The sequence below is a fragment of the Roseivivax lentus genome (genome assembly GCF_900156805.1).
GTDB lineage: Bacteria > Pseudomonadota > Alphaproteobacteria > Rhodobacterales > Rhodobacteraceae > Roseivivax > Roseivivax lentus.
The window spans coordinates 109961-166144 of sequence record NZ_FTOQ01000004.1 but is presented as its reverse complement, the minus strand read 5'-3'; the positions used below and the strand labels follow the sequence as shown (position 1 = coordinate 166144).

At 66.7% G+C, this 56184-nt stretch carries 55 protein-coding genes (2 of these 55 only partly in view); 34 read left to right on the top strand and 21 right to left on the bottom strand.

Features of this window, described 5'->3' with window-relative positions; genetic code table 11:
• The 12 genes from BW990_RS09495 to BW990_RS09445 form a co-directional block, all read left to right on the top strand.
• A protein-coding gene (locus BW990_RS09495; protein ID WP_234990204.1) for a MaoC family dehydratase crosses the window boundary here: on the top strand, positions 1–944 show its 3' portion. Its footprint begins 115 nt before the window's first position; only the last 944 of its 1059 coding nucleotides appear in the window; its start codon lies off the left edge, out of view; it ends in the stop codon at positions 942–944.
• A gap of 59 nt (positions 945–1003) precedes the next feature.
• On the top strand, positions 1004–1762 hold the full coding sequence (locus tag BW990_RS22090; RefSeq protein ID WP_076447522.1) for a DUF4344 domain-containing metallopeptidase: 759 nt from the start codon (positions 1004–1006) through the stop codon (positions 1760–1762).
• A 225-nt stretch (positions 1763–1987) separates the two neighbouring features.
• Positions 1988–2371 (top strand): succinate dehydrogenase, cytochrome b556 subunit, encoded by a 384-nt coding sequence (sdhC, locus tag BW990_RS09485; protein ID WP_076447521.1) that lies wholly within the window; start codon positions 1988–1990, stop codon positions 2369–2371.
• A gap of 13 nt (positions 2372–2384) precedes the next feature.
• Positions 2385–2756 (top strand): succinate dehydrogenase, hydrophobic membrane anchor protein, encoded by a 372-nt coding sequence (gene sdhD / locus BW990_RS09480; protein ID WP_076447520.1) that lies wholly within the window; start codon positions 2385–2387, stop codon positions 2754–2756.
• Positions 2757–2779: 23 nt separating this feature from the next.
• The gene (gene sdhA, locus BW990_RS09475; protein ID WP_076447519.1) at positions 2780–4585 is read left to right on the top strand and encodes a succinate dehydrogenase flavoprotein subunit; all 1806 of its coding nucleotides are present in this window, start codon (positions 2780–2782) and stop codon (positions 4583–4585) included.
• The gene (locus tag BW990_RS09470) at positions 4585–5040 is read left to right on the top strand and encodes a hypothetical protein (RefSeq protein WP_076447518.1); all 456 of its coding nucleotides are present in this window, start codon (positions 4585–4587) and stop codon (positions 5038–5040) included. Before sdhA ends, BW990_RS09470 begins: the two co-directional genes overlap by 1 nt.
• Positions 5028–5363 (top strand): hypothetical protein, encoded by a 336-nt coding sequence (locus BW990_RS09465; protein WP_234990203.1) that lies wholly within the window; start codon positions 5028–5030, stop codon positions 5361–5363. Before BW990_RS09470 ends, BW990_RS09465 begins: the two co-directional genes overlap by 13 nt.
• Before the next feature lie 3 nt (positions 5364–5366).
• Positions 5367–6206, top strand: coding sequence for a hypothetical protein (locus tag BW990_RS09460; protein WP_076447516.1), 840 nt, complete (start codon positions 5367–5369; stop codon positions 6204–6206).
• Positions 6207–6300: 94 nt separating this feature from the next.
• Entirely contained in the window at positions 6301–7080 is a 780-nt protein-coding gene (locus tag BW990_RS09455; RefSeq protein WP_076447515.1) for a succinate dehydrogenase iron-sulfur subunit, read from the top strand.
• A gap of 192 nt (positions 7081–7272) precedes the next feature.
• Positions 7273–7437: a hypothetical protein gene (locus BW990_RS21795; protein ID WP_159441621.1), complete on the top strand. Its 165-nt coding sequence runs from the start codon at positions 7273–7275 to the stop codon at positions 7435–7437.
• Between the two features lie 97 nt (positions 7438–7534).
• Positions 7535–7729: a hypothetical protein gene (locus tag BW990_RS09450; protein WP_076447512.1), complete on the top strand. Its 195-nt coding sequence runs from the start codon at positions 7535–7537 to the stop codon at positions 7727–7729.
• A 458-nt stretch (positions 7730–8187) separates the two neighbouring features.
• Positions 8188–9033: an urea carboxylase-associated family protein gene (locus BW990_RS09445; RefSeq protein WP_076447509.1), complete on the top strand. Its 846-nt coding sequence runs from the start codon at positions 8188–8190 to the stop codon at positions 9031–9033.
• Positions 9034–9048: 15 nt separating this feature from the next.
• Here the strand turns inward: BW990_RS09445 and deoD are convergent, their stop codons facing one another.
• The 3 genes from deoD to BW990_RS09430 all read right to left on the bottom strand — a co-directional run bounded on the left by deoD (position 9049) and on the right by BW990_RS09430 (position 12188).
• Positions 9049–9753, bottom strand: a complete 705-nt coding sequence (deoD, locus tag BW990_RS09440; RefSeq protein WP_076447506.1) for a purine-nucleoside phosphorylase — start codon at positions 9751–9753, stop codon at positions 9049–9051.
• A complete protein-coding gene (locus tag BW990_RS09435) occupies positions 9753–10064 on the bottom strand; it encodes an H-NS histone family protein (RefSeq protein ID WP_076447503.1) in 312 nt (103 codons plus the stop codon). The genes deoD and BW990_RS09435 overlap by 1 nt, the downstream gene beginning before the upstream one ends.
• A 144-nt stretch (positions 10065–10208) precedes the next feature.
• On the bottom strand, positions 10209–12188 hold the full coding sequence (locus tag BW990_RS09430) for a protein meaA (RefSeq protein WP_076447500.1): 1980 nt from the start codon (positions 12186–12188) through the stop codon (positions 10209–10211).
• A gap of 208 nt (positions 12189–12396) precedes the next feature.
• Between BW990_RS09430 and BW990_RS09425 the strand changes: the two genes are divergently transcribed.
• The 6 genes from BW990_RS09425 to BW990_RS09400 all read left to right on the top strand — a co-directional run bounded on the left by BW990_RS09425 (position 12397) and on the right by BW990_RS09400 (position 19337).
• Positions 12397–13761, top strand: a complete 1365-nt coding sequence (locus BW990_RS09425) for a 1-acyl-sn-glycerol-3-phosphate acyltransferase (protein ID WP_076447497.1) — start codon at positions 12397–12399, stop codon at positions 13759–13761.
• Between the two features lie 165 nt (positions 13762–13926).
• Positions 13927–15213 carry a crotonyl-CoA carboxylase/reductase gene (gene ccrA, locus BW990_RS09420; protein WP_076447494.1) on the top strand — a complete coding sequence of 429 codons (1287 nt, stop codon included), beginning with the start codon at positions 13927–13929 and terminating at the stop codon, positions 15211–15213.
• A 340-nt stretch (positions 15214–15553) separates the two neighbouring features.
• Positions 15554–16297 carry a helix-turn-helix transcriptional regulator gene (locus BW990_RS09415; protein ID WP_076447492.1) on the top strand — a complete coding sequence of 248 codons (744 nt, stop codon included), beginning with the start codon at positions 15554–15556 and terminating at the stop codon, positions 16295–16297.
• Between the two features lie 95 nt (positions 16298–16392).
• A complete protein-coding gene (locus BW990_RS09410) occupies positions 16393–17031 on the top strand; it encodes an acyl-homoserine-lactone synthase (protein WP_076447489.1) in 639 nt (212 codons plus the stop codon).
• Positions 17032–17070: 39 nt separating this feature from the next.
• Positions 17071–18612, top strand: a complete 1542-nt coding sequence (locus BW990_RS09405; protein ID WP_076447486.1) for an ATP-dependent DNA helicase — start codon at positions 17071–17073, stop codon at positions 18610–18612.
• Positions 18609–19337: an SDR family oxidoreductase gene (locus BW990_RS09400; protein ID WP_076447483.1), complete on the top strand. Its 729-nt coding sequence runs from the start codon at positions 18609–18611 to the stop codon at positions 19335–19337. The genes BW990_RS09405 and BW990_RS09400 overlap by 4 nt, the downstream gene beginning before the upstream one ends.
• A 196-nt stretch (positions 19338–19533) precedes the next feature.
• Here the strand turns inward: BW990_RS09400 and BW990_RS09395 are convergent, their stop codons facing one another.
• Positions 19534–20550, bottom strand: coding sequence for an NADP-dependent oxidoreductase (locus tag BW990_RS09395; protein WP_076447480.1), 1017 nt, complete (start codon positions 20548–20550; stop codon positions 19534–19536).
• A gap of 104 nt (positions 20551–20654) precedes the next feature.
• Here BW990_RS09395 and BW990_RS09390 point away from each other — a divergent pair, with 104 nt between their 5' ends.
• The 5 genes from BW990_RS09390 to BW990_RS09370 are packed head-to-tail and all read left to right on the top strand — an operon-like array spanning position 20655 to position 25371.
• Entirely contained in the window at positions 20655–22283 is a 1629-nt protein-coding gene (locus BW990_RS09390) for a long-chain-fatty-acid--CoA ligase (RefSeq protein ID WP_076447477.1), read from the top strand.
• Positions 22273–22722 (top strand): MaoC family dehydratase, encoded by a 450-nt coding sequence (locus BW990_RS09385; RefSeq protein WP_076447474.1) that lies wholly within the window; start codon positions 22273–22275, stop codon positions 22720–22722. Before BW990_RS09390 ends, BW990_RS09385 begins: the two co-directional genes overlap by 11 nt.
• Positions 22722–23954, top strand: a complete 1233-nt coding sequence (locus tag BW990_RS09380) for an acyl-CoA dehydrogenase family protein (protein WP_076447471.1) — start codon at positions 22722–22724, stop codon at positions 23952–23954. Before BW990_RS09385 ends, BW990_RS09380 begins: the two co-directional genes overlap by 1 nt.
• Positions 23954–24970 (top strand): phosphotransferase family protein, encoded by a 1017-nt coding sequence (locus tag BW990_RS09375; RefSeq protein WP_076447468.1) that lies wholly within the window; start codon positions 23954–23956, stop codon positions 24968–24970. Before BW990_RS09380 ends, BW990_RS09375 begins: the two co-directional genes overlap by 1 nt.
• Positions 24971–24972: 2 nt before the next feature.
• A complete protein-coding gene (locus BW990_RS09370) occupies positions 24973–25371 on the top strand; it encodes a PaaI family thioesterase (RefSeq protein ID WP_076447465.1) in 399 nt (132 codons plus the stop codon).
• A gap of 200 nt (positions 25372–25571) precedes the next feature.
• Here BW990_RS09370 and BW990_RS09365 read toward each other — a convergent pair whose 3' ends face one another.
• The 7 genes from BW990_RS09365 to BW990_RS09335 form a co-directional block, all read right to left on the bottom strand.
• Positions 25572–26507, bottom strand: coding sequence for a 2-hydroxyacid dehydrogenase (locus BW990_RS09365; protein WP_076447462.1), 936 nt, complete (start codon positions 26505–26507; stop codon positions 25572–25574).
• 4 nt (positions 26508–26511) lie between these two features.
• Positions 26512–27651, bottom strand: coding sequence for a rod shape-determining protein RodA (rodA, locus tag BW990_RS09360; RefSeq protein WP_076447459.1), 1140 nt, complete (start codon positions 27649–27651; stop codon positions 26512–26514).
• Positions 27648–29591 (bottom strand): penicillin-binding protein 2, encoded by a 1944-nt coding sequence (gene mrdA / locus BW990_RS09355; RefSeq protein WP_076447456.1) that lies wholly within the window; start codon positions 29589–29591, stop codon positions 27648–27650. The genes rodA and mrdA overlap by 4 nt, the downstream gene beginning before the upstream one ends.
• On the bottom strand, positions 29588–30124 hold the full coding sequence (gene mreD / locus BW990_RS09350) for a rod shape-determining protein MreD (protein WP_234990202.1): 537 nt from the start codon (positions 30122–30124) through the stop codon (positions 29588–29590). Before mreD ends, mrdA begins: the two co-directional genes overlap by 4 nt.
• The gene (gene mreC, locus BW990_RS09345; protein WP_076447454.1) at positions 30121–31038 is read right to left on the bottom strand and encodes a rod shape-determining protein MreC; all 918 of its coding nucleotides are present in this window, start codon (positions 31036–31038) and stop codon (positions 30121–30123) included. Before mreC ends, mreD begins: the two co-directional genes overlap by 4 nt.
• Before the next feature lie 32 nt (positions 31039–31070).
• Entirely contained in the window at positions 31071–32117 is a 1047-nt protein-coding gene (locus BW990_RS09340) for a rod shape-determining protein (protein ID WP_076447451.1), read from the bottom strand.
• A 130-nt stretch (positions 32118–32247) separates the two neighbouring features.
• A complete protein-coding gene (locus BW990_RS09335) occupies positions 32248–32886 on the bottom strand; it encodes an alpha/beta hydrolase family protein (protein ID WP_076447448.1) in 639 nt (212 codons plus the stop codon).
• Positions 32887–33070: 184 nt separating this feature from the next.
• On the opposite strand from BW990_RS09335, the gene BW990_RS09330 reads away from it, so the two are divergent.
• The 3 genes from BW990_RS09330 (at position 33071) to mutT (ending at position 36621) form a co-directional block, all read left to right on the top strand.
• On the top strand, positions 33071–33508 hold the full coding sequence (locus BW990_RS09330; RefSeq protein ID WP_076447446.1) for a hypothetical protein: 438 nt from the start codon (positions 33071–33073) through the stop codon (positions 33506–33508).
• A 137-nt stretch (positions 33509–33645) separates the two neighbouring features.
• On the top strand, positions 33646–36147 hold the full coding sequence (locus tag BW990_RS09325) for a GcvT family protein (RefSeq protein WP_076447444.1): 2502 nt from the start codon (positions 33646–33648) through the stop codon (positions 36145–36147).
• Positions 36148–36222: 75 nt separating this feature from the next.
• The gene (mutT, locus tag BW990_RS09320) at positions 36223–36621 is read left to right on the top strand and encodes an 8-oxo-dGTP diphosphatase MutT (RefSeq protein ID WP_076447441.1); all 399 of its coding nucleotides are present in this window, start codon (positions 36223–36225) and stop codon (positions 36619–36621) included.
• 334 nt (positions 36622–36955) lie between these two features.
• Here mutT and infB read toward each other — a convergent pair whose 3' ends face one another.
• From infB to BW990_RS09290, 6 genes are all read right to left on the bottom strand, one after another.
• The gene (gene infB, locus BW990_RS09315; RefSeq protein ID WP_076447438.1) at positions 36956–39472 is read right to left on the bottom strand and encodes a translation initiation factor IF-2; all 2517 of its coding nucleotides are present in this window, start codon (positions 39470–39472) and stop codon (positions 36956–36958) included.
• Positions 39469–40116, bottom strand: coding sequence for an RNA-binding protein (locus BW990_RS09310; protein WP_076447435.1), 648 nt, complete (start codon positions 40114–40116; stop codon positions 39469–39471). The genes infB and BW990_RS09310 overlap by 4 nt, the downstream gene beginning before the upstream one ends.
• A gap of 4 nt (positions 40117–40120) precedes the next feature.
• Positions 40121–41743 carry a transcription termination factor NusA gene (gene nusA, locus BW990_RS09305; RefSeq protein ID WP_076447432.1) on the bottom strand — a complete coding sequence of 541 codons (1623 nt, stop codon included), beginning with the start codon at positions 41741–41743 and terminating at the stop codon, positions 40121–40123.
• Between the two features lie 6 nt (positions 41744–41749).
• Positions 41750–42319 (bottom strand): ribosome maturation factor RimP, encoded by a 570-nt coding sequence (rimP, locus tag BW990_RS09300; RefSeq protein WP_234990201.1) that lies wholly within the window; start codon positions 42317–42319, stop codon positions 41750–41752.
• 604 nt (positions 42320–42923) lie between these two features.
• Entirely contained in the window at positions 42924–43211 is a 288-nt protein-coding gene (locus BW990_RS09295; protein WP_076447427.1) for an HU family DNA-binding protein, read from the bottom strand.
• Between the two features lie 126 nt (positions 43212–43337).
• The gene (locus tag BW990_RS09290) at positions 43338–44810 is read right to left on the bottom strand and encodes an AMP nucleosidase (RefSeq protein ID WP_407690133.1); all 1473 of its coding nucleotides are present in this window, start codon (positions 44808–44810) and stop codon (positions 43338–43340) included.
• Positions 44811–44929: 119 nt separating this feature from the next.
• Here BW990_RS09290 and BW990_RS09285 point away from each other — a divergent pair, with 119 nt between their 5' ends.
• The gene (locus tag BW990_RS09285; protein ID WP_076447421.1) at positions 44930–45916 is read left to right on the top strand and encodes a DNA topoisomerase IB; all 987 of its coding nucleotides are present in this window, start codon (positions 44930–44932) and stop codon (positions 45914–45916) included.
• A 170-nt stretch (positions 45917–46086) separates the two neighbouring features.
• Positions 46087–46551 carry a GNAT family N-acetyltransferase gene (locus BW990_RS09280; RefSeq protein ID WP_076447418.1) on the top strand — a complete coding sequence of 155 codons (465 nt, stop codon included), beginning with the start codon at positions 46087–46089 and terminating at the stop codon, positions 46549–46551.
• Between the two features lie 193 nt (positions 46552–46744).
• Here BW990_RS09280 and BW990_RS09275 read toward each other — a convergent pair whose 3' ends face one another.
• Entirely contained in the window at positions 46745–48268 is a 1524-nt protein-coding gene (locus BW990_RS09275; protein WP_083950536.1) for a DUF2125 domain-containing protein, read from the bottom strand.
• Positions 48269–48439: 171 nt separating this feature from the next.
• Between BW990_RS09275 and BW990_RS09270 the strand changes: the two genes are divergently transcribed.
• Entirely contained in the window at positions 48440–49189 is a 750-nt protein-coding gene (locus BW990_RS09270; protein WP_076447416.1) for an SDR family oxidoreductase, read from the top strand.
• A 145-nt stretch (positions 49190–49334) separates the two neighbouring features.
• Here the strand turns inward: BW990_RS09270 and BW990_RS09265 are convergent, their stop codons facing one another.
• The 3 genes from BW990_RS09265 to BW990_RS09255 all read right to left on the bottom strand — a co-directional run bounded on the left by BW990_RS09265 (position 49335) and on the right by BW990_RS09255 (position 52858).
• Positions 49335–50018, bottom strand: a complete 684-nt coding sequence (locus BW990_RS09265; RefSeq protein WP_076447413.1) for a GNAT family N-acetyltransferase — start codon at positions 50016–50018, stop codon at positions 49335–49337.
• A complete protein-coding gene (locus BW990_RS09260; protein WP_076447411.1) occupies positions 50015–51406 on the bottom strand; it encodes an aminotransferase family protein in 1392 nt (463 codons plus the stop codon). The genes BW990_RS09265 and BW990_RS09260 overlap by 4 nt, the downstream gene beginning before the upstream one ends.
• 78 nt (positions 51407–51484) lie before the next feature.
• Entirely contained in the window at positions 51485–52858 is a 1374-nt protein-coding gene (locus BW990_RS09255; RefSeq protein ID WP_076447410.1) for a multicopper oxidase family protein, read from the bottom strand.
• A 110-nt stretch (positions 52859–52968) separates the two neighbouring features.
• On the opposite strand from BW990_RS09255, the gene crcB reads away from it, so the two are divergent.
• From crcB to BW990_RS09230, 5 genes are all read left to right on the top strand, one after another.
• A complete protein-coding gene (gene crcB, locus BW990_RS09250) occupies positions 52969–53346 on the top strand; it encodes a fluoride efflux transporter CrcB (RefSeq protein WP_076447981.1) in 378 nt (125 codons plus the stop codon).
• Positions 53343–54392 (top strand): RluA family pseudouridine synthase, encoded by a 1050-nt coding sequence (locus BW990_RS09245; RefSeq protein WP_076447409.1) that lies wholly within the window; start codon positions 53343–53345, stop codon positions 54390–54392. Before crcB ends, BW990_RS09245 begins: the two co-directional genes overlap by 4 nt.
• A complete protein-coding gene (locus BW990_RS09240; RefSeq protein ID WP_076447408.1) occupies positions 54389–55069 on the top strand; it encodes an HAD-IA family hydrolase in 681 nt (226 codons plus the stop codon). The genes BW990_RS09245 and BW990_RS09240 overlap by 4 nt, the downstream gene beginning before the upstream one ends.
• On the top strand, positions 55066–55800 hold the full coding sequence (locus BW990_RS09235; RefSeq protein WP_076447407.1) for an ATP12 family chaperone protein: 735 nt from the start codon (positions 55066–55068) through the stop codon (positions 55798–55800). The genes BW990_RS09240 and BW990_RS09235 overlap by 4 nt, the downstream gene beginning before the upstream one ends.
• A gap of 172 nt (positions 55801–55972) precedes the next feature.
• Positions 55973–56184, top strand: the 5' portion of a protein-coding gene (locus tag BW990_RS09230; protein WP_076447406.1) for an amino acid ABC transporter substrate-binding protein. Its footprint extends 802 nt past the window's final position; 212 of the gene's 1014 nt are visible here — the first part of the coding sequence; its start codon is at positions 55973–55975; its stop codon lies beyond the right edge, outside the window.

Sequence of the window (56184 nt, the reverse complement as noted above, 5' to 3'; positions counted from 1 at the left end):
AGCGGGCGCTCTATCACGCGCTCTACCCGGCGCGGCACGCGCTTTATTCGTCGAATGCCTTCGCCGAGGCCTGCGGGCTGGACGAAAGCCCGCTCGACGATCTGGCGGCCTTCCACGTCGTGTTCGGCAAGACCGTGCCCGATGTGTCGCTGAACGCGGTCGCCAATCTCGGCTATGCCGAGGGCCGTTGGCTGCAGCCGGTCTATCCCGGCACGACGCTGCGGTCGCGGTCCGAGGTCATCGGGCTCAAGCAGAACTCGAACGGCAAGTCGGGCGTCGTCTACGTGCGCAGCCGGGGCTTCGATCAGCAGGGCAACGTGGTGATGGAGTTCTGCCGCTGGGTGATGGTCCGCAAGCGCGACCTGGACGCCCCCGCCCCCGAGACCGTGCTGCCGGAGCTGAAGACCGTGCTGGAGCCCGGCGATCTGGCGATCCCGGCAGGGCTCGACTTCACCGGCTACGATTTCACCCTCGCGGGCGAGCCGCATCGTCTGGGCGATTATGCGGTGGGCGAAGTGATCGACCATGTGGACGGCGTGACCATCGAGGAGGCCGAGCACATGATGGCCACGCGCCTCTGGCAGAACACCGCCAAGGTGCATTTCGACGCCACCTTCCGCGAGGACGGCAAGCGTCTGATCTATGGCGGGCACGTGATCTCGATGGCGCGCGCGCTCTCCTTCAACGGGCTGGCCAATGCGCAGATGATCGTCGGTCTGAACGCGGGCGCGCATGCCAATCCGTGTTTCGCGGGCGACACGATCCGCGCCTGGTCCGAGGTTCTGGACGTGGCCGAGACGGACCGCCCGGGCGTCGGCGCGATCCGGCTGCGGCTGGTGGCGACGAAGGACGGGCAGGCGGCGGGCGACTTGCGCGGGCCGGACGGGAAGTACCTGCCGGGCGTGCTGCTCGACCTCGATTACTGGGCGCTGATGCCGGTCTGAGGTCCCAAAGCGGGGCGGTTCGTGGCAAGCTGCCTGCAGATGTTCCAAGGGAGCTGCCGATGATCCGATCCGTCCTGATCGCACCGCTTGTCTGTGCGGGCCTTCTCGCGCCGCTCGCCACACCGGCGGCCGCGCAGGACCGCACCGCCGAGGATATCTTCGTCGAGGCGAACCTGCTGTCGGTCTTCTATCACGAGATGGGGCACGCGCTGATCGACGTGATGCGCCTGCCGGTCTTCGGCCAGGAGGAGGATGCCGCGGACGTGGCCTCCGTCCTGCTGATCGACGCGATCTTCGATGCCGAGTCGGCGCTCGATCTCGCCTACGATTCTTCGCTCGGCTTCGCGGCCGAGGCGATGTGGGAAGAAGAAATGCGCCTCGAGCCCGCCTTCTGGGGCGTGCACGGCTCAAGCGAACAGCGCTTCTACAACACCGTCTGCCTGTTCTACGGCGCCGATCCGGAGGGCCGCGACGATTTCGCCGCCGACATGGACCTGCCCGAGGCGCGGGCGGAGACCTGCGAGGAGGAATACATCCTCGCCGAGGAAAGCTGGGGCCCGGTTCTGGACGAGCTCTTCGGCGCAGAAGGCCCCGAGATGGACTTGCAGATCCTGGGCGGCAGCGACCTCATCATTGCGCTCATGGCGGAAGAGGTCGCCTATCTCAACGACACGATGCGCCTGCCCGAGCCGGTCACCGTATCGGTCGAGGAATGCGGCGAGATCAACGCCTTCTACATCCCCGACGACCAAGTTATCCTGATGTGCACCGAGTATGAGGATTACTTGCGCGAGCTCTTCCGCCTGAGCGAGGGCTGAGCGCGGGGCGGGGGCGCGCGGTCTCGGGCGAGCCGGTTCAGTCCTGCAGCGAGTCGCCCTGAACCGTTAGCGCCGAAGGTGTGATCACGTCGCTCAAACGTGTGATCACATTGCGCACAAACGACGACGGATCCGCGGCAAAGCGGCCCATTTCGCGGTCTCTCCCCGTGACAGCGGCGGAAAATCGGTTAGAACCTCGCACAAGGGAACCGAAAGGATTTTTCCATGGCAGACGTCAACCGGGGCAACCGCCCCCTTTCGCCGCATCTGCAGGTCTACCGCCCGCAGCTGACCTCCATGACATCGATCCTCACGCGGATCACCGGCAACGCGCTGATCGTGGCGATGTTCATGATCGTCTGGTGGTTCATCGCCGCCGCGTCCGGGCCAGACTATTTCGCGCTCGCCAATGGTTTCGTGACCAGCTGGTTCGGCGATCTGGTGCTGTTCCTGTCGCTCTGGGCGCTGTGGTATCACACGCTCGCCGGTGTGCGGCACCTGATCTGGGATTACGCCATCGGCCTAGAGATCGAGGTGGCCGAAAAGCTTGGCTGGGGCGTGATCGGCGGGTCGATCCTGCTGACCATCCTGACCGTCATCATCATCTGAAGGGGGCCGGGACATGGCATTTCTGACCGACCGCAAGCGCGCCGACCGCTGGGGCAGCGCAAAATCCGGGACCGAGCATTTCTGGCGCATGAAGGTCCAGTCTGTGGGCCTTCTGTTCCTGATCCCGCTTTTCGTCTTCACCTTCGGCCCGATCTTGGGCGGCACCTACGAAGAGGTGACCGCCTATTTCGCCCGGCCGTTCCCCGCCATCGTGGCGGGGCTGACGATCCTCGTGAGCTGCATCCACTTCAAGGACGGCTTCACCACGCTGATCGAGGATTACGTCCACGGCGTCTGGGAGAAGATCCTGATCCTCGGCATGACCTGCCTGATGTACGCGCTCGCCGCGACCGGCCTCTTCGCCGTCGCGCGCCTGGCGTTGTGAGATAATTCGGAGCGATACGCGACATGGCTGAATACGAATACGAAACGCACGACTATGACGTCGTGGTCGTCGGCGCGGGCGGCTCCGGCCTCCGCGCGACCCTCGGCATGGCCGAGCAGGGCCTCAGAACCGCCTGCGTAACCAAGGTGTTCCCGACCCGCTCGCACACCGTGGCCGCTCAGGGCGGCATCGCGGCGTCCCTGTCGAACATGGGCCCGGATCACTGGCAGTGGCACATGTACGACACGGTGAAGGGCTCGGACTGGCTGGGCGATACCGACGCCATGGAATACCTCGCCCGCCACGCGCCCGAGGCGGTCTACGAGCTTGAGCATTACGGCGTGCCGTTCTCGCGCACCGAGGAAGGCAAGATCTACCAGCGTCCCTTCGGCGGCCACACCACCGAGTTCGGCGAAGGCCCCCCGGTGCAGCGGACCTGTGCCGCCGCCGACCGCACGGGCCACGCGATCCTGCACACGCTCTACGGTCAGTCGCTCAAGAACAACGCCGAGTTCTACATCGAGTATTTCGCCATAGACCTGCTGATGGACGATGACGGCGCCTGCACGGGTGTCGTCTGCTGGAAACTCGACGACGGCACGATGCATGTCTTCAACGCGAAGATGGTCGTGCTCGCGACCGGCGGCTATGGCCGGGCCTATTTCAGCGCAACCTCGGCGCATACCTGCACCGGCGACGGCGGCGGCATGGTGGCGCGCGCGGGCCTGCCGCTGCAGGACATGGAATTCGTGCAGTTCCACCCGACCGGCATCTACGGCGCGGGCTGCCTGATCACCGAGGGCGCACGCGGCGAAGGCGGGTATCTCACCAATTCCGAGGGCGAGCGGTTCATGGAGCGCTACGCGCCCAACTACAAGGACCTCGCGCCCCGCGACTACGTCTCGCGCTGCATGACGATGGAGGTCCGCGAGGGCCGCGGCGTCGGCAAGGACGGCGATCACATCCACCTCAACCTGTCGCACCTGCCGAAAGAGGCGCTGCATCTGCGCCTGCCGGGCATCTCCGAATCCGCGCGCATCTTCGCGGGTGTCGACGTCACGAAAGAGCCGATCCCGGTCATCCCCACCGTGCATTACAACATGGGCGGCATCCCGACGAATTACTGGGGCGAGGTTTTGAACCCCACCAAGGACGAGCCCAACCGCGTCGTGCCGGGCCTCATGGCCGTCGGCGAGGCGGGCTGCGCCTCGGTTCACGGGGCGAACCGCCTGGGCTCGAACTCGCTCATCGACCTCGTCGTCTTCGGGCGCGCTGCGGCGATCCGCGCGGGCAAGGTCGTGGACCGCGAGGCCGCGACGCGGGCCGTCAACAAGGGCCAGGTGGACAAGGCGCTCGACCGCTTCGACGCGCTGCGGCACGCCGATGGCGGCACGCCCACCGCCGAGCTGCGCCTCGAGATGCAGAAGACCATGCAGGCCGATGCCGCCGTCTTCCGCACCGCCGAGACCATGAAGAAGGGCCTCGACAAGATGGTGTCGATCGCGGGCAAGGTGGATGACCTGAAGGTCACCGACCGCAGCCTCGTCTGGAACTCTGACCTCATGGAGACGCTGGAGCTGACGAACCTGATGCCGAACGCGCTGGCGACCATCGCGGGTGCGGAGGCGCGTAAGGAAAGCCGGGGCGCCCATGCCCACGAGGATCATTCCACCCGCGACGACGAGAACTGGCGCGTGCACACGATCAGCCATATCGACGGCGCGAAGATCGACCTCAGCTATCGTCCCATCGTCACCGATCCCCTGACCACCGAGGATCAGGGCGGCATCGCATTGAAGAAGATCGCGCCGAAAGAGCGGACGTTCTGATGCAGTACCTGGCGGCCCTGCTCTGCGCACCGGCCCTTCTGGCCGGCTGCGGCGATACCGGCGGCAGCAGCTCGGACCCGATGGTCGGCTGCATCGCGCAGATCCAGCCGCCAGGGACCTACGAATATGCCGCGGGCATCGCGTTGCCCGTGGCGACCCCGGGGCCGGGTGGCACCCAGGAAGGCGCAGACGCGCTCAACGCCTGCGCGCGCCAGAGGGTTCTGGGCCCCGGCGCGCTCGAGGCCTCCGTCGCAGCGGCGATGGGGCCGCAGCGCATCGGGACGCAAACGAGCGGGGGTGTCGTGCGCAGCAACTATACCTACGGCAAGCCGCCTTCTGCCGCGCTTGCGCAAATGCGTCCGGCGATGACCGCCTCTCCCAGCATCGGATCTTCCGCCACCTGTCCGGTCAATGCGCCGGTGATCTACGGGGGGGCGGCCTATTGCTTCCGCTGAGGGTTCTGCGCGGGACAAGCGTCGCGGCGGCCATGCTGGCCGTCCTGTCGGCCTGCGCGCCCGAGACGCAGGACCAGATCGCGCGGAACGCCGCGAAATCGGCGGTCAACCGCGTCGTGCTGGAGCGCTATCCGGGCTTGCCGATCGAACCGGCGATCAACTGCGTGATCGACAACGCCACCGCGCAGCAGATCTACGCGCTGGCCGCCGACAGCGTGACCGGCCCGACCGCCGCCACGGGCGAGATCGTCGCCGGCATCCTTCAGCAACCCGCGACCGTGCGCTGTCTGGCGGACAGCGCCCTCGTGCAGCTGGCGGGCTGAGCCATGGCGCTGCCGTTCCTGTCCCGCAAGCCCGCTGCCGCGCCGTGGCAGGGACCGGCGCGCGTGATCGTGCATTGCGGCTTTCGCAAGACCGGAACAACCAGCATCCAGGACTTCCTGCGGCTGAATGCCGATGCGCTGCCCGAAGGCCTCAGCGTGTCGGCCCGCGATGCGCTGACCCGGCCGTTCCGCCGCGCCGTGCAGGCGCATATCCATGCCCCCGGGCGCAGCGCGCTTTCGCGGGTGGAGGCGGAGGCCGCGGCGCTTTGTGCGCATTGGGCGCAGGACTCGGGCGAGACGGTGCTGATCTCCGACGAAAACCTCTTCGGCAAGGACATCGTCGCCGAGGATGGCCGGACCATCTTCGATCTGGCCGCCACCTACCTTCCGATCCTGGAACGCCATTTCGGCACCGGTCCGGACCTGCATTTCGTCTTCTATACCCGCGACCGCGACGCCTGGCTGAGCAGCGCCTACAACCAGGCGGTCAAGCGGCGCGGGGTCACCGCCGATGCGGACCGCTGGATCGCGGCGATCCCCGGCGAGGTCGACTGGACACCGGGCCTTGCCAAGATCCGCGCGGCGCTGTCCGCGCCGGTGCATGTCTTCGCGATGGAGGACGACCTCTCGGGCGCGGCGCCGCTTCTGGGACGGGCGCTCTTTCGTCTGGCCGGCATCGACGATGCCGCGATGGACGCGATGCCGCGCCCCGGCCGGTCGAACGAAAGCCTGAAACCCGCCGTTCTGGACTTCATGCGCAAGCTGAACGGTCTGGATATTCCCCTGGATGCCCGCCGCAAGGTCGGGCGCCTCGTGGAAGCCTCGCAGGACCTCTTCGCATGAGGACGCGGCGGATCATCACAGCCGGGCAGGCGGGTCTTTTCCCGCGCGCCCGCAAGACCTACAACCTATGTAACGCTGACATGGAGGCATTGTCGTGGTTCAACTGACACTCCCCAAGAACTCCACCATCCGCACGGGCAAGACCTGGCCGAAGCCCGAAGGGGCGAACCGGCTCAAGACCTTCAAGATCTACCGCTGGTCGCCCGATGACGGCGAGAACCCGCGCGTCGATACCTATTTCGTCGATCTCGACGATTGCGGGCCGATGATGCTGGACGCGCTCATCAAGATCAAAAACGAGATCGACCCGACGCTCACCTTCCGCCGGTCCTGCCGCGAAGGAATCTGCGGCTCCTGCGCGATGAATATTGACGGGATCAACACGCTGGCCTGCATCTACGGCATCGACGACGTGAAGGGCGACGTGAAGGTCTACCCGCTGCCGCACATGCCGGTGGTGCGCGATCTGATCCCGGATCTGACCCATTTCTACGCGCAGCACGCCTCGATCATGCCGTGGCTGGAGACCAAGACCAACACGCCCGCGAAAGAGTGGAAGCAATCCATCGAGGACCGCGAAAAGCTCGACGGGCTCTATGAATGCGTGATGTGCGCCTGCTGCTCGACCTCCTGCCCGTCCTATTGGTGGAACGGCGACCGGTATCTCGGGCCTGCAGCGCTTCTGCATGCCTATCGCTGGATCATCGACAGCCGCGACGAGGCGACGGGCGAGCGTCTCGATGACCTCGAGGATCCCTTCAAGCTCTATCGCTGCCACACGATCATGAACTGCGCTAAGACCTGCCCGAAGGGTCTGAACCCCGCCAAGGCCATCGCGCAGATCAAGAAGACGATGGTCGAGCGCGCGATCTGATCGCCTCCGGCAGGCACCGACACAGCACCGCAAAAGGGCCCCGGCTGCATCCTCAGTCCGGGGCCTTTTTGCGCCCGCATTCCGCCATGCAATGGGATCAAACCGCCATGCAGGTGCTGCGTATACTCTCGCACACAATCCTTCCCATATTCTGGAGTGAGGGAGGGCAGACCAAACGGAAAGAGGTCGCCTATGACCACGTCCACATCCAGAACCGCATCCAAGATCGATGCCGCAGAGGCCCTGCGCGCCCTCGAGGACGCCTTCGCCTATTATCCCGGAAATGCGCTGCACCAGCGCCCGAGCTCCAAGGGCCGCGCTGACACGCAGGCCGCGCAACTGGCACGCTATGCCTGACACGCAGTAACCGCCATGCCGTTTGCCCCACGCCGCGTCCCGCGGTAATCGGGGGCGTCGGGGCAGACGGCACAGACGGCATAGAAAAAGGGGGCCCATGCTCGTTCCCATCGGTCTTATCATCGCGTTCATCATCGTGGCCTACGTGGCCCGGAAGGGAATGCGCGCCTGCCGCTGGCGCGAGACCCGCGACGGCACGGGGCAAAGCGACTGGCTCTGCGTACAATGCGGCGCGACGGTGAAAGGCCCCTCGGGAAAGCCGCCGGAACGCTGTCTGCGGCCCACCGGTTAGCCCGTGAAATCATTTCCAAATCCGCCGAATTCTTTTTTGAGGCGACTTGGGCGCAGGAGCATGTGCGCGCCAACGCACGCGCCTCTGTCCCAAGGGTCAGGCCCACGGTTCCGTAGCGACGGTAACGTCTCTGACAGAACTGGATGCGGCCCGCGCGGCCGGTCACGACCTGTCGCTCCTGAACATCGGCGGCGGCTTCCCGCCGCGCGACGTTGTCGTCATCTGAGTGCGGATGCACAATCCGACGCGGATTGCGCGCCGAAATCCTGCGAGGATTTCGCGGGCCCCCGACCGGCGCGCGCGTCTTCGGCTGCCTCGGGCAGGCCGGGCACGACCGGTCGTCACGAGCCCGCAAATCCGCGTCGGATTTGCCCGCGAAAATCGCGTGCGATTTTCGCCCCCGGCTTGCCAAGAGGACGGGAACGCGAAAGGCTCCGGACGACATTCCGGAGCCCGCAATGCAGACACCACCCCCCGATGCCGAAAGACGCCGCGCCATCGCGCCGGTGATCTGCTACCCGACCGAGACGCTTCCGCCGGTCGACCTTCCGCTCTATGCCGATGCCCTGGGCACCGCGGAAGTGATCGACACCGTCATCGTTCCGCCGCGCGACGCCGCGTGTTTCTCGGCGCCCGCCGGGCACTTCTTCCGCATCGTCTCAAGCGAAGGGCCGCAGGTGGGCGATCTCAACCTTTGGAACGCGCAGGATTTGTCGGAGCGGTTCTATTCCGGCAAGACGCGCGCCCTGCACGGCACGCATGTGACGACCGGCGACCGGCTCTGGTCCAGCTTTCCCGCGCTCCGGCCCATGGCCACGATCGTTGCTGACAGCCTCGACTGGTACGGCATCGACGCCTTCGGGGGCAGCGTGCACGACGTGATCGGCACCCGCTGCGATCCCTATACCCACCGGCAGCTTTCGGGCGGGACCTATCATCATTGCTGCCATTCGAACCTGACGCGCGCGCTGGCGGCCCGGCTGGGCCTGCCGATCGCTGAGGCCGAGCCGCATGTGCATGACGTGCTCAACGTCTTCATGTGCACCGGGTTCACCCGCGATACGGGCCAGTATTTCATGAAGGCCTCGCCGGTGCGGCCCGGCGATGCGCTGACTTTCTTCGCCGAGATCGACCTCCTGGGCGCTTTGTCGGCCTGTCCGGGCGGGGATTGCAGTACCGAGCATTCCTCGGACGCGGCGTCCTGCCACCCCCTGATCGTGGAGATCCTGAGGCCGGAGCCCGCAGGGCTGACGGGCTGGGCGCCGCCGCCGGTGAATGGCTACGACCGCAGCCACGGCACCTGAACGCGCGGTCGCGATCTAGCTGAAGGCCGCCGCGAGCGCGATCTCGACCATGTCGCCGAAGCTGCGTTCCCGGTCCTCGGAGGGCAGGGCGGCTCCGGTCAAAAGGTGATCGCTGACCGTCAGGACGGCGAGGCCGCGAATGCCGTGCCGCGCGGCGAGGTTGTAGAGCTCGGCTGCCTCCATCTCTACGGCGAGGATGCCATGGCGCGTCATCTGTTCGTTGAGATCCGGGCGTTCGTCATAGAAGACATCCGCGGAATAGATGCCACCCACATGCACCGGGGCCCCCTTGGCCTCGGCGGCGGTGACCGCGGCGCGCAGCAGGCCCCAATCCGCACAGGGCGCGAAATTCAACTCGCGGAAAATGCCGAGCGAGGGCGTGGAAAGCGACGAGGCCGTCATTGCTACAATCACGTCGCGGATTTTGACATGCTCCTGCATCGCCCCGCAGGATCCGATGCGAATGAGCGTCTTTGCGCCGTAGTCGCGGATCAACTCATTGGCGTAAATCGAGAAGGAGGGCATGCCCATTCCCGATCCCTGAATGGTGACGCGATGCCCATTCCAGGTGCCGGTATAACCCAGCATTCCGCGTACATCATTTACGAGTTCGGGGGATTTCAGAAAGGTTTCCGCTGCCCAGCGCGCCCGATAGGGATCGCCGGGCATCAGAACCGTTTCGGCAATTGCGCCGGGATCGGCGCCGATATGGATCGACATCAGAGTGCGAGGTCGTCCAGCGATTTGCCTGCCTTGAGCGCGTCATTGACCCAGCCCGGCTTGCGGCCGCGGCCGGTCCAGGTTTGAGTGGGATCGGCGGGATTGGCGTATTTGGGAAGGCCTTTCGTGCCCTTTGCCGCCGTGCTTCCGAACAGGTCGTCGAGTGAGAAGCCGTATTCCTTTGCCGCCTGATCCGCCGCACGTTTCGCTTCGGCTTTCCGGCGGGCATCAACGGACTTCAGCGCCTTGTCGACGTCCTTTTTCAGTTGCTCGAGGTCTTCTTTCGAGAGTTTATCGAGATTGGTATTCATGGTTTTTCTCTCCATCCAGTATTTTTCCTATTCTATATTTTCCGGAATTGAACAAGCCCTGTTTTGGATCAATGCAAGAATAAGAAAAACTCCGCGCACCGTTTCAGGTGCGCGGAGTGGCGGGACACAACGCGTCGGAGTGGCTTATTCGGCCGCTACGGCCTCCGGATCGGCAAGATGCACGATGTCCATCATGATTGAATTCAGGACGAAATCCTTGGGCGTATAGACCCGCGCAACGCCCGTCGCGCGGAGTCGCTTGGCATCTTCTTCGGGAATGATGCCACCGACGATCAGGGGAATATGGCCGAGCCCCGCCGCTTTCATCCGCGACAGCGTATCTTCCACGAGCGGCAAGTGCGATCCCGACAGAATGGACAGCCCCACCACGTGAATGTTGCCATCTGCGGCGGCGTTCACGATTTCCTCGGGGGTGAGTCGAATGCCTTCGTAGTCGATCTCCATCCCGCAATCCCGCGCGCGGAAGGCGATTTGTTCGGCGCCGTTGGAATGTCCGTCGAGGCCCGGCTTGCCGATCAGGAATTTCAACCGGCGTCCAAGCTTGTCGGACACGGCATCGACCGCCTCGCGGATATCCTCGAGGCCCTCGGTCTGGTTCGACATGGATTTCGAAACGCCGGTCGGGCCGCGATACTCGCCAAAGGCCGCGCGCATCTCGGCGGCCCATTCGCCCGTGGTCGCCCCGGCCTTGGCGGCGGCGATGGAGGCGGGCATCACGTTGCGGCCCTCGCGCGCGGCTTGGCGCAAGTCGGCAAGGGCGCGCGCGACCGCGTCGCCGTCCCGTTCGGCGCGCCAGGCATCGAGGCGGGCCACCTGGTCGGCCTCGACCGCCGGATCGACCACCATGATGCCGCCATCCTCGCCTAGAAGCGGCGACGGTTCGGTTTCCGTCCAGCGGTTCACGCCGACCACGACGGTCTCGCCGCGCTCCACCTTGTGCACGCGCAGGGCGTTGCTTTCGACCAGGCGCGCCTTCATGTAATCGATGGCGTCGATCGCCCCGCCCATCCCGTCGAGCGTGGCAAGTTCTGCCCGCGCGCCCTCTTTCAGTTGCGCGACCTTGCGCTCGACCGCCGGGTTCTCGTCGAAAAGATCGTCATATTCCAGAAGGTCGGTCTCGTAGGCCATGATCTGCTGCATGCGCATGGACCATTGCTGGTCCCAAGGGCGGGGCAGGCCCAGCGCCTCGTTCCAGGCCGGAAGCTGCACCGCGCGGGCGCGGGCGTTCTTCGACAGGGTCACCGCGAGCATCTCGATCAGGATGCGGTAGACGTTGTTCTCGGGCTGCTGCTCGGTCAGGCCCAGCGAATTGACCTGCACGCCGTAGCGGAAGCGGCGGTACTTGGCGTCCTCGATGCCGTAGCGCTCGGCGAGGATCTCGTCCCAGAGGTCCACGAAGGCGCGCATCTTGCACATCTCGGTGACGAAGCGGATGCCGGCATTCACGAAGAACGAGATCCGGCCCGCGAGCGTCGGGAAATCCTCGGCCGGCACACGCGGCTTCAGCTCGTCGAGCACGGCGATGGCGGTGGCCAGCGCATAGGCCAGTTCCTGTTCGGGCGTCGCGCCCGCCTCCTGCAGGTGATAGGAACACACGTTCATCGGGTTCCATTTCGGGATGTGCTTGTAGCAATACTCGGCCACGTCCCCGATCATCTTCAGCGACGGCTTCGGCGGGCAGATATAGGTGCCGCGCGACAGATACTCCTTGATGAGATCGTTTTGCACCGTGCCCTGCAGTTTCGAGATATCCGCCCCCTGTTCCTCGGCCACCGCGATATAGAGCGACAGCAGCCAGGGCGCGGTCGCGTTGATCGTCATGGAGGTGTTCATCTGCTCGAGCGGGATCTGGTCGAAGAGCGTGCGCATGTCGCCCAGATGACAGACCGGAACGCCGACCTTGCCGACCTCGCCGCGCGCGAGCACGTGATCGCTGTCATAGCCGGTCTGGGTAGGCAGGTCGAAGGCGACCGACAGGCCAGTCTGCCCCTTGGCGAGGTTCCCGCGATAAAGCGCATTGGACGCCTGGGCGGTGGAATGTCCGGCATAGGTGCGGATGAGCCAGGGCTTGTCTATCTGCGGCGGGGTTTGGGTCTGGGTCATCGCATTCCTCGGGGTGAATCGTGTGGGTAATATTCTTGCGTTCCGGTACGCATATTCGAAACTTTGTGGCGATGTCAATTCGCTGCATCGCGGCAACACCGCGCAAAGTATAGCCGTGCGGCAAGGCCGCCGGAAGAGGCCCGAAACCCCATGGCCAAAGCGGGCCTGCGGGATTGCCTAAGCTCAAGCCTCGGGCCATCCTTCGGGCATGACGACGCAAGTCACCCTGCCGCTTTGGCTTTTCCTGCTGATCCTGCTGTTCGCGGCGGTGACGATGGCGTCGCATTTCCTGTTCCCGTCGGTGCGGTGGTTCTTCCGGCGCCGCGCCGAAAAGATCGTGGCCCGGCTGAACGAACGGCTCGAACGCCCGATCCAGCCCTTCAAGCTCGCCCGCCGCTACGATCTGATCCAGCGGCTCATCTACGATCCCGACGTGACGGAAGCGGTCGTCACCCATGCCCATGAGAACAACCTGCGCGAGGACGTGGCCTTCGAGAAGGCGCGCGACTATGCGCGGGAAATCGTCCCGGCCTTCTCGGCCTCAGCCTATTTCGGCTTCGCGATCCGGGCCTCGCGCTGGCTGTCGAACGCGCTCTACCGCGTGGATGTCGGCGATATCGATCACGACGCGATCGGGGCGATCGACAAGGACGCCACGGTCATCTTCGTGATGAACCACCGCTCCAATATGGATTACGTGCTGGTGACCTATCTCGCGGCGCGCCGGTCCGCGCTGTCCTACGCGGTCGGCGAATGGGCGCGGGTCTGGCCGCTCTCGGGGCTCATCCGCGCGATGGGGGCCTATTTCATCCGCCGCAAGTCGCGGAACGCCCTGTATCGCAAGGTGCTGGAGAAATACGTGCACATGGCGACGCGCGGCGGCGTGGCGCAGGCGATCTTCCCCGAAGGCGGGCTCAGCCTCGACGGATCGGTGAAGCCGCCGAAGGTGGGTCTGGTGAAGTATATCGCGGAAGGCGCCGATCTGCGTGCCCGCGACGTGGTCTTCGTGCCGGTCGCGATCAATTACGACCGGGTGCTCGAGGACACGATCCTGATCGACGCGGACCGGCGCGGCGAGCGGCGGTTTCGGGCCGGTGTCCTGTCGGCCTTCCGCTATGCGCTGGTGCTGTTCTGGAACCGTCTGACCGGGCGGTTCCAGCGCTTCGGCTACACTGCCGTGCGGTTCGGCCTGCCGCTGTCCCTGCGCGCCGAGGAGCGTCTGGCGCGCCGGCCCGAAGCCCTGGGCGACGAGATCCTAGCGCGCATCGAAAGCGCAATCCCCATCCCGCCGGTGCCGCTTCTGTCGCTGATCCTGCTGGCGCGCGGCCCGATGGACCGGAGCGCGCTGGAGGCGGCTTTCGGTGCCGTGAAGGCCACCCACGCGCAGGCCATCGTTCTACCGGACGGCGATCCCGGCAAGGGCGCTGCCTACGCCATCGAACGGCTTCGGACGCGAGGCCTCGTCACCGAGACCGAGGGCCGGATCGCGCCCTCCGAGGATGCGCGGCCCATCCTGCGCTACTACGCCAACTCGGTCCGACATCTTCTTCCGGACTTTGCGCTTGCAGAATAACTTTCTGCAACTGCTCGGTCATAAAATTTCAAACTCATACCGAAACACGATTGAATTGTTGCGCGAGCGACGATATCCCGGCTTGCAGAGCGATTCCGCCGCCGCACTGCGGCGCAATCCCGACCACATGGATTACGGATAGAAGACGCAGGACAGGAGGCAGCCATGGCTCTCGATACGCAGACCGGCATCGCGGAATACGATGCACCCGAAAAGGATCTCTACGAGATCGGCGAGATGCCTCCGATGGGCTTCGTTCCCAAGCAGATGTACGCCTGGACCATCCGCCGCGAGCGCCATGGCGCGCCCGACAAGAGCTTCGAGGTCGAGGTGGTGGACGTCTGGGATATCGACAGCCACGAGGTCCTCGTTCTCGTGATGGCCGCGGGCGTCAACTACAACGGTGTCTGGGCAGGCCTCGGTCAGCCGATCAGCCCCTTCGATGGACACGGCGCACCCTATCACATCGCGGGATCCGACGCGTCGGGCATCGTCTGGAAGGTGGGCGACAAGGTCACCCGCTGGAAGGTCGGCGACGAGGTCGTGATCCATTGCAACCAGGATGACGGCGACGACGAGCATTGCAACGGCGGCGATCCGATGTACTCGCCCAGCCAGCGTATCTGGGGCTACGAGACGCCCGACGGCTCCTTCGCGCAATTCGCCCGCGTGCAGGCGCAGCAGCTCATGCCGCGCCCCAAGCACCTGACCTGGGAAGAGGCGGCCTGCTACACGCTAACGCTCGCCACCGCGTACCGGATGCTTTTCGGCCACGAGCCGCACGACCTCAAGCCCGGCCAGAACGTGCTGGTCTGGGGCGCGTCGGGCGGCCTCGGCTCCTACGCGATCCAGCTGGCGAATACCGCCGGCGCCAACGCGATCGGCGTCATCTCGGACGAGTCCAAGCGGCAATTCGTGCTGGATCAGGGCGCCAAGGGCGTCATCAACCGCAAGGATTACGATTGCTGGGGCCAGCTGCCCACGGTGAACACGCCCGAATACAATGCCTGGCTCAAGGAAGCACGCAAGTTCGGCAAGGCGATCTGGGACATCACCGGCAAGGGCGTGAATGTCGACATGGTCTTCGAGCATCCCGGCGAGGCGACCTTCCCGGTCTCCACCCTCGTGGTGAAGAAGGGCGGCATGGTCGTGATCTGCGCCGGCACGTCGGGCTTCAACTGCACTTTCGACGTCCGCTACATGTGGATGCACCAGAAGCGCCTGCAGGGCAGCCACTTCGCGCATCTCAAGCAGGCCTCCGCGGCCAACAAGCTGATGATCGAGCGGCGCCTCGATCCGTGCATGTCCGAAGTCTTCCCCTGGGCGGAGATTCCCGACGCGCACATGAAGATGATGCGGAACGAACACAAGCCCGGAAACATGTCCGTTCTGGTGCAGGCCCCGACGACCGGCCTGCGCACGCTGGAGGATGCGCTCGCCGCGAAGCGTTAACGAATCCTGACGCCCCGGCGGCGTTTCAGGCCCGCATCCGCAGCCCGGATGCGGGCCTTTTCGTTGCGCCATTTGGCAAATCGCGTGATTTGCGGCGCTTCCGCATCGCTGCATCGCTATTTTGGGGGAGGTGAAATTCGTGAATATTCACCATAAGCTGTTCTTGCTAGGGTTGTGTTAATACTTTGTTAACCATTTGGGGGCGAGCATTCCATGCGACACGACTGGATTATCGACGTACTCTCGGATCTGACACGGTTTGCGAATGCAAATGCGCTCGACATGTTGGCTGCTCAACTGAACGAAGCTCAAATGATCGCTCATGCCGAGATCGCGTCGCATGAAAGGGGAGCAGGCGTTGGGGATCGCGTTGCTGAGTTCCGGGTTGGACGAACAACTCGCGCGGCTGGAAGCCGCAAAGTCGCAGGATGATCTGCAGCCTCTGATCGAGGAGCTGCGCGATCAGTTCGGGGTCGATCACATCGTCTATCACTGGGTCGCCGCCGATGGCGAGCAATTCGGCTGCGGCACCTACGATCCGGCCTGGGTCGCGCGGTATCTCGAAAGGGGATATTTGCGGATCGATCCGGTCATCGTGGGATGTTACCAGCGCTTTCATCCGGTGGATTGGAAACGGTTCGATTGGTCCTCGAAGGCGGCGCGGGCCTTTCTGCGCGACGCGATCGAATACGGTGTCGGAAACCAGGGCTTCTCGGTCCCGATCCGGGGTCCGAACGGTCAATTCGCGCTGTTCACGCTGAACCATTCCTGCACCGATTTCGAATGGCAGGAATTCACCGAACACCATCGCCGCGAACTGATTCTCGTTGCGCATTACTTCAATCAGAAGGCCCTCGAATTCCAGCCCGGGCGCGGTCCGAAACCGGCCACGTTGTCCCCGCGCGAGGTCGATGCGATGACCCTGATCGCGGTGGGGTATTCCCGCGCCCAGGTCGCCGATACGCTGTCGATCTCGGAATCCACGCTGCGGGTCTATATCGAGAGCGCGCGCTTCAAGCTCGGGGCGCTCAACACCACACACGCGGTCGCGCAGGCGCTGCAACGCGGGCTGATCGTCGTCTGAGGCGCGCCCCGGGGCCACGCAACGCACGCCGCGATTAACCAAACTTAAGCCCATCTCCGCTTAGCTCTTTCTGTCAAGACAGAAAGGGCCAAACGATGATCCGATATCTTTATGCCTCCGAACTTGCACGCCATCCCGGACTCGCCCGCACCATGTTCCGCGACCGGGCCGACCAGTTCCGCACCCGGCTCGGCTGGGAGGTCGAGCTCGACGCAAGCGGCGAAGAGCGCGACGCCTACGACGCGATGAACCCGCTCTACGTCATCTGGGAACGCGCGGATGGCAGCCATGGCGGCTCCATGCGGCTGATGCCCACGACGGGCGACACGATGATCAACGACCATTTCGGCCATCTGACCGGCGGCGTGCGCATCGAAAGCGCGCTGATCTGGGAATGCACCCGCTTCTGCCTCGCACGCGACACCGATCCCGGCGCCGCCGCGGCGCTGATGCTGGCGGGCGGCGAGGTGATGCAGGGCTTCGGGGTCGAACATTTCGTTGGCGTCTTCGATGCGCGCATGGTGCGCATCTACAACCGCATCGGCGCCGCCCCCGAGGTTCTGGGCAGCGAAGGCGAGGGACGGGCGCGCATCTCGGTCGGCTTGTGGTCCTTCTCGCCGGAGGCGCGGGCGCGGGTGGCCGCCTCGGCGGGGATCGATCCGGTGCAGTCCCGCGCCTGGTTCGAGGCCGCCTTCGGTCCTGTCGGCGCACGGATCGCTGCCGTCGCGGCCTGACCTCTGGCGGAGCCTTTGGCGGGCCTGTAGGGTCCGCCCATGAGCTTGCCCGCACTGACATTTTCCGACGATCAGGCCCAGGCCTACGACCGCGTGGCAGAGATGCTGCGGGAGGCCGGCGTCGACCTCGAAGACGGGCTCTGCCTGCCCGCGAAAGAGGGCAAGACCCGGGTCATGGCGCTTCTGGGCAAGGCCGGGTCCGGCAAGACGATGCTGCTGGCGGAGCTGGCCCGCGCGCTGGGCGAGGCCGGGGTCGAGACGGTGTCGGGCGATTACGAAAGCCGCCGCCGCAAGGACCGCCGCACGCTGGCGATCCTCGCCCCCACGAACAAGGCGGCCAGCGTCCTGCGCAATCGCGGCGTGCCCGCCACCACGATCCACCGCATCCTCTACACGCCGGTCTACCACCCGGAATACGAAAAGATCGCCGAATGGCTCATGGGCAACGGCGAGAAGCCCGAGATCGAAGGGCTCACCGACGAGGCGCTCGACCGCGCCTTCGCGTCGTTCCAGGGCCACAAATCGGTGCCAGCGGCGCTGGCGGCGGCGGGCCTGCGCGGGTCGGATTTCATCACTGGCTGGAAACGGCGCGAGGAGCCCCTCGATATCGGGTTCGTCGACGAGGCCTCGATGCTGGACGACCGGCAATTCGAGGACCTGCAGGAGATCTTTCCGAACCTGCTGATCTTCGGCGATCCCGCGCAGCTCGCGCCGGTGAACCAGTCCGGCGCGATGGTCTTCGACGGGCTTAAGGACAGCCAGAAGATGGAACTGGCCCGCGTCCACCGGCAGGAGGCCGACAACCCGATCCTCGATCTCGCCCACGCGCTGTCGGACCCGGCCCTGTCCTTCGAGGATTTCGAGCGCATGATCGAGGACAAGGCGCGGAGCGACGACCGTGTGGTCTGGGCGCAGCGCGTGGAAGTCGACCTGATGGCCCGCTCGCCGGTGCTGGTCTGGCGCAACGCCACGCGCATCCGGCTGATCAACGCCTTCCGCGCGGTCTACGGCGCGCCCGAGACCGAGCTGCTGGAGGGCGAGCCCTTGATCTGCGACGGTATCGAACTGCCGCTCAAACATCGCAAGAAGCGGCTCGACCTCGAGGCGCGAGGCCTCATCAAGGGCGCGCAGGTCATCTATCTCGGGCCCGGCCGGAAGCCCGGCTTTTCGCGGCTGCACGTCATGGGCGCGCCCGATCCGCGGATCTCGGCGGCCTCCATCGTGAAGATCGAGAAGCCCGACGAGGAGGAGCCCTTCATCCCCTTCGCCGCGCGCATGGGGGCGACCTTCCTGCACGGGGCGGCGGTCACCATCCACAAGGCGCAGGGGTCGCAATGGGATGCGGTGCAGGTCTTCGCGCCCGATCTCTACGCCGCCGCGCGCATGGGCCGGTCGGAGGCGGGCCAGCCCCTGTGGAAGCGTCTGGCCTACGTGGCGATCACCCGCGCGCAGGAGCGGCTTTACTGGGTGGTGCGCAACCGGCTGGCCAAGCCCTCGGCCCCGCTGAGCGTCGACGACCTGCGCGCGGCATCCGCGGCGCCGCTGGAACTGACCGCGCCCGTCGCGGAGGAGGAGATATGAAACGGATCCTGATCACCGGCGCCTCCTCGGGTATCGGCGCCGCGGTGGCGCGCGATTTCCTTGAGGCGGGCTGGCTTGTCGGGTTGCTGGCCAGGCGCCGCGCCGCGCTCGAGGCGGTGGCGGACGGGCATGCGCGCGCGGTCGTCCTGCCCGCGGATGTCACCGATGCCGAGGCGGTCGAGGCCGCCTTCGACACGTTCCTCGAACGCGCCGGGGGCATCGACGTGCTTTTCAACAACGCGGGTCTCTTCGGTCCTGCGGCCCTCATCGACGAGGTCCCGGCCGCCGATTGGGCCACGGTGCTGGCCGTGAACCTGACGGGCATGTTCCTCTGTGCCCGGGCGGCCTTCGCCCGGATGCGCGCGCAGGACCCGCAGGGGGGCCGGATCATCAACAACGGCTCGATCTCGGCGCATGTGCCGCGCGAGAACTCGGTTTGCTACACCACCACGAAGCACGGGATCACCGGCCTCACGAAAAGCCTGAGCCTCGACGGGCGCCCGTTCGGCATCGCCTGCGGGCAGATCGATATCGGCAATGCCCGCACCGAGCTTCTGGACGGGATCATCGAGACGAACCGCGCGCGCGGCATCCCACCGCCGCCCACGATGGATGTGGGCGAGGCGGTGCGCGCGGTGCGGCTGATGGCCGAGATGCCGCCCGAGGCGAACGTGCAGTTCATGACCGTGATGGCGACGACCATGCCCTATATCGGGCGCGGCTGATCTGCCGGAACGGGCGCGCGGGCCGGTTTGCGCGCCTGATTGCGCCATGGGCGGGCGGACAGGGCAGAGATGCGTTTTTCCGGAAAGGTGAAGGGGCAGGGGCGGCGCGCTGACCCGCCGGTTTGCGCGGCTCCGAAGTTGCACGAGCCGATGCTGCCGGCGGCGCCGCGCAGCCCCGCCCGTCAAGGCGTCCGGATCAGATCCGGACCACCTGCTTGCCGACATTGCCGCCCTTCAGCATCGCCATGAAGGCCTCGGGCGCGTTCTCCAGCCCCTCGGCCACATCCTCGAGATAGGTGATCTCGCCCGCGGCGACCTTGGGCGCGACATCGCGCAGGAAGGCCGGGTAGTGATCCCAGTGATCGAAGATGATGAAGCCGTTGACCGACAGACGCTTCACGAGGATCGACCGCCACGCCATCGGCAGCCGGTCGGTGTCGCTGTCGACGCCGCCATACCAGGCCACCGCGCCGCAGAGCGGGATGCGGCCATGGGTGTTCATCAGCGGCAGCACCGCCTCCAGGAGCTTGCCGCCGACGTTTTCCCAGTAGATGTCGACGCCGTCCGGCGCGGCCTCGGCGATGGCGGCGCGCAGGGCGCGGGCGTCGTCATGGGCGCGGTGGTCGATGGCGGCGTCGAACCCGAAGGTCTCGGTCGCGATGCGGCACTTCTCGGCCCCGCCCGCGATGGCGATGGTGCGCAGGCCCGCAAGCCGCGCCAACTGCCCCACCATGGAGCCCACGGGCCCGGTCGCGGCACCCACCACCAGCGTCTCGCCCGCCTTCGGGCGCCCGTATTCGTGGAGGCCCCGCCAGCCGGTGAAGCCCGGCATGCCGAGCACGCCCAGCATCGCCGAGGGCGGCGTGCCGGGATCGAGCTTGCGGCACTCGGTGCCCGGCAGGACCGCGTGATCGGCCCATCCGGTCATGCCCGTGACGGTGTCGCCCTCGGCGAACCCCTCCGCCTTCGAGGCGAGGACCGTGCCGACGCCCTGGCCGGTAATGGTCCCGCCGAGGGCCACCGGCTCGGCGTAGCTTTTCGCGTCATCCATCCGGCCCCGCATATAGGGGTCGAGCGACAGCCACTCGGTGCGGACCAGGATATGCCCGTCTTCGAGCGCGGGCAGCGGGTCGGTCTTCAGCGCGAAATCCTCGGCGCGGGGCGCGCCCTCGGGACGGCGGGCAAGGGCGATGCGGCGGTAGGTGTCGGACATGGGGGCAAACTTTCCGGTGGGATCAGGGCTTTGCAGTTGCGGAGGGCGGCTCCCCTCCGTCACACTACCTGCAATGATAGGCGCAGACGGCAAGGGAGGGCCAGATGCACGGCATGATGATGAAGGAACCGCTCTCGATCATCGAGATCTTGCGGTACGCGGCGGCCGCGCATCCGGGGGCCGGCATCGTATCGGTGCGGACCGAAGGCGACATCCACCGCGAAACCTATGCCGAGGCCTATGCGCGCGCGGGCCAGCTTGCGCACGGGCTGGCGCGGCTGGGCGTGGGCCGGGGGGACCGCGTCGCGACGCTCGCGTGGAACGGCTACCGGCATTTCGAGCTTTACTACGCGATCTCGGGGATGGGGGCGGTCTGTCACACCATCAATCCGCGCCTCTCGGCCGAGCAGATGCTCTACATCATCGGCCATGCGCAGGACCGCGTGTTGTGCTTCGACGTGACCTTCACGCCGATCCTCGAGGGACTGGCCGAGCATCTGCCGAAGGACCTGATCCTCGTGGCGATGACCGACCGCGCGCAAATGCCCGACAGCCCGCTCGATCTGCTGTGTTACGAGGACCTGCTGGAGGGCCAGCCCGAGGAATACGACTGGCCGAGCCTTGACGAGGAAAGCGCCGCCGCGCTCTGCTACACATCCGGCACCACCGGTCATCCCAAGGGCGCGCTGTTCTCCCATCGCTCCACGGTGCTGCACGCGATGACCGTGGCGATCTGCCTGTCGAAATCGCTGAGCGAAGGCGCGCGGGTCCTGCCCGTCGTGCCGCTCTTTCACGTCAATGCCTGGGGCCTGCCCTATGCCGCGCCGCTTGCCGGGGCCTCGCTGGTCATGCCGGGTGCGAAGCTCGACGGGGCGTCGCTGTTCGACCTGATGGAGGCGGAGCATGTCACCTCGGCCTGGGGCGTGCCCACGGTCTGGCTCGGGCTGCGGGGCGAGATCGACAAGCGCGGTCGCAACCCCGAGGGCTTCGCGCAGGTCGTGGTCGGCGGATCGGCCGCGCCCCGCTCCATGATCGAGGGATTCGAGGATTCGGGCGTCGAGGTGTGCCACGCCTGGGGCATGACCGAGATGAGCCCGGTGGGCACGCACGGGCTTCTGTCTGCCGAGATGAAGGTGCTGCCGCGGGAAGAGCAGATGGCGCTGAAGTCCAAGCAGGGACGGCGGCTCTTCGGGGTCGAGCTGAAGATCGTCGACGAGGCGGGCAACCGCCTGCCGCATGATGGTCGCGCCTCGGGCGAGCTTTACGTGCGGGGCAACACGGTCGTGTCGGGCTATTTCAGCAACCCCGAGGCCTCCGAAAAGGCCATCGACGCGGAAGGCTGGTTCGGCACCGGCGACGTGGCCTCGATCGACCCGCAGGGCTTCCTGACGATCCAGGACCGCACCAAGGACCTCATCAAGTCGGGGGGCGAATGGATTTCCTCCATCGACCTCGAGAATATCGCCATGGCCCATCCCAAGGTCGCGAGCTGCGCGGTGATCGCCGTGCCGCATCCCAAATGGGACGAACGGCCGCTCCTGGTGGTGGTGCCCGCCGGGGAGGCGCCCGAGCTTGCCGAACTGCACGAGATGATGCTCGAACACGTGGCCAAGTGGCAATTGCCCGACGCCATGGTCTGCGTCGAGGAATTGCCGCTGACGGCGACGGGCAAGGTGTCGAAGCTGACGCTGCGCCGGCAATTCGCCGATTACGCCCTGCCCGATGCTGTCTGAGGCGTTCCGCACCGGCGCGCCGAAGCCCTCGCGCTGGTACGCGGTCACCCCCGAACGCGTGCGCGCCTTCGCCGATGCGACGGAAGACTGGCAGGGCATCCATCTCGATGCGGAGGCTGCCCGGGCCGCGGGCTTCGACGGGCCGGTCGCGCATGGCTACCTCGTCCTGTCGATGCTGTCGGCCATGGTCTACGACGTCATGCCCGACGACCTGCCGCCCGGCGCCGTGTCGGTGAATTACGGCTTCGACCGGGTCCGGTTCATCGCCCCGACGCTGGTGGGCAGCCGCGTGCGGGGCCTGTTCCAGATCGCCGAGTTGCAGGACCGCCCGGACGGCGTGCGCCTGCGCTGGGACGTTACCGTCGAGCGTGAAGGCGAAGAAAAACCCGCGCTGGCCGCGGATTGGCTGACATTGATCAGCTGGAAGGAGGAGACCTGATGGATCTTGGCATCACCGACAAGGTGCGCCCGCTGATCGCGGCGGTGCGGCAGATGGTCGAGGAGGAGATCGCGCCGCTGGATGCGGAGTTCCACGCCGAGGTGGGCAAGCACCCCGAGGGGCGGTTCCACCACACCGCGCGGCAGCTCGAGATCCTCGACGGGCTCAAGGCCAAGGCGCGTGATCGCGGCCTGTGGAACTTCTGGCTGACCGACAGCGACAAGGGTTACGGCCTGACCACGGTGGAATATGCCTATCTTGCCGAGGAGATGGGCAAGGTGCCGATCGCCGCCGAGGTCTTCAATTGCAACGCGCCCGATACCGGCAACATGGAAGTGCTCGAGCGTTACGGCGAGGACTGGATGAAGGAGCGCTGGCTCGGGCGGCTTCTTTCGGGCGAGATCCGCTCGGCCTACGTGATGACCGAGCCCGACATCGCCTCCTCCGACGCCGCGCAGCTGGCTTTCGAGGCCAGGCGCGACGGCGACGATTATTTCCTGAACGGCGAGAAATGGTGGATTTCCGGCGCGGGCGATCCGCGCTGCGGGCTCTACATCCTGATGGCTTGCACCGACTCCGATGCGCCCAAGCACCAGCGCCACACGATGTTCGTCATGGACCCCGATCTGCCGGGCATCGAGGTGTTGCGTCCGATGCAGGTCTTCGGGGCCGATGACGCGCCCCACGGGCACATGCATATCCGCTTCACCGATGTCCGCGTGCCCGCGAAGAACGTCGTGCTGGGCGAGGCGCGCGGCTTCGAGGTGGCGCAGGGCCGGCTCGGGCCCGGGCGCATCCACCATTGCATGCGCGCCATCGGGCAGGCCGAGAAGGCCCTGGAGATGATGTGCCGCCGCGGGCTCGACCGCGAGGCCTTCGGCAAACCGCTGGTCGAGTTGGGCGCCAATTTCGACATCATCGCCAATGCCCGGATGGAGATCGAGATGGCGCGGCTTCTCTGCCTCAAGGCCGCCTGGATGATGGACAGCGCCGGCGTGCGCGCGGCCCAGCCCTGGATTTCCAAGATCAAGGTCGTGGCCCCGCTGATGGCGGGCAAGGTCGTGGACGAGGCGATGCAGCTCCACGGGGCCGCGGGGATCAGCCAGGATTTCAGCCTGGCCCACATGTGGACGCATATCCGCACCCTGCGCTTTGCCGATGGTCCGGACGCGGTGCACAGGCGGCAGGTCGCCCGTGCGGAGCTGAAGAAGTATACGCAGCGGGCCACCTGATGGCCGAACTGGACATCGCCCGCGTCGGACGCTGGATGGCCGCGCACGTGCCCGGCTATTCCGGGCCGCTCAGCGTCACGAAGTTCGATGTGGGGCAGTCCAACCCGACCTATCGGCTGAATGCCGCATCGGGCTCCTACGTGCTGCGCCGCAAGCCTCCGGGGACGCTTCTGAAATCGGCCCATGCGGTCGACCGGGAGTTCCGGGTGCAGAAGGCGCTCTGGGGCACCGATGTGCCGGTGCCGAGGATGATCGCGCTTTGCGAGGACGAGGATGTCATCGGCTCGATGTTCTACGTCATGGCCCATGTCACCGGGCGCAATATCGACGATCCGTCGATGCCCGACATGGTCGCGGGCGAGCGCGGGGACATCGTCGCCGAGATGGCCCGCGTGCTGGCCGCGATCCACGATGTGGACCTGACGGCTGTAGGCCTGACCGATTTCGGGCCGCCGGGGAGTTACTACCAACGCCAGCTCGGGCGCTGGACCAAGCAGTACCGCGCCTCCGAGACCGGGCCGCTGGCGGATATGGACCGGCTGATCGACCGGCTGGAGGCGGAGATGCCGGAGGACGATGGCGCCCGCACGCTGGTGCATGGCGATTACCGGATCGACAACATGCTCTTCGACACCGAGCGGCCGACCTGCACCGCCGTGCTCGATTGGGAATTGTCGACGCTGGGCCATCCGCTGGCTGATCTCGCCGGGGTCATCATGCAATGGCAGATGCCGCCCGGGCCCGAGGGGCGGGGCCTTGCGGGGCTCGACCGGACGGCGCTGGGCCTGCCCTCGGACGCGGCCTTCGTTGCGATGTATTGCGCCCATCGCGGCATCGCGCCGCCCGAGCGCTTCGGCTATTACGTGGCCTTTGCCTTCTTCCGCATGGCGGCGATCCTGCAGGGGGTGAAGAAGCGCTCGCTCGACGGCAATGCCTCCAACCCCGAGGCGGGATTGCGGCTTGGCGCCTATGTGCCGCGCTTTGCCGCGCTCGGCCTCGACTGGCTGGAGCGCTGAGCATGGCGGAGGATTTTCCCGAAGCGCCCTATCCCTTCCAGCAGCATCTCGGGATGGAGCGGACCGGCTGGTCGGCGGATTACGCGCAGATCGAGCTGCCGCTCGCGGAGCATCTTGGCAACCGGCAGGGGCTGCCCCATGGCGGCGTGCATGCGACGCTGCTCGATACCGCGATGGGCTATGCGGGCACCTGGACCGGCGACGCGGATGCGCCGCAGATGGCGCTGACCCTGTCGCTGAACGTGCAATACCTGTCGCGCCCCCGGGGTGCGCGGCTCATCGCGGAGGGCTGGCGGACGGGGGGCGGCAAGAGCACGTTCTTCGCCGAAGGGGTGATCCGCGACGACGAGGGCGAGATCATCGCCAAGGGTTCGGGCGTGTTTCGCTACCGCAAGGGGTAACCGGAACGATCCGCGCGCGCGGCGCGCGGATCGGCTGGGGGCGCTGCCCCCAGACCCCCGGAGGTATTTCCGGTCCGATCGTGACAGGGGCGCGGGCATGCAGGGTGATGTGCCAATCGCGGGCTGTGTTCGGCGGATGCGCCGCGGGGCGCCGGAACGGCAGCGGGCCGCAGGACCGAAGGCCGCCTCCCGGCCGCCGCTCAATACCCGGCGGCGCGGTCCACGAGGTGCAGGAACGGCTCACCGGCTTCGCCGCGGCGGATATTCTCGGCGATGACGCGCGCGGCGCTGTCGGTACGGGTTTCGGAGGCGATATGCGGCGTCACCGTCACCCGCGGATGCGCCCAATAGGGGTGATCCCTGGGCAGGGGCTCGATGCGGAAGACATCGAGCGTGGCATGCCCGACCTGACCGCTGTCCAGGGCCGACAGGAGCGCCGCATCGTCGATGAGCGGGCCGCGACCGGGATTGATGATCACGCCGCCGCGCTTGATGAGCGAAAGCGCATGCGCCGACATGACATTCTCGGTCGCGGGCGTGTCGGGCAGCAGGAGCACCACGATATCGGCACCGCCAAGCGCGGCCTCCAGCCCGTCCTGCCCCCGGAAGCAGGCGACGTTCTCGACCTTCCGGCCCGACCGGCTCCAGCCGCGCACCTGAAAGCCCAGGCGCACCAGCATCTCCGCGCAGGCGCTGCCCAGCGTGCCGAGACCGAGGATCGTCACCACGCGGTCCCGCGCCAACGGCGGCGCCTGTTCGATCCAGTCGTGATCCGGGTTCACGATATGCGCATCCATCCCGAGGTGATGCCGCAGCACGTGGCCGGTCACCCATTCCACCATGCCCTGCGTCAGCCCCTCTTCATCGACCATCCGCGCGAGCGGCTGGGTCAGGGTGGGGTTCTTCACGATCCCCTCGACCCCGGCCCAGAGGTTCAGCACTGCCTTGGCGCGGGTGAAGGGGGCGAAATCCTGCAGGTCGCTGTTGGGCGCGTAGACGATGTAATCGACCTCTTCGGCGGGCAGGTCGACAGAGAGGCGCGCCTTCACGCCCGCCGCCTTCAGCGCGGCGCGCAGGGGCGCCTCGTAGCTTTCCCAGGCCGCTTTCCGGGCGGCGAAAAGGACATTGACAGTCATGGCGTCACCTCGGGCGGTGGATATGCGCCGACTGCACCAGCCCGAACGCGATCATCAGGACAAGCATGGCCGATCCGCCATAACTCACGAGCGGCAGCGGCACGCCGACCACGGGGGCGAGGCCCATCACCATCGACATGTTGACCGCGAAGAACAGGAAGAAGGTCAGCCCCACGCCGAGGATCAGGAGCGACGAGAAGCGGTCCTTGTTCTGCAGCGCCGAGACGACGCAGAAGACCAGGATCAGCACGTAGAGCACCAGAAGCGACATGCCGCCGATGAAGCCGAACTCCTCGGCCAGCGTGTTGAAGATGAAATCAGTGTGCTTCTCGGGCAGGAAGTTCAGCCGCGACTGCGTGCCCTGCATGAAGCCCCGTCCGGTCCAGCCGCCCGAGCCCATGGCGATCTTGGCCTGGGTGATGTGATACCCGGCCCCCAGCGGATCGGTCGAGGGATCGAGGAAGGTGTCGATCCGGCGGAACTGGTAATCCTTCAGAAGCTGCCAATCGGTGCCGCGGCTCTTGAAGACAGCCGACAGACCCGCCGCCCCCGCCGCGATCACGATGCCGAAATAGGCCCAGTGCACGCCGGCGAGGAACATCATCAGCCCGCCCGCCGTCAGCAGCAGGATCGCGGTGCCGAGATCGGGCTGGGTGATCACCAGGAAGGTCGGGATCAGGATGAGCGCGATGGGCAGGGCCACGAAGAACGGGTTCGAGGTGCGCCGCAGCGGCAGCCAGTCGTAATAGGCCGCGAGCGCCATCACCAGCGCGATCTTCATCAGCTCCGAGGGTTGCAGGCGCATGAAGCCCAGATCGATCCAGCGCTGCGCGCCCATCCCGACCGAGCCCACGAACTCGACCGCCACCAGAAGGCCGAGCGCCCCGAGATAGATCACGAAGGCCATGTTGCGCCAGAACCAGATCGGCACCAGCGCCACGACGAACATCGCCACCAGCCCCAGCAGGTAACGCTTCATCTGCGGCTCGGCCCAGGGCTGCAGCGTGCCGCCCGCGACGGAATAGAGCATCAGGAAGCCGACGCCCGCCACGGCGGTCAGCAGGACGACGACCGGCCAGTTGAGATAGAGGATCTTGCGCCAGCCCGACGGGACCGTCTTGACCGAATATTCGAGGTAACTCATGCGCGGCTCCGCCCGTCGCGCATCTTGTCCTCGCGCTCCTCGGCGAGGCGCTGCTGCTGCTCGCGGATGCGGTCGCGGTCCTTGGTCGGGTAGGCTTCGAGCGGCGGATCGCCCTTGTAGAGCGCCTGCAGCGTCACGTCGCGCGCGATCGGCGCCGCCGCGGCCGAGCCGCCGCCGCCATGTTCGACGACCACCGACACCGCGATCTGCGGCTGCTCGTAGGGCGCGAAATTCACGAACAAGGCATGGTCGCGCCGCTTCCACGGCAGGTCCTCGTTCCGGACTACCCCGCGGGCACGTTCGGCGGCGGTGATGTTGCGCACCTGGCTGGTACCGGTCTTGCCCGCCATGCGCATCCCGTCATCGATGATGCGCGAGCCATACGCGGTGCCGCGGCGGTTGTTGGAGACCGAGAACATCGCCTGGCGCAGCTGACGGAGGTGGTTCTCGTTGAAGCCCATGGGCTCGCCGGGGTCGCGCGGCGTCTCGATCCCGTCCACGGATTTCACCAGCCGGGGCGAGATCGCGCGCCCGGTGGCCAGCCGCGCGGTCATCACCGCCTGCTGCAGCGGCGAGGACAGCACGAAGCCTTGGCCGATCGAGGAGTTCACCGTATCGCCGACCACCCAGGGCGCATCGCGGTTGCGCAGCTTCCATTCCTTGTCGGGAATGAGGCCCTCGGTCACGGCGGACATCGGAATGCCGTGCACCTCGCCGAGGCCCAGTCTGCGGGCGGTCTCGGCGATCTTCTCGATGCCGACCTTGAGTGCCAGATCGTAATAATAGACGTCGCAGCTTTCGCGCAGCGACAGCTCGAGGTTCATGTGGCCGTGACCGACGCGCTTCCAGCAATGGAAGCGCCGTCCGCTCACCGTCATGTGCCCGGGGCACCAGACCGTGTCGTTGGGCGACACGACGCCCGCATCCATCGCCGCGAGCGCGGTGACCATCTTGAAGGTGGAGCCGGGAGGATAGGCGTCCTGCACCGTTTTCGAGGCGAGCGGGCGGCGCTCATTCTCGCGGTAGACGCTGTAATCGGCGACCGAGATGCCGCGCACGAACTTGTTCGGGTCGTAGGAGGGCGCCGAGGCGATGGCCAGAAGATCGCCATGCTCCAGATCCATCACCACGACGCTGGCGCTTTCCTCACCCAGACGCGCCTGCACGTAATTCTGCAGATCGCTGTCGAGGGTGAGCTGCACGTCGGAACCGGCCTCGCCCTCGCGGCGGTCGAGCTCGCGCATGACGCGGCCCACGGCGTTAACCTCGACGCGCTTGGCCCCGGCGCGGCCGCGCAGCTGTTCCTCGTAATTGCGCTCCACGCCGACCTTGCCGATCTGGAAGCGCGGGATGCGCAGCACCGGTTCGGGGTCCTCGTAGCGGGCGAGGTCGCGTTCCGAGACGGGACCGACATAGCCCACCACATGCGCGAAGGTCTCGCGGTCCGGATAGACGCGGCTCAGCCCGACTTCGGGCACCACGCCGGGCAGGGCGGGGGCGTTGACCGCGACGCGGCTCACCGCTTCCCAGCTGACGCGGTCGGCGACGGTCACGGGCAGGAACGGCGCGGAGCGGGCCATCTCGGCGCGGGCGCGTTCGATATCGTCGGGACCGAGCTCGACCAGCTCGGCCAGCCGCGCCATCACGGCGTCCACGTCCTCGGCATCCTCGCGGACCATGGTGATCCGGTAGGCCGGTTCGTTGGCGGCGATGATGCGCCCGTTGCGGTCGAAGATCTGCCCGCGCGACGGCGGGATGAGCCGCAGGTTGATGCGGTTCTCTTCGGCCAGCAGGCGGAATTCGTCGGCCTGGTCGACCTGCATGTGCCGCATGCGCAGGCCCAGAAGCCCGACAAAGCCCAGCTGCAGCCCGCCCAGGATCATCCCCCGGCGCGAGACGCGCGCATAACTTTCCGCGACTTCCTTCGATGTGCGCTTCATAGGCCCATTCCCAATCGGTCCCCGTCGCCCGGCGCCGCGCGCGCGATCCCGAAGATCCGGGTGATTGCCACGACGACCGGGTAGAACAGGATCGAGGCCAGCGCCGACGAGATCGCCAGCACCCAGCCCACCGGTTCGATGATAAGCAAGACCTTGGTCAATTGGTAGATCAGGGTCATCGCCCCGAGGCTCACCGCGACACTGAGCCACTCCATCATGAAATTCGTCTCGCGCTGGCGCCGTTCGCCGGATTTCAGCCCCTCGGCGAAGATCACCGTCAGCGCGGCCCAGAGCCCGGGCGGACGCTGAAAGATCAGATCGGCCAGAAGGGCCACCAGCGCGATCAGCCAGGCGGGCACGTAATCGGGGCGGCGCAGCGCCCAGGCGAAGATCAGCAGCGTGATGATATCCGGCCCCGCCAGCCGCGGCGGCAGGTGGTGCAGCGGCAGGAGGTGGAAGAAGACCACGATCATCGCGAGACCGATCAGCACCGCCCGCATCAGCCAGGTCTTCAGGATGGTTCCGTCGATCACTGGGTGACCTCGGCGGCGTCGGGGGCCGGTTCCGGCTCGGGCTCGGACACCGGATCGGCGGGGGCGATCAGGGCCGAGGGCTGCGTGACGCGCCGCGCGCCATGATCGCGCAGCACCCGCAGGAATTCGAGCCGCTCGTAATCGGCGGCCAGCCGCACGCGCAAACGGCCGCCGGGATCTTCCGCCACCTGCCCGATCAGCAGGCCGGGCGGGAAGACCTCGCCGTCGCCGCTTGTGACGATGCGGTCGCCGGGCCGCACCAGATCGGGGTTCTCGAGGAAATCGATGGGCGGGGCGGAGGTATTGTCGCCGGTGATCAGCGCGCGCTGGCCCGAGGGCTGGATCACCGCCGGGATGCGGCTCGTGGCGTCGGTCAGCAGGATCACCCGGCTGGTATTGGCGCCCACGCCCGAGATGCGGCCCACAAGGCCGATCCCGTCGATTGTTGCCCAGCCGTCAACAATCCCGTCGCGGGAACCCACATTGATCAGCACCGTCTGGCGAAAGGGCGATCCGGCATCCGCGAGCACGACGCCGGTGATGTAGGTCAGCTTCGGATCGAGCTGCACGTTGTTCAGATCGCGCAGCCGGGCGTTTTCCTGTTCGAGCTGGAGGGCCGCCTCTTTCCAGGCGGTCATCTGCCGCAACTCGCGGCGCAGTTCCTGGTTCTGCTCGTAGATCTGCTGGTAGCTGCGGAAATCGCCGGCAAGATCCACGACCGCGGTGACCGGCGCCATCGCCCAGGAAAAGCTCGGCACGATATTGTCGATCACCTGCGCGCGGAAGCGCTCGACCCGCGGGCTGTCGATGCGCCAGAGCAGGAAGATGGCGATTAGGCACAGGATCAGCGTCGCCAGAAGCAGACGCTTCAGCGGGCCGGTGTAATCGTCGCTTCCAGCGCGGTCTCGGGCCATTCTTGTACCCCTCTCGTCAGAGGGTCATCGGATCAGCTGTCGTAGTCAATCGCGTGACGCAGCTGCTTTTCATACTCCAGCGCCTTGCCGGTGCCGAGGGCCACGCAGTTCAGGCTCTCGTCGGCGATGGAGACGGCAAGACCGGTCTGCTCGCGCAGCGCGAGGTCCAGATCGCCCAGAAGCGCGCCGCCACCGGTCAGCATCACACCGCGATCGACGATGTCGGCGGCGAGATCCGGGGGCGTGGCTTCGAGCGCGGTCATCACCGCCTCGCAGATCGCCTGCACCGGCTCGGACAGCGCCTCGGCGACCTGCGCCTGGCTGATCTCTGTCTCTTTCGGCACGCCGTTCAACAAATCGCGACCGCGGATCTGCAGCGAGGTGCCGCGCCCGTCATCGGGCATCCGGGCGGTGCCGATGGTGGTCTTGATCCGCTCGGCGGTCGATTCGCCGATCAAGAGGTTCTGCTGGCGGCGCAGGTAATTGATGATCGCCTCGTCCATCCGGTCGCCGCCGACACGCACCGAGCGCGCATAGACGATATCGCCGAGCGACAGGACCGCCACCTCGGTGGTGCCGCCACCGATATCGACGACCATGTTGCCGGTGGGATCGGTGATCGGCATGCCTGCCCCGATGGCCGCGGCGATAGGCTCGGCGATGAGGCCCGCCTTGCGTGCGCCCGCGGAGAGGACCGAGGTGCGGATCGCGCGTTTCTCGACCGGGGTGGCGCCATGGGGCACGCAGACGATGATCTTCGGCTTCGAGAACATCGAGCGGCGGTGCACTTTGCGGATGAAATGCTTGATCATCGCCTCGGCGGTGTCGAAATCGGCGATGACGCCTTCGCGCATCGGGCGGATCGCCTCGATGGAGCCCGGAGTGCGGCCAAGCATCAGCTTGGCGTCCTCACCCACGGCCAGCACTTTCTTCACACCGTCCTTGACGTGGTAGGCGACCACGGACGGCTCGGCGAGGACCACGCCGCGACCCTTCACGTAGACCAGCGTGTTCGCCGTCCCGAGGTCGATGGCCATGTCCGCCGAAAAGGCGCCCAAGAGCTTGTCCAAACCAAACATGAATGCGTTCCCCTAAAGCGTCAAAAACCCGCGACTCCCCGCAGGCTCGAGCGCTGTCCTTATAGGAGTGTCACCGGTCGGGTGAAAGGGTGCGCATCAAGGGAATCAGCGTGATTTTGCCGTCTGCCGCTCAGCGCGGCCATTCGGTGGGCACGCGTTCTTTCACGCGGGCAAGCCGGAGGAGCTCCTTGTAGTTGTGGATCCGGTGATCTTCGTCCGCGTCGGCCTCGGGCGGGGTCAGCCAGTAATGGCTGCCGATGGTCCGAAAGCCGAGGAAGGACGGCGGCACATGGCAGACCGCATCGTCGATCCGGCAGATGTTGAGCACCCAGCCCTCGCCCGGCATGCGCTGGCGCGACCGGCAGGTCTTGGGCGAGGCGAAGGCGATGGACGGCACCGCCAGCGAAGCGCCCACGATCTGCGCCGAGGCCGCGCCCAGCGAATGGCCGACGATGAATTTCGGCCGCAAGCCTTTGGCGAAGGTGTAGACGATCTGCGCATGTTCGAGAAAGCCGCCATGCCAGAGCGTGCCGCTGTCGCCCGGTACGACCTCGAAGCCATGGCCCTGAACGTCCACATTCCCGAACCGCAGATTGAAATCGAACCAGTCGGAAAACTCGTTGGTCCCCGGAATGACCAGCGTGCCGTCCTTGAGGAAATACGCCTGCACGCCGCGAATATCGATGGCGGTCTGCACCCGGTCGCCCAGATCGTTTGCATAGGCGTCGCGAATGAGATCGGCTGCGTCGAGAACCTTGAGTCCGGCCATGATGATGTCTCCTGAAATATGATCTTCTGAAAATGAGGCGATTATAGCAGGAAATGTCCCGGTTTTCCCGTTTTAAGGGTGGAGGCCCCTTGGTCTGCACCTTCGATTCTTCATCGCAGTGCCGTTTTGGCGTCAGATTTCCCCGGGATTGTCGGGTCGGGGCACACAGAAACCGGGCCATGTGATGAGCGAACAGGCACTCAACGACGTCTTCCGTCCCGCGCGCGTGATCGCACGCGCCAAGACGAAACAGGCGAAGCCCACGGGATTTCGCGCCTATGCCGTGCGCCGCCTGCGCCAGATGGTGCTGACATGGCTGGTCATGGCCGGGCTGGGCGTCGGCGCCAATGTCGCCTTCCAAACCTACGCGCAGGAGAAATACGGCATCGGCCTTGGCGAACAGCTGGCCGCGCTCGACCGGCTGAGCGGCGGGGTGCTGGGCCTGTCCCCGCTGATCGCCGAGGGGCAGGCGCGCTCCGGCCCCGCATCCGGCGCCATGGCGGTGCCGTCCCCGTCTGCGGACCCGTTGCCATCCTCGGCGCTTCTGGGCGCCGCGCAGGCCACGCGCGAGATCACCGCGGCGGGCGCGCTTCTGGTCCGTGTTCCGCAGGACAGAGACTGATCCCCGCGGCGCGATGTCGCGTCGTTTTCCGTCTTCGAAAGCGCCGATGTCGCTTTCCTGCCGTGACGTGTCGGCGCGTGTGGGCGCGGCGCGATCCGCCTGCGTAAGAAGGGGGAAACGGACAGGGGACGGAACCCATGAAAACGCATGTGAAAGCGCTTGTCGTCGGCGGTGGCGCGGTCGGCACCTCCATCGCCTATCACCTCGCCCGGGCGGGCTGGGACGACGTGGTGCTGCTCGAACGCGACGAGCTGACCTCGGGCTCGACCTGGCATGCGGCGGGGCTTCTGCCTTATTTCAACATGTCCTTCGCCACGACGCATATCCACGACTACTCGATCAAGTTCTACAAGACGCTCGAGGAAGAGACCGAGCTCAATGCGGGCTTTTCGGTGGTGGGCAACCTGCGCATGGCCCAGACGAAGGCCCGCATGGACGAATACATGGTCTATGCCACGACCGCCGAGACCTGTGGGGTTCCTTACGAATGGCTGAGCCCCGCGCAGATCAAGGAGCGCTGGCCGCTTGTGAACACCGACGATCTCGAAGGTGCGATCTACCACCCCACCGACGGCTACATTAACCCCGCCGATGTCACCATGGCGATGGCCAAGGGCGCGCGGCAGCGGGGTGTGGCCATCGAGCGCAAATGGCAGGTCGACGGCTATCACTGGACCGGCGATCACTGGGAGGTCACCGTCACCAAGACCGTCGAGAAGGGCGGCAACCTCGTGCCGTCCGACGAACAGATGGTCATCCATGCCGAGCACGTGGTCACCGCCACCGGCAATCACGCGCAGCGCACGGCGCGGCTTCTGGGCATCAAGACGCCCGCGATCCCGGTCGAGCACCAGTTCATCGTGACCGAGCCCGATCCCGCGCTCGTCGAGTACCGCAAGACCCATGGCGAGCATCCCGTGCTGCGCGATGCGGACGCCAAGTGGTATGTCCGCGAAGAGCGCGGCGGCTGGATTCTGGGCCCTTATGAGCGCAACGCACCGGCGCGGTTTGCCTATGGCGTGCCGGATAGCTTCCGCGCGGACCTCTTCCCCCTCGATCTCGAGCGGATCGAAGAGGAATACATGTCGATGATCCACCGCATTCCGTCCTCGGAAGAGGTGGGGCTGAAGGACGACTATAACGGCCCGATCTGCTATACGCCCGATGGCAACCCGCTGATCGGTCCCGCGCCCGGGCTCCGGAACATGTGGCTGGCCGAAGGCTTTTCCTTCGGCATCACGGCGGCGGGCGGCGCGGGCTATTACCTCGCCCAGCTCATGGTGGAAGGTGAGGCCGAGATCGACATGGCCTCGCTCGATCCCAAGCGCTACGGCGACTGGCAGACGACCGATTATGCCATCGCCAAGAACGAAGAGGCGTATGAGCACGTCTACATCCTGCACCATCCCGACGAAGAGCGCCCCGCCGCGCGGCCTTTGCGCACCGCGCCGAACTATGACCGGCAAAAGGCACTCGGCGCGCAGTTCGGCTGCGTGAATGGCTGGGAGCGGCCCAACTATTACGGTCCCGTCGATGCGCCCGAGGATTTCGACCACGACGCGCGGTCCTTCCGGCGTGGCGGCTGGTGGGAATATGCCCGAACGGAGGCCGAGGCGATCCGCAACGGCGTGGGCATCATCGACGCCACGGCCTTTGCCAAGCACATGGTGAAGGGTCCGGGGGCCCAAGCCTTCATGGACTGGTTCACCTGCAACAAGCTGCCCAAGGTCGGGCGGATCAACCTGACCTACGCGCTGACGGGGGCAGGCACGACGCGCACGGAATATACAGTGGTGCGGCTTGCCGAGGACTCGTTCTACCTCGTCTCGGCGGGGGCGTGGCAGGCCTATGACGGGGATTATCTGAGGAAGGCCGCCGAGGACAAGGCAGCGGAGTTCGGCTATATCGAGGTGCAGGACGTCACGACCCAATGGGGCGTCTTCGCCGTGGCCGGGCCGAAGTCCCGCGATCTGCTGAACCTGCTGGTGCGCGACGCGGAGCCCGCCACGGTCCTGTCGAACAAGCGCTTCCCGTGGCTGTCCTGCCGCGACATCGAGCTTGGCATGGTGCCCGTGCGGGCGATCCGCGTGGCCTATACCGGTGAATTGGGCTGGGAATTGCACCACCCGATCGAGATGTCGACGCATCTGTGGGACAAGATCATGGCGGCCGGCGCGCCGCTCGGTCTGAAGCCGGTGGGCGCACGGGCGCAGAACTGGCTCCGGCAGGAGAAGTCCTATCGCGCCTTCGGAAACGAGCTCGGCCGCGATGCGACGCCGCTCGAGGCGGATCTGCCGCGCTTCGTGGACCTCTCGAAAGATTTCCACGGCAAGGCCGAGATGGAGGCGCTCGGCCTGCGCTCCAAATGCGTGACGGTCCTGATCGACGGGCCCGAGGATGCCGATCCCTGGGGGCGCGAGGCGCTTTATCTCGAAGACGGCACGCGGGTCGGGCGGCTGACCTCGGGCGGCTATTCGGTGGCCTTCGGCAAGTCCATCGGCATGGGCTACGTCAAGCCCGAGATCGCCCATATCGGCCAGGCGCTGAAGGTGAAGATGTTCGACCGGCTCTGGGACGCGGTCATCACCGAGGACAGCCCCTATGACAGCGCGAACGCCCGGATCCGCCAGGACGGGTGAGCCATCGGGCGGGGGCTTGCGCTCGGGTCCCCGCCATCGCATGACGCCCGGGTCACGTGTCCCGGAGAAGCGCCCATGAAAACCGTTCTCGTCTCTGCCGTCGCACTCATCGACGTCGATGGCCGCGTGCTTCTGGCGCAGCGGCCCGAGGGCAAGTCGATGGCCGGGCTCTGGGAGTTTCCGGGCGGCAAGGTCGAGCCGGGCGAGACGCCAGAGGCGGCCCTGATCCGCGAGCTGCACGAGGAGCTCGGCATCGACACCTGGGCGTCCTGCCTCGCACCGCTGACCTTCGCCTCGCACAGCTATGACGATTTCCACCTGCTGATGCCGCTCTTCGCCTGCCGCAAATGGGAGGGCATCCCGCAGCCGCGCGAGGGGCAGGCGCTGAAATGGGCGCACGCGCGGGATTTGGCGGATTACCCGATGCCGCCTGCCGATGTGCCGATCATTCCGATCCTGCGGGATTGGTTGTAAACCTATTTGCTCTGAGTGCGGCGCCTCGATAGGTGCGGTGCCTCCCGCTTGGGTCAGCAACGGTGGCACCGCGGGAAACGTTCGAGAGCGCCGGTCCGGCGGGTTGGCGCTGCCACGACTGTCAGACGCGCTTTATCTTGTCATGTCATTGCGCCGCGTGAGCGGAGCGCTGTCGTCACAAAAGCGCCAATCCGGTGGGGCCGGATCGGCGCTGGAGCGCGGCGGCTGCACGCAGCCTTGATTCCGCGCTCCGGCGGCGTCGCTCAGCGGTTTTCGCACAAACGAAAAAGGGCGGCCCCGAAGGACCGCCCCAAGTTTCTGGACGATGCGCCGATCAGCTCAGCGTCCGCTCCACCTCTTCGCGGGTGAAGATTTCGATCACGTCGCCCTTGCGGACATCGTCGTAATTCTCGAACGCCATGCCACATTCCTGGCCCGACTGCACCTCGGCCACTTCGTCCTTGAAGCGCTTCAGCGTCTTCAGCGTGCCCTCGTGGATCACCACGTTGTCGCGCAGAAGACGGACGCCCGCCGATCGGCGCGCCACGCCCTCGGTGACGAGACAGCCCGCCACGGTGCCGACACCCGAGACGCGGAACGTGTCCTTGATCTCGGCGTAACCGATGAAGTTCTCGCGGATCTCGTTCGACAGGAGGCCCGAAGCCGCCGCCTTCACGTCATCCACCAGGTCGTAGATCACGCTGTAGTAACGCAGCTCCACACCCTTCTGGTTGGCCGAGTTCCGCGCCGAGGCATTGGCGCGGACGTTGAAGCCCAGGATCGGCGCGTTCGAGGCTTCCGCCAGGCCCACATCGGTTTCGGTGATGGCACCGACGCCGTAATGCAGGACCCGCACGCGGACCTCGTCGTTGCCGACCTTCTCGAGCGCCTGCACGATGGCCTCGGCGGAACCCTGCACGTCGGCCTTCACCAGCACCGGCAGTTCGGAGACGTTCTCGTTCTCCTTGGCCTGCTGCATGAGGCTTTCGAGCGTGGTGGCCGCACCGGCCGCCGCGCGCTTGTCCTTGGCGACCTGCTGGCGGTACTCGGCGATCTCGCGGGCCTGCGCCTCGGTGGCGACGACGTTCAGGACGTCGCCCGCCTCGGGCGTGCCGTTGAGGCCCAGGACCTCGACCGGAACCGAGGGCCCGGCTTCCTTCACGCGGTCACCCTGGTCGTTCTCCATGGCGCGGACCTTGCCCCATTGCTCGCCGACGACGAAGATGTCGCCCTGGCGCAGGGTGCCGTTCTGCACGAGCACGGTCGCGACCGGGCCGCGGCCCACATCGAGCTGCGCCTCGATCACCGCGCCCATGGCGGGACGGTCCGGGTTGGCCTTCAGTTCGAGAATCTCGGATTGCAGCGCGATGGCTTCGAGCAATTCGTCGATACCCTTGCCGGACACCGCGGAGACTTCCACGTCCTGCACGTCGCCCGACATCTCTTCCACCACAACCTCGTGCTGCAGAAGATCGGTGCGCACCTTGGTCGGGTTCGCCTCGGGCTTGTCGACCTTGTTGATCGCCACGATCATCGGAACCTTGGCCGCCTTGGCGTGGTTGATGGCCTCGATGGTCTGCGGCATGACCGCGTCATCGGCCGCCACCACCAGCACCACGATGTCCGTCACCTGCGCGCCGCGCGAGCGCATCGAGGTGAAGGCCGCGTGGCCAGGCGTGTCGAGGAAGGTGAGCAGGGCACCGCTGTCGGTTTCGACCTGGTAGGCGCCGATATGCTGGGTGATGCCGCCCGCCTCGCCCTGGGTGACCTTGGTCTTGCGGATGGCGTCCAGCAGCGAGGTCTTGCCGTGGTCCACATGGCCCATCACGGTGATGATGGGCGCGCGGTCCTGCAGGTCCTCGGGCTTGTCCTGGACCTGCTCGATCACCTGTTCCACGTCCGAATCGGAGACGCGGGTCACACGGTGACCGAATTCCTCGATGATGAGTTCGGCGGTGTCCTGGTCGATGGTCTGGTTCTGGGTGGCCATGATGCCGCTGTTCATCAGCGACTTCACGACGTCGCCCACGCGCTCGGCCATGCGGTTGGCAAGCTCGGCCACGGTGATGGCCTCGGGCAGCTGCACGTCGCGCACGACCTTTTCGCGGTTCACGGGACCGCCCATCGCCTTCTGGCGCGCCCGCTCCTGCTTGCGCTTCATCGCGGCCATGGATTTCTGACGGCCGCCTTCGCCACCGGTCAGCGCCTGGTTGACGGTCAGCTTGCCGGAGCGGCGTCCGCCGCCATCCTTGGCCTTCGGGGCACGGCCCCGGTCGTCGCGGTCGCGGTCGGGCTTGCGGGCGGGCGCAAGGGCCGGCTTGGCGCCGCGCGGCGCGGAGGCGGGATCGGGTGCGGCCGATGCGTCGGGCGCGGCCTTGGCGCGCAGCTCGGCCTCTTCGGCCTCGCGCTTCTTGCGCTCTTCGTCCTCGGCCTTCTGGCGCGCCTTTTCCTCGGCTTCGCGCTGTTCGCGCTCTTTCTGTTCCTTCTCGGCGCGCATGCGCTCGCGCTCTTCGGCGCGGGCCTTTTCCTCGGCTTCGCGCTTCGCGGTCTCTTCGGACTCGCGGGCCTTGGCGGCCTGCAACGCCTTCAGACGGCGCTCCATCTCCGCATCGGAGATGCCCGCGGGTCGCTTCGCCGAGGCCTGGGCGGCAGCCCGCTGGGCCGCGCTCGCGCCGCTATCCGTGCCCGACTTCGATGCGGCACCCGCACCGGCCTTCGGGACCACGACGCGCTTGCGCTTGGTCTCGACCACGACGTTCTTGGTGCGCCCGTGGGAGAAGCTCTGCTTCACCGATCCCGAACGGGGACCGCCGCGTACACCCAAAGTCTTCTTGCCGTCGTTATCGCTCATGAAGCTCTCTTATCCTTTCCGGCGACCCCTGCCGCCGCATCGCGCGTCTTCGTATCAACGCGCATACCCTTGAGACGTTGGGCATCCTCTACAACACGTTTTGTGAGACCGCCAGCGCCGAGCGCGGCATGCACCACTTTATCGCGCCCGAAGGCCTGCCCCAGCTCCGCCGCCCCGAGCCAGCCGATATAGCTGCCGTAATGCGGGGTGGAGAGCTTCGTTTTTCCGCGGGCCGAGCCATCCTCGGCCTGGATCAGGACCTCGGCTTCCTCTTTCTGAAGCCAGTCCTTCACCTTCTCGTAGCCGGACACGGCGTTGCCCGACTTTCGCGCAAGGCTGATCAGGTCGATCACCCGTTGCGTCAGCATCTTCTCGATCATGTCCGGCAGCGCGTCGGGCACGGTCACGTTCTGTTTCGCCGCCCGCGAAAAGAGTTTTTTCGCCACAGCTTTATCCATCGCCGCGCGATCCGCCGCAACCCAGATACCGCGCCCGGGCAGTTTTCCCGCGATATCGGGCACGATGCCGCCATCGGGGCCGACCACGAAGCGCACGAGCCCCGAGACGGGCTGCGATTCGCCCGTGGCGATGCAGCGACGTTCCGGCCCGTCCTCGCGGTCCTTGGTGCGGCCCCCACGGCTCATCCGGTCACACCTCTTCGGTCTCTTCCGAGCCCTCATCGGCCTCGGTATCGTCCGCCTCGGCCTCGAGCTCGGTCGGATCGACCCAGCCCAGAAGGACGCGCGCGGTCATCACCATGGTCTGCGCTTCCTCGAGGCTGACATCGAAGGGTTCGAGCACGCCGTCATCCTTGACGCGCTGGCCGTCGATCGTGGTCCAGCCGCCGGCCAGCTCCCAATCGGCACAGGTGGCGAAGTCCTCGAGCGTCTTCACGTCGTCCTTTGCCAGCGCCTCAACCATCTGGGGTGTGAGGCCCTCGAATTCAATGAGGCTGTCCTCGGCACCGAGGGCGCGGGCGCGTTCCAGCGCCTCGGCGGCCTGCGCCTCGAGCACGTCGCGGGCGCGCGCCTGCAGTTCCTCGGCGGTCTCCTCGTCGACGCCGTCGATCACCGTGAGCTCGTCAAGCTCCACGTAAGCCACCTCTTCGAGGTTGGTGAAGCCTTCGGAGACCAGAAGCTGGGCGAAGAACTCGTCCACGTCGAGCGCGCCCACGAAGAGCTGCGTGCGCTCCTCGAATTCCTTCTGGCGGCGCGCCGATTCCTCTTCCTCGGTGAGGATGTCGATATCGAGCCCGGTGAGCTGCGAGGCGAGACGCACGTTCTGGCCGCGCCGGCCGATGGCCAACGACAGCTGCTCGTCGGGGACCACGACCTCGATGCGCTCGGCATCCTCGTCGAGGACCACCTTGGAGACTTCGGCAGGCTGCAGCGCGTTGACGAGGAAGGTCGGCATGTCCTCGTTCCACGGGATGATGTCGATCTTCTCGCCCTGCAGCTCGTTCACGACGGCCTGAACGCGGCTGCCGCGCATACCGACGCAGGCGCCGACGGGGTCGATGGAATTGTCGTAGGAAATCACACCGATCTTCGCGCGCGAACCGGGATCCCGGGCCACGGCCTTGATTTCGATGATGCCGTCGTAGATCTCGGGCACTTCCATCTTGAAGAGCTCGGCCATGAATTCCGGTGCCGTCCGCGACAGGAAGATCTGCGGACCGCGCACTTCGCGGCGCACATCCTTGATGTAGCAGCGGATGCGGTCGTTCGGACGGTAGCTTTCGCGGCCGATCTTCTCGTTGCGGCGCAGGATGCCCTCGCCACGGCCGATATCGACGATGACGTTTCCGTATTCCTCGCGCTTGACGATGCCGTTAATGATCGTGCCCGCGCGGTCCTTGAACTCTTCGTACTGGCGGTCGCGCTCGGCTTCGCGGACCTTCTGCAGGATCACCTGCTTGGCCGATTGCGCGGCGATGCGGCCCAGCTCCACCGGGGGGACTTCCTCTTCGTAGGTGTCGCCCACCTTCGGATCGGCCATGTATTGCTTGGCCTGCTCGACAGTGAATTCGGCCTGGTAATTCTCGACGGCGTCATCCTCGACGACGGTGCGCACGCGGGTGAAGGTGGCCTTGCCGGTGCGGCGGTCGATCTTCACCCGGATGTCCATCTCGGCGCCGTAGCGGGACTTCGCGGCCCGGGCGAGGCTTTCCTCCATCGCCTCGACTACGAGGCCGGGGTCGATCATCTTTTCCCGCGCGACGGCCTCTGCGGTCTGCAGAAGCTCCAGCTGGTTGGCGGATGTGATGGCCATCGTCTCTTACTCCTCGGTTTGGCCGTCCTCGGCCTCGATTTCGTCGTACTTGCTTTCGTCGATGGCCTGCGCCTTGCGGGCCTTCAGCATCTCGCGAATGAGCTCGTCGGTCAGCACGAGCTTGGCATCGGCGAGCCAGTCGAATTTCAGCCCGACGGTGCCCGCCTCGATATTCACCAGCACCTCGTCCTCCTCGACGCCCGCGAGCACGCCCTTGAAGCGCTTCTGCCCGTCGATCAGATCATGCGTCTCGAGCTTGGCCTCGTAGCCTTCGAAGGTCTCGAAATCCTTCAGCCGGGTCAGCGGCCGGTCGATCCCCGGCGACGAGACCTCGAGCGTGTAGGCATCAAGGATCGGATCCTCGACATCGAGCGTCGCGGACAGCGCGGTCGAGATCTGGGCGCATTCATCGACCTCGATGCCGCCCTCGGGGCGCTCGGCCATGATCTGCAAGAGCGGCGTCTTGCCGCCCTGCAGGCGCACGCGCACCAGCTCGAAGCCCATATCCTCGATCACGGGTGTGGCGATCTCGGCGATGCGCTTGTCCATGGCGGTCTTGGCGATCAGGTCGGTCATGATGTCCTGTGCGGGTCGGGCGTGGGCTTGGGAACCGGACGCAAAAAAACGGGCGCGCGGCCCGTCAATGAAGTCCGGTGGAGCGTCGGGTTTGGACCCCAGCGCGCCGCTGTTGAGAGGCATATACGTATGCCGCCCCGAGTCTGCAAGGGAAAAGGGCGGGCAGGGCGGTCGCGCGGTCGTCCGATTGGCTTTAGGTCCCCGGGGTCGCGGCCGAGGACGACTCTTGGAGCGCCTGCGGGGCGCGTGGTCCCCGAGCGCGGGATCGAGGCCGCGTGCTGCCGCCGCGCCAAGCGCCTGCTCGCTCGGGCGGGCTGGCGCGCTCGAAACGCCGGCGCGTCGCTCCTTCTGCGCGGCGATACCCGGAGATCAAGAACAACCGCTCGACCGTTGTGGCGCCACCCCGCGGGCAGGCGTCTACCTGCGGCGCTTGTGGTACTGCGCGGGCAGGCGTCGACGCGCGATGTCCTTGGCCGGTTGCACCAGGACGCGCCCGGTGCCGGCGAAGGGTGCGGTCCGCAGGAACCCCGCATTCCCGGTCCCCGAAAGGAAAAGGACCGCGCCTCTCGGCACGGTCCCTCAAATCGCGTCACGCGGAAGCGGATCAGCCGTTGACGCTGTCCTTCAGGGCCTTGGCGATGGTCATCTTGACCTGTTTGTCGGCCTCTTTCTTGAACTGCTCGCCGGTCGCGGGGTTGCGGACCATGCGCTCGGGGCGCTCGCGGCAGTAGATCTTGCCGACGCCGGGCAGGGTCACTGCGCCGCCGGCGGCAACTTCGCGGGTGATGATGCTGGTGATGGCGTCGAGCGCCTCGCCTGCGGATTTCTTGTCGCTGTCCATCTCTTCCGCGAGTGCGGCGACGAGCTGGGTCTTGGTCATCGGCTTTGCCATTTTTGTCTCCTTTGCCTCTCCCCATTGGGGCCTTGGGCGCCATTAGAACCGCATCTTGCGTTTAAACACAACGATTAGCGTTCCGGTTTATCCGGAAAACAAGCACTTTTTACGTGTGCCGTGCCTTCAAAGAAAGGCTGTTTCGTCGAAACTACGCAGTTTTCGGCTGTGAATCCGCGATAGCGGCATTTCGCGCAGGACTTCCATGGCGCGGATTCCGATCCTCAGATGGCGCGTAACCTGCGTCTTGTAGAAGTCCGAGGCCATGCCGGGCAGCTTCAATTCGCCGTGCAACGGCTTGTCCGACACGCACAGAAGCGTGCCGTAGGGCACCCGGAACCGGAAGCCGTTGGCGGCGATCGTGGCGCTTTCCATGTCGAGCGCGATGGCCCGCGATTGCGACAGGCGCTGCACGGGCCCGTGGGTTTCGCGCAGTTCCCAGTTGCGATTGTCGACGCTGGCCACCGTGCCGGTGCGCATCACGCGCTTGAGGTCGTAGCCCTGAAGCTCGGTCTCGACCGCCACCGCCTCTTCGAGCGAGGTCTGGATTTCGGCCAGCGCGGGGATCGGCACCCAGACCGGCAGATCGTGATCGAGCACCCGGTCCTCGCGCAGATAGGCATGGGCCAGCACGAAATCGCCCAAGGATTGCGAGTTCCGAAGCCCGGCGCAATGGCCGACCATGATCCAGGCATGCGGGCGCAGCACCGCGATATGGTCCGTCGCGGTCTTCGCGTTGGAGGGGCCGACGCCGATATTGACCAGCGTGATGCCCGACCCGTTGGCGCGCTTCAGATGATAGGTCGGCATCTGCGGCATCTTGGGGCTGGAGGGCAGCGGCGCATCCGCAGAGGTGATCTCGGCATCGCCCGTCGCCACGAAGCTCGTATAGCCGCTGTCGGGATCGGCGAGTGCGGCGCGGGCATAGGCCTCGAACTCGGTCACGTAGAACTGGTAGTTGGTGAAGAGCACGTGGTTCTGGAAATGCGCGGGATCGGTCGCGGTGTAATGCGCGAGCCGCGCCAGCGAGTAATCCACGCGCTGCGCCGTGAAGGGGGCAAGCGGCTCGGTGCCGTCGGGCCGGGGCTTGACCAGCCCGTTGACGATATCGTCGTTGGTCGTGCTGAGGTCGGGCACGTCGAAGACGTCGCGCAGGATGAAATCCGCGGCCCCTTCCTGCGGCACGGTCACGCCCGCGCGGTTGGCCACGGCGAAATGCACCGGCATCGGCGTGTCCGACAGGCCGATCTGCACCGGCACGCCGTGATTGTCGATCAGCAGGCCGATCTGCTGCTCGAGATAGGCGCGGAAGAGATCGGGCCGGGTGATCGAGGTCGCATGCACGCCCGGCGCGGCCACGTGGCCGAAGGCGAGACGGCTGTCGACCTTGGCGAAACTCGTCGTGGCGATCCGCACCTCGGGATAGAAGGCACGGAAGCGCACGCCCGGATGGCCGGTCTCGATCGCCGATTGGAACCGCTCGCAGAGAAACGTCGTTGCCGCATCGTAGAGCGCGCAAAGCCGGTCCACCGCCGCTTCGGGGGTGTCGAAAAAGGCAGGCTCCGGCGCGTCGGGGGTGACCAGTTCCACACCGCCCATGTAATCCTGCATCGAAGCCTCTCGTCCTGTTTTGCGCACCGTGACAGCTTGCCCGGGCAGGATCAATAAGCCGCGCGGCCCGGCGGGAACCGCAGTCGCGCGGGCGGCGTTTTCCGCCCATGCAGGATCTTCCCACGCTCACCTATTTCCCCGACAGCCGTCCGGGCATCACCCGGCGCCGGCAGGGGCGGGGCTGGCGCTATTTCGCGCCCGACGGCACCGGGATCGACGCCAAGGACGAACGCAAGCGGCTCAATGCGCTGGCGGTGCCGCCGGCCTACAGCGATGTCTGGATGTGCCCCGATCCGCGGGGCCACCTGCAGGCGACGGGCCGCGACGACCGGGCGCGCAAGCAATACCGCTACCACGAGGACTGGACCGCCTTCCGGGCGCGCAAGAAATTCGACCATCTGGCCACGTTCGGCGAGGCGCTGCCCGCGCTGCGCCGGCGTATCCGGCGCGACCTGCGGGACGGCACGGCGGGCGATCACGACTTTGCAATCGCGGCGATCCTCGCCCTTCTGGACCGGGCCAATCTGCGTGTCGGCAATCCCGATTACGCGCGGCGCAACCAGACCTTCGGCGCGACGACGCTGCGCCCTCGGCATCTGCAGCTCGACGGCGGCGAGGTGCAGCTCGATTACCGCGCCAAGGGCGGCGATCAGGTGCGCAAGCGGCTGCGCGACCGGACGCTGAACCGGGTGCTCGAACGGCTCGACGATCTGGGCGGGCCCACGCTCGTGTCGTGGGAGGATTCCGACGGCACGTCCCGCGCGGTGGGCTCGGACACGATCAACCAGCGGCTTGCGGACTGGACCGGGCAAGAGGCGATCAGCGCCAAGACCTTCCGCACCTGGAACGGCACCGTGGCGGCCTTCGACGTGGCGACGCGCAACGAGACGCTTTCCATCAAGGCGATGACGGAGGCCGCGGCGGAGCGGCTGCACAACACCCCCGCCATCTGCCGCACGAGCTACGTGCATCCGTGGGTGATCGCGCTGTCGGAGACGCCCTTCGAGACCCGCCGCCGCTATCTGGAGACCGCGCCCGAGACGCGCGGGCTCCGGCAGGCGGAAGCGGGGCTTCTGGCGCTCTTGTCGGAATAGGGCGGCTTTTCATCGCCCGCGGCTCGTCTATGGTGCCGCGCCATTCATCAGCCACCCGAACGAGCCCGCATGATCCACTCCCGCACCGTCTCCCGTCCATGCCTCGCGCGGATCCCTGAACAGGTTGACCGGGATCGCGCGGCCCGCACGCGCATCCCGCGGCAGGCCCGATGATCGACGCCCTGTCCATCACCCGCGTCGATCCGCGCGATGCCGGGGCGATTGCCTGCCTGCGCGAATATTACGGCGAGCTTGACGCGCGTTTCCCGCAAGGCTTCGACGTGTCCCTGTCCGCCGATCCCGAGGCCGCCAGCCTGCGCCCGCCGCGCGGCGCCTTCCTGTTGGCGCTGTGCGACGGACGCCCGGTGGCCTGCGCCGGGCTGAAAGGGCACGGGGCCTGGGGCGAGGTGAAGCGCGTCTGGGTCGCGCCCGAACGGCGCGGGCAGGGCATCGCCCGACGGCTCATGGCCGCGATCGAGGAGGAGGGACGGCACCTCGGCATGCTGCATCTGCGCCTCGATACGAACAGCAGCCTGCCGGAGGCCGTGGCGATGTACCGCGGGTTCGGCTGGACCGAGATCCGGCGCTTCAACGATGACCCTTATCCGGACGTCTTCTTCGAACGGCGGTTGTAGGGCGCTGACACGGGTCGGCGTGGCGGGGCTGCGGATATGTGTCTTGGCGCGCGGCAGCGGCCAGTTCCAGAGTTGGATTCGCCGGCACTCTGACGACGGCGGCCGGAAAGGCGATGTCGGGTGTCGGCCGCCGAAGAAAAGGCCCCGGATCATCTCCGGGGCCTCCTGTCTCGAAGCTGTTGCCGCCCGATCCTCAGCGCAGCCGCTGTCCGTTGGCCAGGACCTGCCCGTCCTCGGTGATCGTCACCGTCGAGGACAGCGTGTCCGGCCCGTCGCCCGGGACCGAGAACATGGAGATCATCATCCGCGCGCCCATCGCGTCCTCGTTCGTCAGGATGCCCATCTCGATCAGCTTGTCGATCAGCGCATTGGCGCCCCGCAGCGACATCATCGCCTCGCCCTCGGGGGCGGGCATGCCGTCGAAGGTCTCGAGGTCGCTGTTGTCGAAGGTGAAGGCGCCCTCGGCGGTGAGTTCGGCGCCCGCGGCCTCGAGCCGCACCGCGTTGATCGTCACCGCGTTCAGCGCGCCCGGCGGGCCGTCGAGATCCTCCATCGCCTCGGGGTCGAGGATCGACAGGAAGGTGGTGACCTCGCCGGCCACGTCGATAAGCAGCGAGGCGGGATCGCGCGGCAGGATCTCGGTCGGATCGAACATCATCCAGATCATGTCGGCCACTTCGAGACCGCTCAGCTCGATCAGCATCTGGAAGTCCTGCGGGTCCTCCGAGGCGGTGACCGGCACGTCGAAGCCCATCTTCAGCGCGTCGATCGCCGCGGTGACCGGGAAGGGCAGGTCGGGCACCGTGACCGACATGTCGATATTGTCGGCACCGATGCCGTAGCTCAGCCCGTCTTCGGACATGGACACGCTGAAGCTGCCGTCGCTCGAGGAGGTGCTGCCCTCGACCGGCGCGCCGTCGGAGGTGCCGCTGAAATTCGACTGGCCCGTGGCGTAGGAGAAGCTGCCCTCCACGTCGAGCCCGGCCGCGATCATCGCGTCGCCGGTCATCTGGCCGCTCATCTGCGGGATGTCGCCGCCGCCATCGAGCACCACATCGGTCATCGCGCCCGTGAGGCTGCCGGTATCGCCGCTGTCGGGATCGGTGAAGCTGACCTCGTAGGACAGGCTTTCGGCCTGCATCCGCTGCGTGAGCCGCATCAGGTCGCCGTAGGTCATCTGCATCTCGCCGGTCATCTGCGCGATGCTGAAGCGTCCGCTGCCCATCTCGGGCGGTATCGGGTCGCCATCCACGACGATCTCGTCGAGCGCGATGCCGAGCGTCTCGGCGGACAGCGCGTAGCGCTGGTCGTCGTCGCTGCCCGAGGCGAGGATGGTCAGGCCGGTATGGGTGTAATCGAGCGCCACCACCGTCTCGGGCTGATCGTTGGCATCCGTGGTGATGGTGATCGGCATGCTTTCGGGAAACAGGATCAGCACCGTGCCGTCGCCCTGGTCCTCGAAGGTGACGCGGTCCGCCTCGAAGACCAGCCGGGTCTGCTCCTCGGGCATCTCGATGGTCGCGGTCAGCCCCTCGACGATCACGTCGCCGCCGCTGTCGGCGCGGTCGGCCTCCACGGTGTAGCCCGAGGTTTCCAGATACGCGCGCAGGCCCTCCCACACCGCTTCCGGCGTGACATCGGCGGCGGCCCCGAGCGGGACGAGCGCGCCTGCCGCGAAAGCGGGGGCCGCCAGAAGCGTGCGAATGGGATGTGACATGGGGGTTCCTTCCCGCGGATGGACAAATCAAACTGCGGTCAGCTTCCGTCCTGTCCGATCCGGGGTCAAGGGGTGGACCGGACGCGGTCGGGCGGGGTCTCGACTGGGGCTGGACCGGAGGGGTCCGGCCCGCTACCCAGATTGCGCAACCCGGCAGGAGGAGTGAAAGCCATGGATTTGACCGGAAAGACGGCGCTCATCACCGGGGCGAGCCGCGGGATCGGCGAGGCCGCAGGGCGCCGCTTCGCCGAGGCCGGCGCGCGGGTCGTGCTGATCGCGCGCGGCGCCGACCGCATCGCCGAACTCGCCGGAGAGATCGGCGCCGATGCCATCGCCATCCCCTGCGATATCTCGCGCTACTGGGAAATGGCGCAGGCAGTGGAGAAGACCGTGGAGACCTTCGGCAGTCTCGATATCCTCGTCAACAATGCCGGCGTGATCGAGCCCATCGCGCATATGTCCGAGGTCGATCCGGACGGCTGGGGCAGCGTCATCGACGTGAACCTCAAGGGCGTCTTTCACGGCATGCGCGCCGCGCTGCCGGTGATGCGGGAGCAGGGCGCGGGCACCATCCTGACCATCGGATCGGGTGCCGCGCATGGCCCGGTCGAGGCCTGGTCGGCCTATTGCGCCTCGAAGGCCGGGGCGCTGATGCTCACCCGCATGGCCGACAAGGAAAACCGCGATGCCGGTCTGCGCGCGCTGTCGCTGTCCCCCGGCACCGTGGCCACCGAGATGCAGCGCGAGATCAAGGCCTCGGGGATCAATCCGGTGAGCCAGCTCGACTGGTCCGACCACATCCCGCCCGAATGGGTGGCCGAGGCGCTTTTGTGGATGTGCGGGCCGGAGGCGGATGCCTATCTCGGCGCGGAAGTGTCGCTGCGCGATCCCGATATCCGCCGCGCGGTGGGCGTCGGCTGAGGCGAAGATCGACGCGATCTTCGCGGCGCAATCCGGCGCGGATTGCGGGCCCGCACGGCAGGCACGGGCGGCGCTCACCCCCGAGCGGCGCCGAAAACCGCGTCGATTTTCGAGCGGGAATTCCGCGTCGGAATTCCCCGGCAGGTCAGCCCGCGAGCGGGCGCTTCTGACGCCCGCTTTCGTCGAAGTTCCCTGGTGACAGCCACGCCTCGAGCCGGGCCTGCAGGGCGGGCCATTCGCTGTCGAGGATGGAAAACCACGCCGTATCGCGGTTGCGCCCCTTCGAGACCCGCGCCTGCCGGTGCGTGCCTTCGTAGGTGAAGCCCAGCCGCTCGGCAGCCCGGCGCGACGGCGCGTTCAGCGCGTCGCATTTCCACTCATAGCGGCGATAGCCCAGATCGAAGGCCTGGCGCATCATCAGGTGCATCGCCTCCGTGGCCATGACCGTCCGCTGCAGGCGCGGCGAGTAGGTGATCCAGCCGACCTCCACGCTGCCCATCTCCGGGTCGATGCGCAGGTAGCTCGCCGTGCCCAGCGGGGTTCCGCCCGCATCCAGGATGCTCACGAACAGCGGATCGCGGCTTGTGGCCATCTCCGCCAGTCGCGCGCGCATCTCGGCGGCATCGCGCGGCGGCGCCAGCGGCAGATAGGTCCAGTTCCGCCCCTCTTCGTCCTCGCGATAGGCGGCAAAGAGCGCCTCGGCGTGATCGGGCCGCGCCGCGGTCAGGCGGCAGGTCCGGCCCGTCATCTCGGTGCCCGGTGCCGCGCAGGGCAGCGCGGTCGTGACGAGCGGTCCGACCGGCTGGCCGAACGCGTTCGTCTCGCTCATCCGAAGACGCGGGTCAGCGCGCCGTCGACGCCGTCGATGATCTGGTCGATATCGTCCTTCGTGGCGATCAGCGCGGGCGAGAAGCAGAGCGTGTTGTTCTTGCCGGGCACGGAACGGTTCGTGGCGCCGATGATCAGCCCCTGTCCCATGCAATCGGCCACGACCGCTTTCACGCGCGCCTCTTCCACCGGGTCCTTCGTGTCGCGATCGGTCACCAGCTCCGCGCCGAGGAAAAGACCCTTGCCGCGCACGTCGCCGATGATCGCGTGCTTGCCCTTCAGCTCCTCGAGCCGCTCCAACATGTACGCGCCCATCCGGGTCGTGCTGCCCAGAAGGTCCTCGTCCTCGATGATGCGCATGTTCTCCATCGCCGCGGCGGGTCCCGCCGTGCAGCCGCCGAAGGTGGAGATGTCGCGGAAGTAGTCCATCGGATCGGCTGCGTCGGTCTTGAACATGTCGAAGACCGCCTCGGTCGTGGTCAGACAGGCGATGGCCGCGTAGCCCGAGGCCACGCCCTTGGCCATCGTGACCATGTCGGGCTCGACCCCGTAATGCTGGTAGCCGAACCAGGTGCCGGTGCGGCCCACGCCGCAGACGACCTCGTCGATATGCAGCAGGATGTCGTATTTGCGGCAGATCTCCTGCACGCGCGGCCAGTAGCCCTCGGGCGGGACGATCACGCCGCCGCCGGCGGTCACCGGCTCGAGGCAGAGCGCGCCCACCGTGTCGGGGCCTTCGCGCAGGATCACCTCCTCGATCTGGTTCGCGGCCCATTCACCGTAGTTTTCGACCGGCGCGCCGTCCTGTTCGTGGCGGCGATATTCGAGGCAATGCGGCACCCGCACGAAGCCCGGCGCGAAGGGGCCGTATTGCGCGTTGCGCTCGTCCTGCCCACCCGCAGAGAGGCAGCCGATCGTGGTGCCGTGATAATCGCGGTCGCGGTAGAGGATCTTGTGCTTCTTGCCGCCATGGCGTTTGTGCGCGATCTGGCGGACCATCTTGAAGGCCTTCTCGTTGGCCTCGGAGCCGGAGTTGCAGTAATAGACGCGGCTCTGCCCGGGCATCTTCTCGATCAGCCGCTCGGCAAAGAGCGCGCCCGGCACGGTGCCCGCCGCCCCGGCGAAATAATTCATCTTGCAGAGCTGGTCATAGACCGCGCGCGCGATCTCCTCGCGGCCATAGCCCACATTCACGGTCCAGACGGCACCCGAGACGGCATCGAGATGCTCCTTGCCGTTCTGGTTCCAGACCCGCATCCCCTTGCCCTCGATGAGGATGTTTGGATCCGAGGTCTCCCACGGCTTGTGCTGGCTCAGGTGATGCCAGACATGCGCCTTGTCGGCGGTGACGATGTGGGACAGGTCGTTCGCGGTCAGTGTGCCGTCCATGGGAGCCTCCCGATCAGGCGGAAAATTTGATCATATCCTCAAGCCTTGGCGCAAAGGCCCGAGTCGCGCAAGTCCGCCTCAGGCGGTCACGCGGATGAAAGAGCCCATGCCGCCCGCATGATGGCCCAGCATGTGGCAATGAAACAGCCAGTCGCCCGGATTATGCGCGGCGAAGGCGACCTCTTTCGTCTCGTCGGGCCCGAGCAGGATCGTGTCGCGCAGCGGCCCGAGGCCACCATCCGGCAGCACCTCGGCGAAATGCATGCCGTGCAGGTGCATCGCGTGCGGAAACGCGCTGTCATTGGCCATGCCGAGGCGCACGCTCTGCCCGAGGGCGACCTCAAGCAGCGGCGTCGCATCGCGCCCGGCCTGCGCGTTGATCGCCCAGACCATGCCGCGCTGCGCCAGTTCCCGCCCCGAAAGCATCTCTCCGTCAAGGCGCGCCTCGGCGAGGCCCCGCATCGCGCCGCCTTCCAATAGCACGCGTTGCGGCACGGCATTCGCGAGATCGATGGGAAACTCGGGGTTGGGCGGCAGGGGTTTCGGCGCATCGCGCCGCGCGTTGCCGCCGGGCGTGACGGTGAAGCTCGCCTGCGCATAGCCGCCCGTGCGGTCGAAATGCAGCAGGAACGCCTCGGCCTCGTCGGAGGTCACGTCGACGAAGAGATCGACGCGCTGGGCGGGTGCGAGGGTCAACGGGTCGACGACCTTCCGAGGCTCCGCCAGCGGCATCCCGTCAAGCGCCATCACCCAGCCGTCGAGACCCATCAGCCCCAGCGTGAAGATCCGCGCATTGGCGGCGTTGATGATCCGGAGGCGCAGCCGCGCATTGCGCGCGACCTCGAACCGCGCCTCGGGGGCGCCGTTGGTCAGCACCACGTTGCCGATCCGGCCCGCATGGGCGCGGTCGTGCAGGTTGTCGAAATCGGCGGTGATCTGCGCGTCGCGCCCCAGCCGGATATCGTCGATGACCAGCGTCAGGTCGGCGTCGACATCCGGGGCCTCGGGTTCCTCGACGATCAGGGCGCCGTAAAGCCCGCGCTCCACCTGTTCGACGCTTTGCGCGTGGGAATGATACCAATGCGTGCCCGCATCGGGCAGGGCGAAGTCGTAATCGAAGCTGCCGCCCGGCGGGATCGGCTCCTGCGTCAGGCCCGGAACGCCGTCCATCGCGTTCTCGATGCGGATGCCGTGCCAATGCACCGCGGTCGGGTCGGGCAGGTTGTTGGTGACCCGCCATTGGAACCTTTCGCCCTGCGCGTGGCGGATTTCGGTGCCGGGCAGCGTGCCGTTGAAGGTCCAGAGATCGGTCGCGGCCATGTCGCCGGGGGCGATCTGCGCCGCGGACGGCCCCATATCGAGCAGCGGAAAGGCGGCGCGGGCGGCCCGGGGCAGGGCACCGAGCGCGGTGGTGGCGGCGAGACCCTGAAGGACATGGCGACGTGACAACATGCGGGATGCTCCTGTGTTGGGCGCAAGATAGCCCCTCCGCGCGGCGGTGGAAATGGCCGCTGCGGCCTGCGCCGCTTGACAATGTCGTGGTTGAGGGCGATGCGCCGGGCATGACGGCAACGCTTCTTCAGGTGGCGCTCGGCGGGGCGCTGGGTGCTGTGGCCCGGTATCTGACCGGCTTGGCCGCGCTGCGCGCGATGGGGCACGGCTTTCCCTGGGGGACGCTGACGGTCAATGTCGTGGGCTCGTTCCTGATGGGCGTGCTGGTCGTGGTGCTCGCGCATCTCGGCGGCACCCGGTTCGCGCCGTTGCTGATGACGGGCTTTCTCGGGGGGTTCACCACCTTTTCGGCCTTCTCGCTCGACGCGGTCACGCTCTATGAACGCGGCGCGCTTGGCGCGGCGGCGGGCTATGTCGCGGCTTCGGTCATCCTGTCGCTGGCGGCGCTGGCCGCGGGCCTTCTTCTTGCACGGAGCATTGCACAATGAGCGGCGTCCAGACCCTGACCATCGGCCCCGGCGACGGCGACCAGCGGCTCGACCGCTGGCTGAAGCGGCTGTTTCCGCATCTTGCCCAGGGCCGGATCGAGAAGATGTGCCGCAAGGGCGAATTGCGCGTCGATGGCGGCCGGGTGAAGGCCAATTTCCGGCTGCAGACCGGCCATCAGGTGCGCATCCCGCCGATCCCCGCGCCGGATGCCGATGTGGCGGTCGCGCGTCCCAAGCCGAAGGTCTCGGATGCCGATGCAGAGATAATCCGCGACTGCGTGATCTGGCAGGACGATCACATCATCGCGCTGAACAAGCCGCCGGGCCTGCCGACGCAGGGCGGATCGAAGCAGACGCGGCACGTGGACGGCCTCTCCGAAGCGCTAAAATTCGGCTATGACGAGAAGCCGCGCCTCGTGCACCGGCTCGACAAGGACACGTCGGGCGTGCTGCTTCTGGCGCGCACGCGCGAGGTCGCGAAGGACCTGAGCGCCGCGATCCGCCACAAGGAGACGCGCAAGATCTACTGGGCGCTCGTCGCGGGCGTGCCGACGCCATATCTGGGCGAGATCCGCTTCGGGCTCGTGAAGGCGCCGGGCCACGGCAAGGGGGGCGAGGGCGAGAAGATGCACGCGGTCCATCCCAGCGAGATGAACAGCACGCCGGGCGCGAAGCGGGCGCATACGCTTTATGCCACGCTCTACCGCGTGGCGAGCCGCGCCGCCTGGGTCGCGATGGAGCCCATCACCGGGCGCACCCACCAGCTGCGCGCGCATATGGCCGAGATCGGGCACCCGATCATCGGCGACGGCAAATACGGCGGCTCGGGGCAGGAGAACCTCGGCGATGGCTGGGGCGCGCAATTGGGCGGCATCATCAGCCGCAAGCTGCACCTGCACGCCCGCACCATGGGTTTCGTGCATCCGGTGACGGGCAAGCCCGTGGTCATCCACGCGCCGCTGCCCAAGCACATGGCGGAAAGCTGGGAGACGCTCGGCTGGGAGGAAAGCTACGCCGCCGAAGATCCGTTCGAGACCCTGCGGTGAGTGCCGATCTGCGCCTCGTCGTCTTCGACGTGGACGGCACGCTGGTCGACAGCCAGGCCGATATCCACGCCGCGATGATCGACGCCTTCGCCAGCGCCGAGCTGGCCGCGCCCGGGCGGGCCGATGTGCTGGGCATCGTCGGGCTGTCGCTGCCCGAAGCGATGGCCGAGCTGGCCCCCGGGGTCGATGCCGCGACGCGCCTGCGGATGGTCGAGGCCTACAAGAACGCCTATGCCACCCGGCGCAAGACCGTCGGCGCCGCCGAAGGCTCGCCGCTCTTTCCCGGCGTGCGCGACGTGCTCGATGCCGTTCACGCCGTGCCGCATTGGCTGCCGGGCATCGCCACGGGCAAGTCGCGCCGCGGGCTCGATGCGCTGCTGGACGGGCACGGGCTGCGCGGGCGCTTCGTGACCGAACAGGTCTCGGATCACCACCCCTCGAAGCCGCATCCGGCGATGCTGCACGCGGCCTTGTCCGAGACGGGCGTCGCGGCGCGGCACGCGGTGATGGTCGGCGATACCGAGTTCGACATGGCGATGGCGCGGGCCGCGGGCATGGTGGCCATCGGCGTCACTTGGGGCTATCACCCGGCCCCGCGCCTCGCCGAGGCGCATCACCTGATCGACGATATCGCGGTGCTACCCGCGCTGCTGAAGGACATATGGGGCGAGACATGAGTGCTTGGGCGATGAAACGCTTCTGGACGGAAGCGCGCAGCGAGAAGACGGAGGAGGGCTGGCGCGTGCTGCTCGATGACCGGCCGATCCGCACGCCGGCCAAGGCGCCGCTCATCGTGCCGCATGCCGCCTTCGCCGACGCGATCGCCGCGGAATGGGACAAGCAGGAAGAGGCAATCGATCCCTCCGTCATGCCGGTCACGCGCAGCGCCAATGCGGCCATCGACAAGGTGCGCCACCAGCATGCCGAGGTGGCCGACATGCTGGCCGCCTATGGCGACAGCGATCTGCTGTGCTACCGCGCCGAGACGCCCGCCGATCTGGTGGCGCGGCAGGCGGCGATCTGGGACCCCTATCTCGACTGGGCGGCAGACGCGCTGGCCGCGCGGCTTCAGCCGCGCACGGGAATCATGCACGCGGCGCAGGACCCCGCGACGCTCGCGCGGCTGCGGGAAAAGGTGCATGCGATGGATGCGTTCGGGCTCGCGGCGTTTCACGATCTCGTGTCTCTCACCGGCTCGCTGGTCCTGGGTTTCGCAGCGACGCACGGCTTCGCGCCCGAACCGGTCTGGGCCGCCTCGCGCCTCGACGAGGATTACCAGGCCGAGTTATGGGGCGAAGACGAGGAAGCGGCGGAGATGGCGGCCCATAAGAGGGCTGCGTTTCTGGACGCGGGCCGGGTTTGGCGTCTGTCGCGCGGTCAAGCTGCGGACATCGACCGGCCCTGGTGATGAAATCCTGTGCAGCGCTTGTTTTGAAGGCGCTTTGGGTTGACCTCGCTGGCGGAATGCGACCAAAGTTGCCCACGCTCGGCGGCAGATCGCCCGGGCGAACCCTAAAACGCGTCCCGACAAGGGGCGCAGAGGCCGCCCGAAGAGTGGCGGAAAACAGGAAGAGGTAAATATGAAGAATAGCGTATTTCTTGGCGCGTTGACCGCCGCCGGCCTGACCGCCGGCGTTGCTGGCGCTGCCACGCTGGACGACGTCAAAGAACGCGGAACCCTCAATTGCGGTGTGACCACCGGTCTCGTCGGCTTTGCGGCACCTGACGCCAACGGCGAGTGGGGCGGTTTCGACGTCGGCGTGTGCCGTGCCGTCGCGGCGGCCGTGCTCGG

Coding starts and splice junctions, on each gene's coding strand:
- BW990_RS22090 (WP_076447522.1), top strand. CDS start 1,004: ATGATCCGATCCGTCCTGATCGCACCGCTTGTCTGTGCGGGCCTTCTC.
- sdhC (WP_076447521.1), top strand. CDS start 1,988: ATGGCAGACGTCAACCGGGGCAACCGCCCCCTTTCGCCGCATCTGCAG.
- sdhD (WP_076447520.1), top strand. CDS start 2,385: ATGGCATTTCTGACCGACCGCAAGCGCGCCGACCGCTGGGGCAGCGCA.
- sdhA (WP_076447519.1), top strand. CDS start 2,780: ATGGCTGAATACGAATACGAAACGCACGACTATGACGTCGTGGTCGTC.
- BW990_RS09470 (WP_076447518.1), top strand. CDS start 4,585: ATGCAGTACCTGGCGGCCCTGCTCTGCGCACCGGCCCTTCTGGCCGGC.
- BW990_RS09460 (WP_076447516.1), top strand. CDS start 5,367: ATGGCGCTGCCGTTCCTGTCCCGCAAGCCCGCTGCCGCGCCGTGGCAG.
- BW990_RS21795 (WP_159441621.1), top strand. CDS start 7,273: ATGACCACGTCCACATCCAGAACCGCATCCAAGATCGATGCCGCAGAG.
- BW990_RS09450 (WP_076447512.1), top strand. CDS start 7,535: ATGCTCGTTCCCATCGGTCTTATCATCGCGTTCATCATCGTGGCCTAC.
- BW990_RS09445 (WP_076447509.1), top strand. CDS start 8,188: ATGCAGACACCACCCCCCGATGCCGAAAGACGCCGCGCCATCGCGCCG.
- deoD (WP_076447506.1), bottom strand. CDS start 9,753: ATGTCGATCCATATCGGCGCCGATCCCGGCGCAATTGCCGAAACGGTT.
- BW990_RS09435 (WP_076447503.1), bottom strand. CDS start 10,064: ATGAATACCAATCTCGATAAACTCTCGAAAGAAGACCTCGAGCAACTG.
- BW990_RS09430 (WP_076447500.1), bottom strand. CDS start 12,188: ATGACCCAGACCCAAACCCCGCCGCAGATAGACAAGCCCTGGCTCATC.
- BW990_RS09425 (WP_076447497.1), top strand. CDS start 12,397: ATGACGACGCAAGTCACCCTGCCGCTTTGGCTTTTCCTGCTGATCCTG.
- ccrA (WP_076447494.1), top strand. CDS start 13,927: ATGGCTCTCGATACGCAGACCGGCATCGCGGAATACGATGCACCCGAA.
- BW990_RS09415 (WP_076447492.1), top strand. CDS start 15,554: ATGAAAGGGGAGCAGGCGTTGGGGATCGCGTTGCTGAGTTCCGGGTTG.
- BW990_RS09410 (WP_076447489.1), top strand. CDS start 16,393: ATGATCCGATATCTTTATGCCTCCGAACTTGCACGCCATCCCGGACTC.
- BW990_RS09405 (WP_076447486.1), top strand. CDS start 17,071: ATGAGCTTGCCCGCACTGACATTTTCCGACGATCAGGCCCAGGCCTAC.
- BW990_RS09400 (WP_076447483.1), top strand. CDS start 18,609: ATGAAACGGATCCTGATCACCGGCGCCTCCTCGGGTATCGGCGCCGCG.
- BW990_RS09395 (WP_076447480.1), bottom strand. CDS start 20,550: ATGTCCGACACCTACCGCCGCATCGCCCTTGCCCGCCGTCCCGAGGGC.
- BW990_RS09390 (WP_076447477.1), top strand. CDS start 20,655: ATGCACGGCATGATGATGAAGGAACCGCTCTCGATCATCGAGATCTTG.
- BW990_RS09385 (WP_076447474.1), top strand. CDS start 22,273: ATGCTGTCTGAGGCGTTCCGCACCGGCGCGCCGAAGCCCTCGCGCTGG.
- BW990_RS09380 (WP_076447471.1), top strand. CDS start 22,722: ATGGATCTTGGCATCACCGACAAGGTGCGCCCGCTGATCGCGGCGGTG.
- BW990_RS09375 (WP_076447468.1), top strand. CDS start 23,954: ATGGCCGAACTGGACATCGCCCGCGTCGGACGCTGGATGGCCGCGCAC.
- BW990_RS09370 (WP_076447465.1), top strand. CDS start 24,973: ATGGCGGAGGATTTTCCCGAAGCGCCCTATCCCTTCCAGCAGCATCTC.
- BW990_RS09365 (WP_076447462.1), bottom strand. CDS start 26,507: ATGACTGTCAATGTCCTTTTCGCCGCCCGGAAAGCGGCCTGGGAAAGC.
- rodA (WP_076447459.1), bottom strand. CDS start 27,651: ATGAGTTACCTCGAATATTCGGTCAAGACGGTCCCGTCGGGCTGGCGC.
- mrdA (WP_076447456.1), bottom strand. CDS start 29,591: ATGAAGCGCACATCGAAGGAAGTCGCGGAAAGTTATGCGCGCGTCTCG.
- mreC (WP_076447454.1), bottom strand. CDS start 31,038: ATGGCCCGAGACCGCGCTGGAAGCGACGATTACACCGGCCCGCTGAAG.
- BW990_RS09340 (WP_076447451.1), bottom strand. CDS start 32,117: ATGTTTGGTTTGGACAAGCTCTTGGGCGCCTTTTCGGCGGACATGGCC.
- BW990_RS09335 (WP_076447448.1), bottom strand. CDS start 32,886: ATGGCCGGACTCAAGGTTCTCGACGCAGCCGATCTCATTCGCGACGCC.
- BW990_RS09330 (WP_076447446.1), top strand. CDS start 33,071: ATGAGCGAACAGGCACTCAACGACGTCTTCCGTCCCGCGCGCGTGATC.
- BW990_RS09325 (WP_076447444.1), top strand. CDS start 33,646: ATGAAAACGCATGTGAAAGCGCTTGTCGTCGGCGGTGGCGCGGTCGGC.
- mutT (WP_076447441.1), top strand. CDS start 36,223: ATGAAAACCGTTCTCGTCTCTGCCGTCGCACTCATCGACGTCGATGGC.
- infB (WP_076447438.1), bottom strand. CDS start 39,472: ATGAGCGATAACGACGGCAAGAAGACTTTGGGTGTACGCGGCGGTCCC.
- BW990_RS09310 (WP_076447435.1), bottom strand. CDS start 40,116: ATGAGCCGTGGGGGCCGCACCAAGGACCGCGAGGACGGGCCGGAACGT.
- nusA (WP_076447432.1), bottom strand. CDS start 41,743: ATGGCCATCACATCCGCCAACCAGCTGGAGCTTCTGCAGACCGCAGAG.
- rimP (WP_234990201.1), bottom strand. CDS start 42,319: ATGACCGACCTGATCGCCAAGACCGCCATGGACAAGCGCATCGCCGAG.
- BW990_RS09295 (WP_076447427.1), bottom strand. CDS start 43,211: ATGGCAAAGCCGATGACCAAGACCCAGCTCGTCGCCGCACTCGCGGAA.
- BW990_RS09290 (WP_407690133.1), bottom strand. CDS start 44,810: ATGGGCGGTGTGGAACTGGTCACCCCCGACGCGCCGGAGCCTGCCTTT.
- BW990_RS09285 (WP_076447421.1), top strand. CDS start 44,930: ATGCAGGATCTTCCCACGCTCACCTATTTCCCCGACAGCCGTCCGGGC.
- BW990_RS09280 (WP_076447418.1), top strand. CDS start 46,087: ATGATCGACGCCCTGTCCATCACCCGCGTCGATCCGCGCGATGCCGGG.
- BW990_RS09275 (WP_083950536.1), bottom strand. CDS start 48,268: ATGTCACATCCCATTCGCACGCTTCTGGCGGCCCCCGCTTTCGCGGCA.
- BW990_RS09270 (WP_076447416.1), top strand. CDS start 48,440: ATGGATTTGACCGGAAAGACGGCGCTCATCACCGGGGCGAGCCGCGGG.
- BW990_RS09265 (WP_076447413.1), bottom strand. CDS start 50,018: ATGAGCGAGACGAACGCGTTCGGCCAGCCGGTCGGACCGCTCGTCACG.
- BW990_RS09260 (WP_076447411.1), bottom strand. CDS start 51,406: ATGGACGGCACACTGACCGCGAACGACCTGTCCCACATCGTCACCGCC.
- BW990_RS09255 (WP_076447410.1), bottom strand. CDS start 52,858: ATGTTGTCACGTCGCCATGTCCTTCAGGGTCTCGCCGCCACCACCGCG.
- crcB (WP_076447981.1), top strand. CDS start 52,969: ATGACGGCAACGCTTCTTCAGGTGGCGCTCGGCGGGGCGCTGGGTGCT.
- BW990_RS09245 (WP_076447409.1), top strand. CDS start 53,343: ATGAGCGGCGTCCAGACCCTGACCATCGGCCCCGGCGACGGCGACCAG.
- BW990_RS09235 (WP_076447407.1), top strand. CDS start 55,066: ATGAGTGCTTGGGCGATGAAACGCTTCTGGACGGAAGCGCGCAGCGAG.